The following is a 57,671-nucleotide window of genomic DNA, read 5'->3' as shown; positions in this document are numbered from 1 at the left end:
ACCGAGCTCACCAATATTGGGGATCAGCCCATGGATAAAATCCTGAATCTGTTGCACGCGCAGCGGGTCAAAGAGGAAGATCACCAAATCTGCGTGGGAGAAGAACGCAAGATTCTCGCGGTCGGCTTCGTTCTCCGGCGGGTTCTCCAGGTCCTCGCCCGCAACGTCGCGGAAGACCAAGTAATTCATGCGCTCACGGCCCTGCTCATCGGGCCACTTGCCGAGCTCAAGAATCAGCGGATCGCGCTGGTAAGCGTCGGTAGCCACCGCGCTCGGCGTGGGGTCCATGGCCCGCATCTCCTCAAAGAGCGGCTTTTCATAAACCTCGGCGTAGCGCTCGCGGGTGGATTCATCCGCCGCTTGCACGGAGCGGTTGTGTTTGTGCGCCAGCTGCTTGAGCTGCTTAATCATCACCGCGGTGTACAGCGACTTACCGGAGTTACGCGCGCCCGCCATGGCAACGCAATGCGTCACGGCGTCGGTCCATCCCTGCGGCAGCTCCCGGTTGGTGTAAGGGCTCACCGTCACACCGTCCTCGAGCGGTTTAAAGGTCCATGGGCAACGTGCCTGGCTCATTAGTTCCTCTCCTTCAGCATGGCGGTGACGCGGTCAGTCAATTCCGAAAGCTCAGTGTTGGCGCCGGATTCGAGCTGCTTGACGACGTCCCCGTCGATCACCGCATACGCCACATGAGCCGGAGTCCCGTTGATGCGCGCGAGCTCGAGCTCCTGGCGGCCGATGGCGCTGGTGATGAGCACAACGGTGGGCACCTGGGTCTCCAGCATGGAGGCCACGGGAGAATCGGTGACGTAGATGACCAGCGAGGACGTGGAGGTGAGAGTCGGCAAGCGCCACGGCCGCTGGCCTACGCGCTCCGCTCCACTATCAATCACACCCGCGATGAAGCGGGTGAGCTCATCCACCTTGTGGGTCTCGATGCTGTCCTGCCCGTCAGTGGCGCGGAAGTGCCGGAAAGCATCGGAGAGCGCATCGATGTACTTGGCGGCCGCTTCAATGATCTTCGGAGTGACGTTGACCTGCATGGAGGCAGAGCCATCGATGACCACGGTGACATCATCGAGGCCAGCGACATCCAGCTCCGCGCGGCGCATCTTGGAGCGCACCTCGCGGGCGGAATCTGTGATTCCGGCGCCCTCGGTCGTGCCGAATGCTTCCAAGAGGTAGCTCCCAGATTCCGGGGTGACCTCGGCGAGGCGTTCGGCGGAGTCCTCGGCGGCGTCGATAAGCACGCGCGGGAACGTCACCGAATCACCGGCGTTGCTTACCGTCAGGCGCACCTCGCTGCGCAGGCCAAAGGTCCCATTCCGCTTGGGGCGCACGACGATGGTGGCGCGCTCAGGCAGGGAGTGCACCATGATGGAGAGGTCGTGAACGCGCACGGCGTCCACGCCTTCTCCCATAATCGCCAGCTCCATCGAGGCGCCGCCAGTTCCCATCTCGAAGGCTTCAACGCGCAGGATGCCGTCTGAGCCGATGCGGCGGGACTCTCCGTCCCGCAGTGTGTATTTAGCCATGACGCTTCTTCCCTTCTCTTACCTTCCGTGGAATCCCATGTTTCGACCGTGTTCGCCTGGTCCTCCGTGAACTGCTCCACGGTGCTGCCACGCTGTGTGCTGTGCAAAATGCGATGGGGCGGGTTGTTGCTGCGCGCGCGCCGAGCGCTCCGCGAGCAACTGTGTCGTGCGGTCCAGCACCATGGCGACGCGCCCCGTGGCATAGCGCTCGCAATGCTCCGGCACGAATGTTCCCGCAAAGTGCATTGCGGTGAGGTGCGCGATGTGCTCGAGCTCGCGGTCCTCCCAGAGCCGCAGCGCATCCTCTGCTAGGAGGTTGAAGTCCCGCGGGAAATAGAACACCCAAGAGGCAACGATTGCGGACATCAGTAACTTGTCCAGCCCCTCACCCAACGAGTTTCTGTCGAGGTAAGCCAACTGGATGGCGCGTCCGCGGTTGGTATCAAGGTGCTCGATCCACCAGCGCGGATCGAAATCCTTGAGCCTATGCCATTCCTCGGCGCTGAGCCCAGGAACATTGGCGTTGCCACCCGATGCCGCTGCCGGCTGCGGATGTGCTTCTTCAGCTGCTGGTGCGGCTTCTGCACTTGGCGACGGCGCCGTTTCTACTGTCGTGGCGAAAGGGTTCTCCTGCGACGTACTCGGCGCGGGGGTATCGAGGGGATTCGGCGGAATACCCGCAGGGCCATGACCCGGGGCCGCAAAAGGCGAGGCGTCTGGGATAGGCGCTCCAAAATCAGCTGGGTCTTCGCCCCAGGAGTCGTCGAAGCTGAGTGCTGCACTCTTCTCAGGCTTGCTGGCTGTTGCAGCGCTCTCTTCCGGTTCCTGTGCTGCACCCGTGCGCTGCTCGGTCTGCTCGTGCTGCGACTCCGGGGCCACGGCCTCAGTTTCTTCCGCAGCACGTGCTTCGTACGCGCTGACATCGGGCAGGGCCTCATCAAGTGCAAACACGACTGGATTGCCGGGGATCGCGGTTTCCTTAAGACGCTGCTTCTCGCTAGGCGGTACCACGAGCATGGTGGACGTACTCAGCGGAAACTCGTTGATGGCGGCGGCCTTCTCAAAAGTGGAGAACCCGAAACCATCTTCACTCACCTCGCGGGCGGTGGCGGCGATCCACAGCGCCGCCTGATTATCAGGCGCCACGAGAATCACCAGGCCATTGCGGGAATTCAAAACCGTCGCCATGGCGGTGACCAACGCACGATTGAAGGTGGGGTTGGGGTTCGGGGTTACCGCCTTAAACGGTGCGGGCAGCTTTTCTGGGCGACGGAATTCGCCATCCAGAAACTCCTCCAGCAACACATCCGAGTGCAGCGGACCGCGCGCCGAGATCTTTTCCGGAATCTGGACTTTGTCCACCTCGTAGATGGAAAAAGGCGCTGGGATATCGGGAGAAAACAGGACCGTCGCCGGCGCTGGCGGAGTGCCCGTGCGCGAAATGGACGTGTAGGTGAAGACGTTTCCGCCGCGGCCTGTCGCATCTAGGCCTGCGGGGACGGAGACCATAGTGACCCACTTTTCCGCCTCAGGAGTGAGAGCAAAAACCGCGGTGCGGCGGACCAGCTCCGCACGCTGCTGGGCGGAAGGGAAATCCGGTATCGTCATGCCATTGTTGAGCGAAGTCGGCACGAAGGACACCAGCTCAGCCAGCTCCTCCTGGGTAATATCGCCGGCCTTCTGGCCCACTCCCCAACCACCGGCACGGCCATTGGCGCGGGAAAAAGATGCATAGCTAAAGGCACCGCCCATAACTACTGGCCTCCTTGGAAGTACTGGTCTTGAGAATAATCCTGGCCATAGTTGTGCTGGTCATAAGCGTTGGGCTCATATCCTTGTTGGCCGTACTGCGGGTCATAGCTGGGAGCTTGGTTCTGCACGGGTGGGGGCAGCATCAATTTGTAAGACACATCGCCTTCCACCACCACGGCTTTATCCAATGCACTCAACGTGGAGGAGGCATCGCTGTAGCTCTCTGAGAAACTACTAAAGACGTCCTCACCGCCGAAGCTGTCGAAAGAGGTATCAACCTGGCTATCAAAGCCTTCGACGGCGAACAGACGGATGAATCCCCTACGTTGAATTCGCTCGCCAACTGACACCGTGAAATCTGGGTACTGCCCGCGCATCGGGCCCAGTCCTTGAGCCACGTGTGTGGTGCTCTGCAGGTTGGTCTCCACAATGCCGAGTGCCTCGCCGTCTTCGGGGAAGAGCGGCAGGCGGTCAGCACGGTAGACCACCTGGCAGGAGAACTGGCGCTTGTCGCCGTTGCCCAAGCTCCAGAGAAACACCCCGACCTGGCCCTGAGCGTAATCAACCTCAAAGTCATAGGTAACTGGGCGCAGGCCCTCGTACTGAATCACGCGTTCATCGCCCTCAGTGCGTTTGCCCGCGAAGACTGCATAAGGCTTCAGGCGCACGGTATCGCCGTGCTGATCGAGGTGCAGGCGGATTCCTCCTTGAAGGTCGTAATCCTCCTCGCGGATCTGATCGTGCTCGCGATTAGTGGAATACTCCACTGCCGTCGCGCCCTTCGGCCAATCAAATGTAATGAGCTGGCTGTCCACGCGCTCGATGAGACGGAACTGGTCATCCTCAATGGACTGCACACGCTGCAGCACTTTGGATTCGCCCACCCAGGCATCCGCGTCGTTAAAGTTCACCGGGGTGATGTAGACCTCGTACCAATCCGGCGGCCACGGCACCGTGGTGGTTTGGAAAGAGCCCGGTTCAGACACTCCACGGGTCTCACTGATGGCGCTCGATAGCGCACTTTCGACGTACGTCTTTGGCACTGCGGACGTGCGAAGGTCCGCCTGCGGGGCGGTGGGTGTCAGATAGATCTTTACCTCGCCGGTCTTGGGCGAGTACCAATCAACTTCGATGCTGTCTTGTCCGTATTCGCTGCGGCGCTCACAGCGTGAGAGCTCCAGCTTCTCCAGCTCGCTGGCAAGTTTCACGGAGCGCTGGACGGCGACTTCGTCCTGGCTCTGCTCAGTAGCGCCGTGGAACTCCGCTTGGCCCAGCAACGAGATGACGACAGTCTGCCCGGCTTCCTGCACCGGAATGGTGGCCTTGCGCCCACTGCTATCCACGTCTTGTTCGAAACGCGGGGAGAGCTTTTCCTTCTCGCTGTCCCGGCAGGCATAAACCATGGCGCTCGAGTGCCCCGGTAGCAGGTCCCAGGACACCTGGATGGCTCCCTTGATGGTGGATACCTGGACGTTCACCGGTGGGAAGACCACGCCCGTGTCTCCCATGAATACCGGTTGGCTATTGATGAGCTCGCGAAGATCCCGGCCCTTGTACGCCCACACCGCGTAGTGGCGCAGACCTGCCTCGCCCGGGGTGTGATCACGGTAGGCAGTTCCTTTTGTGTAAACGAGGGTGTCACCGGCATCCGGGGAGGCCACCATTTCTGAATCATCGGCCACAACCCGGTAGAACACCACCTCTTCCGGCGAGTGCTCAAGCTCGGGCCACCACAGGCGCACCGGATGGCGAAGGTCGTTGTCCTCCGGCTCCGGTTCTGGTTCGATGCCATAGCCAAAGTCCTCGTTGGAATCCTGCGCCAGCGCGTCCTCTTGCGGCACCTCAACTTCAAATTCGATGCCGGGAGCTTCCCAGTTCGGGTCTTGGCGGAACTGATACTCCGCCTTAATCCCAAAGCCCGGGATAGTGATGTAGTCCTCTTCGTTGACCTGGGTCTTCTGCTCTTCCTCGGCCTGCAGTGCCTCCCACTCGGCGAAGAAATCATGCGGCTGTGCCGCTGGCTGTGCCGGTTCTGGTTGAGGCGTGGGGCCTGCCTGTGCCACGCCACGTGCTGCGGTACTAGCTGCAGCGGCACGTTGTGTCTGTTCCCGCTGGCGGGCCTGCGCTTCAGCTTGTGCGGCACGCTCGCGTTCGGCGCGCTCCTGCGCGGCACGCTCTTCCTGGGCCACTGCGTTGCGCGCCTGTGCGCTCAGCTCTGGGTGGGCCACCTCTTCGCCGTTATACGCGGCGGCAATCTGTTCGGCGAACTGCCTAAACGGCGCCGATACGGCCGCGCGCACATCATCGGCGTTCACGCGCTTGAGCTGGTGCAGGGACTTAAGCTCGCTCAGCGGCATATCCGCGATCGAAGGTTTCGGGTTGTGTGTCATCAACGTTCCTTAAGGAGGTCTCGTCAGAAAGTTTCGTCGAGGTCTGAGAGGTCCGGTGCCTCCGGCCGACCAAACGGCGGCTGCGTAGTCGGTCCTTGGTTATCTCCCTGCACCGGCGATTTAAAGCCCATGTGGTCCATGTCATCCAGGTCGTCGAGTGAAAGATCCGCAGGATTCACAAAGGACGGGGCATTCGACGCCGCGTCGGGAATCAGGTACTTGAAGTCAGTGATCTTTCCGTACTGCACCACCGTCACAGAGCGCGAAAGCTGGCTGGTCAGCGCGGTCTGGCTGTCTACCTCGACGATGCGCGTGCGGGAGCCATCGATTTCGGTATACCCTTCAGCGCCACCGGCGCTGGTAAGCGCATTCGGGCTAAAAGCCTGGAGGGCTCCCTTTTCCTGGTTCATGCCGTCGAGGAACTCAGCGGTGCTCTGAACGCGGCTGCCGCCTTCCTCGCGGAAGGTGACACGGCTGAGGTATTGCTGCAAGCTGCGGGTCATGCGCGGATCCGTGATGACCTTCTGCCATTCCTGCTGCTTGTGATCGCGGTCCTGCATGTAGGGGTGGTCAAGGCTGCGGGACAGGTTATCCAACGCAGTGCTGGAGCCGAGGCCAGCCATTCCCCACATCTCATTGAGGGCCACAGCCGAGTGGCCGGTGCGGTTGCGCTCAAAGGTGTCATTCATGTCATCGAGCAGTGACTTAAGCGAACGGTGTGCCCACTCCGTTTGGAAAATATGGGAGCGGATTTCATCCGTCATGCGCACGGCATCGTCGCGGTTGAGCACGGCCTGGGCAATGCGGGCATTCTCCGGAAGACCCGACTGCGGCGTCCGCAGGTGATCGCTCGACGTTTCCTTACGCCCAAAGGGCGCGTAAATCGCGCGGCCCAACAGCGCCGACCAGCTCAGGAACTGGTTATAGGCGTTGGAGATGCGCGAGATCTCCGCAGAGGCCGTGGCCAGATTCTGAGCGGCGATCTCTTGGTTGCGGTTCAGCAGCTTTCGCCGCTGCACGTAGTCGAAGATCTCACGCTGTGCCTTGGTAAAGACCGCCCAAGAACACACGAGGAAAAGAAGGACAGCCACGATGATGCCCACGACGTACCACGGCCAGTCGAACCACTGCAGGTACTCACCTAGCGGCAAGTCCGGGTTATAGCGGCCAGCCACCATGTAGGTCATCAGGGCAAGCACCACGAAGAGGACGATCCACATCGTGCGCAGCTTCCGGGTCAGTGCTTTGTTCTCCGCGTTGAAATCACGCGCCTGGAAACTATTGGCCAGTTCTTGCAGCTCGCGCGCCTTGGCGTGCGCGTCGCGGTACTTCTGCTGGGCGTGCCCCAGCTTATCCCAGAGGCCCTGGCCTACCTTCCACGCGAAGGTGGTGCTGTTCTTCGCTCGCCAGGAGGCAAACTCGTGCTTCTTGCGGCTGACCGCTTCATTGCGGGTCTGCTGGCTGGTGTACTCGATGTCGGCGGCAAAACGCTCAGCGCCTACCGGATCGAAAGGCGCGACGGTTGCTTGGGACTCGTGCGCATAGCCCAACGTGCTGGTCATGAGCGGATGGAAGCCCTCAAAAGAAGCGCTGACATCCTGCACGGACTGGCCACCGTACTGCACGATGTACATGTTGCCCTGGTTATTGCGCAGGCCCTTGGTATCGATGCTGTCGCGCCAGGAACCGTCGACAAGCCCCAAGGCGTAGTCGTGGTAGGCCTCCCACGTGCGCGAGAGCTGCGGTTCCTGGCCCAAGGAAAAGTGCTGTTCCCGGGCGACTCGCATGGTGTGCTCACTGGCTTGACGCAGCTCGTCGACGCTCGTTGCGCCGCTACCCTTGCCGGAGTGCCCAGCCAAGACAACCTCCACGCTAGAGTCTTGGCCATAGAGCATCTTCTGCAGGAAGGTGGCGGCGTTCTTGTTCATCGCACCGCGCTGGCCCTCGACCCAATCCTGCGGCTTGCCCACCACAGTAGACCAGTACAGGCGCAGATTATCCTTCAGCGCCGCCCAGCCGCTGACCTTGTGAGATTGCAGCTCCTCATAGGCAGTCGGGGTGCTCACCAACGGGGAAATCTCCTGGTTGATGAACATCTGAGCGCACTGATCCGTCAGCTGTTCCGGATTGGCGTAGTGCACGGCGCGCGAAATGTTATTGACCTGCGGTTGCGGCAAGCGCTGGCTGGGATCGAAGACGGCCTTCCTGACCTTGTCCTCGATATCACTGGCATCGATGGTGCGGTGGAAGGCGCGCACCAGACGGAAGCGCTGCCGGTCTCCTGTTTCGATGACGCGGTGAGTTTCTGGATCCAACACCGCAGGCTCGGGCATCCCGCGCCATAAACCAAAGATGCTGGCTACGGCCGGGGCTGCGAACTGGGCAAGCTCGAAGCCATCTGCGGTGCGCTTGATCGGGCGAATGCGCGAGGAGGCCGGGGTCCCGCCCTCTTCTGGGGAGAGCACGAGGTTGCTCCATCCCTGCAACGGAGCGATGTCCACACTCTCGCGCGGAAGGGCTGACAACAACAGGCGCACGCGCAGGTTGGAGGCCTGAATCAGGCGCTGGTCGACGGCCCCGACCCACTCCGTGAGCTTGTCGACGTCCTGCGGTTGTTCCGCATCCATCGGGTCAATGGTGGCGAGGAGGACGTCCCCGCTGAAGCTGCGGAGGGCCTCGTCGAGCGTCGACAAGCGCGCCGTGCCCTCCTCCGTAAAGGAGCGCACAACAGCTCCACTGGTGGGGTGGGCGTAGTCGATCCAGAGGAAGTCCTGCAGGAGGCCGACCGCACGCAAGTCACAAAGGCGGGAGCGGATGTCATCCGCGGTGGCGCCGTGTCCGAAAATAATTACGTTCGTCATTAGAAGGTGTCATCCAGGTCGTTGAGGTTGAATTCCGGAGCGAGGTCCTGGCCAAAGCCAGAATCGGAGCTGCGCACCTGCGGGGCAGGCTGGGCGACGGGGTTCTCCGCCACCGTCTTGGCCTGATTCAGGTAGTTGCGGATGACCGGGACCATCTCGATGACGTCTAGCGCCAAGTCACGGTAGTACGGCGTATGCGAGGCGACCTCGCGGGAGCGTATCTCCGCAAAGGGCTTTTCCTTACGTCCCTGTCCCGGCAAGGAGTTGGTGTGGCCCGGCACAAAGTGGTCCGCACCGCGGGCGAACTTATCCAGCTCCTCCACGAAGGATTCATAGCGGTCTTGGATGGAGGTACCCATAACACCGCGGTTCGGGGCTTCACCGGAAGCCAAGAACTGCGCGAGGCGGTGAACCACCGGGTGCGTGGACGCACCGGAGTGGGCGAAGTCTAGGCCGTCGTCGAAAAGCCCGCGCAACAGCTGGTACGGGTAGAGCGAAGAGGCAAAACCATAGTGTCCGGTTTCCTGCACCTTCGCGTAGGCGATAAAGATGGACTCCAAAACCGAAGGCATCCAGTCAGACTTCTTGATCATGCGGCGCGGCGAGATAAGCAGCGGATCCGGGAAATCAACCCAACCATTCACGCCACCATCCGTGTCATCGAAGATGTGGGCCGCCGCATTGGCTGCATCGGCGTTGGAAATGTAGACGCGGCCGGTAATGCGTCCGATGATCCAGCCGGCCACCATGGCCTGGCGCTCCGTCTTCGTCAGTGGCAGGGCTGCTGGCAGCGGGCGGGTGCGGCGCTCCGACCACCAGGAACCGTCGAAATTGTCCTGCTTCTCGATGTCCTTGGCGATGTAGTTAAACATGGAGGAGAAGACGATCGGCGAGTAGTTGGGGTAGGAACCGAAGATCTCGATGTGCTGCACATGGTCCGACATGTTCAGCGAGTTGCGCAGAGCCACCGTGGAAGGCCCGTCAATCTCCGGGCGGCTGAGCACCGACTCCAGCTGGGAGGCGATGCCGGTCTCCGCAGAGCCCAGCTCCGCAAACGGGATATCGGAGAAGGAGTAGGTGTACTGCACGGACTTGCCGTGGATACGCTGAACCATGTCATCGTTGACGGCAGCCAAGGGGCGGGCATAGCTCAGCGCAAGCTGGAATGCCTCGACGAACCGGCGCTGACGCTGCGCGTGCTCGACCTCGTTGATATCCGGGGTAAGGGTGAGGTAGCGGCGCAGATCCACCGAGTTGAACTTCTGGAACTCATAATCACGGCGATTAATCCACTGGCGCGAGCGCTCCAGCAAATCAGTTGGGCGAATCTTGGCGCGGTAGTGCGCGCGCTGGGATTCGCGGGATTCACCGCTTTGCGGGTGGCGCGAGAGGTACTTGGACACCCAGCCAGCACGGTTGGAGTAAGCATCATTGGTGCGCTTCTGCGGGGCCAGGGTGTCATTCGGCGCCTGGGCCGCATCGAGTGATTCCCATTCACCGCAGATGACCGCACGAACCGCAAAAGGATAAGCCTGCTCGTAGTTGGTGACATCCGAGGTGGACTGCTGTCCCTGGATGGTACGCAGCATCTGGTCACGGTAGTCCGAGATGAAGCTGTTGACGTCGGTCAGCATGATTTCGTTCTCGGCGCCCTTGAAGCGGGTTTCCACGACCTCATCGAGCTCCGTCGGCCACGAGTTGACCTCGTCAGTGCGGACGTCAGCCAACTTGTTGGTCTCCGGGCGCTTCGACACGGCCTTCTCCAGCACCGCGTGGGCATCTCCCAGCTCACGCTTGAGGTGGAAGAGGTTCTCATCGGCGTAGTCCTGCAGGACATCCTTGAGCAGATGCGCGATAGCCATGAGCGCGTAGCTGTAGAACTGGTTGAAGTACAGGCCCATCAGAGCATTGACCGTAGGAGTCGGGTCCGTCATCTGGCCCTTGCCGGTCAGCGGGCTGAGGATAGGGTCCGCGCCTTCTGGCTTCGCCAGCACACGGGTGTTCTGGTAGTAGCCGGAGTACTCAGACAGGCGCGGCAGGAGGCGGTCGGAGTTGGTGAGCACGTCCGTGATCTTGGAGAGCATCTCGCGTACATAGGGCACGCCCACCGCAGCGAGCTCTGACTCCACGGTGGCGAGGACACCATCGCTGAAGAAGTTGGCGTAGCGGTAAACAATGTCATAGGCGGCATTGTTCAGAACAGATGCGATGGCCTGTTCATTGCGGGGATCGGCCATGTTGCCCTCGAACTCTTCACGCCATTCGTTGACGTTACGGCCCTGGCCCACCGGAATGAAGTTCTGCAGGTGCTTCGCAGCACTATCCGCGGCCTGCTGGGCCTGGCCACCAAAGACGCTGTTGAGCCAATTCCATACGCTGCCGCTATCAATCTGGCCGCCTTGTGCCCAGGAGGGATCAAGCGTCATAGAGCTAAAAGCGTTAGGCAGCCGCTCTTCCAGCTTCTTAGCAATCTGCATCTCACCGGCCTCGGGGTTCTGCGGGTCGAGGTGCCCGTTGAAGAGGCGCTCGAAGGCGCTGCGGGCAAGACGCTGGGAAGAGTATTCGGCAAAGCGGTCGCGGCCCATCGAAACCTGGGCATAACCCAGCGAACCCCAGGGCAGGCGACCCCACGGCGTCCCGTCTGGGCGATCCCAGCCGAAGAAGCGGCGGCCGCCGTCACCGGCCGGAGTGTTAGTCAGCGCGTAGGACACGAGGTTATCGCTGGCCTTGGTGGAAGCCATCAACCCCGCCAACGCGCGGCCCAGGCCGCGATAGATGGACATGGCGGAACCATCGCCGAAACGAGCGCTGGTGGTACCCATCTTGGAACCGATGGGGAAAATACGGCCGAAGGTCTGCCCCTCCGGCGGGGTGCCCATGTCAAAGGCTTCAAAGATGGCGCGGTCATGCTCATAGGCATTACCCATTTGCGCGGCGACGACCTCACCGAACATAGCCAGCGAGTTCGGCCATGCACCGGCCATGTCATCCGCCTTGTTATCGGCGAAGATCTCCGGGGTGTACATGAAGATGAGGGTGCCTTGTGGGTTCACATTCGGGATGGTGGTGAGCACGCGGCACACATCCAGGAACATCGAGGCACCCGCGCCACCTGCCATGGAGGAGACCACGAGGACGACCGGCTGGGAATCACCCGTATCGGAATCCAGCTTTGTCTGTTTGTAGTTAAGGCGGTTGAGCTCCTGGATTGCCTCCTGCGTGAACATCTCATCCACCGCTTCCTTAAGCGACTGGCGGATCTTCTTGAGATTCGGCAGCGTCAGCATACGGCCAATCGCGCGGTACTGGCCGGCACCGTCAGCCAGCTTCACGTCGTTGGTGGAAGGATTGCGGGTGGCCCACGTTGCAATCTCACCGAGCTTGCCGGCACGGCCCAAGGTGCTGGACACGCCTTCGTCGAAGGAGTTGTAGTTCTGGCGGGCACCAATGCCTACGTAGTGACCACCGTTCTGGGTAACATTCGGCAGCTTCTGCGGTCCAGCCTCCTCTTCGAGCGGCACGTCGATGTTGACGAACTGCCATGCCTTGGGCAGCTCGGTCATGTCCGGGTCAATGCTTCGCAGCTCGGCCTTGAGCTGATCCATCATGAACGCCAGTGTCTTGGCGCCGGAGCCACCGCAACCGACGACGAGGAACTTCTTCATCTTTAACTACCTTTCGAAGGGGAGGTTCGCTTCTGTGCTGTTTATGGCTGTTGTGTACTGCTCTACCGGCTTAGCCCTGGGAGCCGAATCCCGGGCTTGGGGGCCAGCCGCCGTTGGTACCAGGGTTACCAGGATTACCCGGGCGCTGCTGGCCTGGTTGCCCAAAGCCAGAGCCCCCACCAAAGCCAGTGCCACCGCCAACGTTTGGCGTTCCGCCGAAGCCGGGGCGTCCCGGCCCGTTCGCACGCCCTTGCTGGCCGTGAGGTGACGGGCCGGAAGGCTGGGACTGGCCGAATCCACCAGGTTGCGGAGCACCCTGCTGCGGTCCACGTTGCGGCGGCGGACCGCTCGGCGGCTGGGAGCCAGGCTGGTTCTGCTGGACCGGCTGCCCCGGTTGGCCGGACTGCGGCGGTGTCTGTGCCTTGTCGGGCTTCTCGGCAGGGAATTCGACCTGGCCAAAGAGTTGCAGGGCCTGGCGGCTGATCTCCTTCGACATCTCGTCATACGCGCTGGCCTGGGCCAGCGTATCGATGGTCATGACAATCTCACCGGAATCGCGGTCCTTCTCGTTGCCCACGAAGAACCACGTGTTCTGCACCGCAAGCGGCAGAACTGCCCGGCAGCCGGACTTCTTGCCCTTGCCGGAAATGGTGCCATCGCGCTGGACCTCCACGTGGGCGGCGGTAAACGGGCTCAGCCCCATCTTTACCTTGACATCGTTGCTGCCCAAGCGAGCAGAGCGTCCGGTGGTCTCTACCGGAACAGCGCCCTGGAACTCCTCCTTGGACACCGCGAACGGGCGGCCATTGTCGGTTCGCACGAGGTTAGCACCCTCGCGGCGTACCGGGATGGTCTTCGCAAACATTCGGGGCTTTTCCGGAATACGGCCGCTAACCCACTTCATGAGGTACAAGATGGCCAGCGGAATCAGCAGTGCAAGCAACACCGCGAGGACAAAGGAGAGGCCGAAAGCGGACTTGCTCAGTGGCGCAGTCATGGAACCCTGCAGCGTCAGCGGCAGCTCCATTTGCTGGTTATCCTCAGCAGACTGCAGGTTGATCACCGGATCCACGCGCAGCGGGCCGTCCGCCATCTCTTCAACGCTCAACGTCACCGGGATGGTCGCCTTTTCGTCCCTGGAGAGCTCCAGCGCGGAATCCTCCGAGTTGTGCTTGGAGCTCACCGCAACGGCAGGAACTCCCGAGGGCAGCATCCCGTCAGCGGAATCCACGGTCTGGTCTGCTACCCACACCTTGCCGGGGCCGGTCACCGGGACGTCGACAGTAACTTCTTTCTCCGTCATGGTGATCGTCTGCGCCGAGCCCACCGTCGGCATATTGACCGGGGTAACCGTCAGCGGCGTTTCCGCGTTGATGGGGTCCAGCTTCGAACCCGGGCGCTCACCTGTGTCCTTAGTGGTGATTTCCACGCGGGTCACGAGCTGACCGGATGCTGCGTTTTCCACCTTCTCCAGCGGAATGTCTACTGGTTGCCCATCAGTGATGGGGGCATTGTCCACGAGGGTAACCGGGGAACCATCCTCCGGCACGAACTCCGCATGGAGGGTTCCCTGGCCCTCCAGCGCACGGGGCTCGCCGTGGCCATCAACCAACTGTCCCTTCAAAACCTGGTCAGAGTTGATGCCGCCTTCTACCTTGGCGCCATCTTCCGTCTTGAGGTCCAGGTTAAGGCCCGGCACCATGACAACGGATGCGAGGTACTCGCCTTCGGTCCCCTCAGCCACCTTGTAGCCAAAAGTCCACGCTCCTGCCCAGGAATCGCCGTCCTTTTCCATCGCGATATCGACCATGCCCGGCAGCTTGTTGTTCTCCGTCACGGAGACCTTCGCACCGGCAACCTTCGTGGTATCCGGCTTGAGTTCCACGGTTTCGCCATCGGGGCCAGTCAGAGTTGGGATGAGATCGTCCTCACCCACCGAGTTCTTCGGTACCGCCGACAAACGCACAGGGGATACGGAGTCATCGAGGACGAAATCAAACTGGTCTTTGAAGTTGCCGTCCTTGGTCACGCCACCCGAGGTGGGGATGAGGTTACGGAAGGCCGCGAACAGCGCTGCCGGGTCCTCACCCGCGTCGAAGAATGCACCGTTCGGGGCACCCTGGCCGCAGTCTTCACCCTCCGCCATGCGGGTGAGCTGGCGGACCTGGTCCTGGGCTTCCGCCGCCGGAACGAGTCCCACGTTAAAGAGGCGGATATTGGAGTTACGGAACGCAGTAACAGAGGAATTGACCTCACACAGCTTGTCCTGTGCACCTTGAAGGTCATTGGCTTCGGCGTCGGTGTAGTACTTGCCATCGGTAAAGAACACGATGCCGCGGCAGCTACTTCCTTGGTGAGACGCCAGTTCCTTCAACGCGCCTTTATAAGCCGCGCCGTAGTTGGTTTCGAGGTCCGCTACGCGGTCCTCCTTGCGGAACTTGTCCAATTCGCTCTGCAGGGCATCACCGTTTCCGGAAATATTGGTCCACCCGCCGTACTCGGCCGGATCACTGTAATAGTCAGAACCAAAGCCGGCGAGTTTCACGTTGATGTCTGCGCCGTTATCTTCCCCGAGGTGTGCCAGCTGCTTCACGATGTCCCCCGTGGCATCGACGCGGAAGGCATCGGCGTCCGTCGGCTGAGAGCCTTCATAGCCCACCAACGACGCTGATTGGTCAAGAACAAAAAGCAAGTCCGCAGACTTCTCGCTGGCAATACAGGAGCCGAAATCGGACAGGTTCTTTTGCGAAACCTCAGAGAGCGAGGATTCGGAACCGATTCCCTCAGGGTGCTCTTCCGGCTGAGCTTCTGGGGCTTCTGGGGCCTCAGGAGCTTCCGGAGGCGGCGGAGCATCCTGAGCTACCGCGCCTAAGCTGCCACCGAATCCAGCGATAGTCACCGCCGCGGATAGGGCAAGTGCACGAGTGAGTTTCTTCATTAGACGCCAACCGCCTTTCCTACGTAGAAGGCGATTTCCACCGCAGCAACAATGACAAGGACAAAGCTTCCACCCATAATGACGCGGTAGAGCAAGGTTTGCGTCGTATCCTCAATATAAAAGGTCTCAGCCTGGCGCTGCGTGTTCTTCAGCGTGTACAAGCCCAAGAGGATGAAGGACACGATTCCAGCCAAGAGCCATCCCCCGATTGCCAGGCCGAAGAAAAGGCCTTCCGTCGGAGCGGCGAGCAGCGGCGCAAGAATCAACAGGATCAGCGCGATGACCGCGGATACGCCAGCGGCAATGAGCAGCGGCCACGGCCCCTTCGTTGGGCTCGTCGGTGTTGCCACCTGACGGCGGTAATCCGGCGCGGGCGAGGAATCACCGAAACCATCCGGCGAGCCCGGCGCGCCAAAGGAGCCGCCCGCGCCCGAACCGGAGTTAAAACCCGGAGAGGGCTTCTGCGCAGGATTCTGGGAAGGATTCGGGGCGCCAAAACCGCCGAAGCCCCCAGCCCCAGTGGGCGAGCCAAACCCGGAGCCAGAACTAGGTGCGGATCCTGCACCTGGCCGGTTAGCACCTTGGGGCGGGCGCCCGCCAAACTGTGGTGAGGAGCCTGGGGAACCAAACGTCATATCGATGACCTTCCCTTGTACGAAGTTGGGCCACCGGCAAACCTGGTGCCTCCCCCATCTAGCGACGCAGAAGGTAGAAGATCAGCCGGAAAGCTCTAAGGACTAGAAACCAAGGTAGTCGCACCCCCTGACACGACATGCCTGTCACGAGCCTCGGACTTCGAACGCCCCGAATCTCTTCGAGCACGCACCGCGGCACAATAGACAGGAAACGTTCAGGGAACACGAAAACACTGCAAGCAAAAGAATGCCATACTACGTGCATTTTTTCTGCCCAGTTTGCAGATTTTGATGGGCGAAGCGCTGGAACCACGGCAATGAAACAACCTGTTCCGCTGCCTTTTCCCAAGGAACCGCCGGGCAAGGGAGTGCTCCCCGCGTGAACCGAATTAAACTCCCTATTTCTAGTTCCCCTAGTTTCGTGGAAAAATGCTGTGCCATGACAACTCAATCGGCAACCGCAACCACCACAAACGGTGGCGAGAGCATCCGATTCATCCCGGTACATTCCACTTTGTACCCGTGGCTGGTCTCGGTGTTCGTCGTTACCTTCCTCATCTCGAACATCAACGCCACGAAAGGCGTCCAACTCGGCCCACTCATCACCGATGGTGCCTTCTTCCTCTTCCCCCTCGCCTACATCGTGGGCGATGTCCTCTCTGAGTGCTACGGCTTCAAGTCCACTCGCCGCGCCGTCTACATCGGTTTTGCCATGGCGCTTTTGGCCGCAGTCTCCTTCTACATTGCAATCTGGCTGCCCGCCGCGGACTTCTACGAAGGCCAAGAAGCTTTCGAAGCAACTCTCGGCCTCGTGCCGCAGATTCTCGCCGCCTCCCTAGCCGGATACCTCGTGGGCCAGCTGCTCAATTCCTTCACCTTGGTGAAGATGAAGGCCCGCACCGGCGAAAAGGGTCTCATTGGCCGCCTTGTTGCTTCCACCGTCGTCGGCGAATTCGGCGATACTCTGCTGTTCTGCGCCATCGCAGCACCCGTCATCGGCATCGATTCCTTCAGTGGCTTCCTGAACTACGTCATCGTGGGCTTCCTCTGGAAGACCGCCTGCGAGGTCATCATGCTTCCGCTGACCACGCTGGTTATCTCCTGGGTTAAGCGCCGCGAGGATTACGCACCTATCGCCGAGGCCGAAACCTCTACGGCAGCGCCGTCTAAGTAGCAGCAACCCGTCCCGAATTCCCCCTTGGCACGCACTGTGCTGAGGGGGTCTATTTCTCTCTTCCCTTCACCCAACTTGCGTAATACGATGCATTCACAAGAGCAAAGGAGAATAAATGGCTGCATGTGAAGGCCGTCCGAAATCTGCTTCAGCCCGTGCAGCACTTTTGGAACGGGTCGAAGACTACTACGACCTTCAGGAACTGCGCACAGCAATGGCAGAGGATTCTGGCGAGCGGTTTAATCTTGATGAGGTATTAAAGGACATCGACGATGCATAAGCATCTACGAACTCCCCTCCTCCCTATTCTTGGCCTGGCCACAGCCTTCAATCTTGTGGCGTGCTCGGGTACAGAGGAAGTCACCACGTCGTCCGCAACGACGAGCCACGCGGCACCGGAAACCACGACGGTGAGCAGTGAGGCGTCGCCAAGCGCAGCGCCCAGCACCACCCCTACCCCGCCGCCGCTCAACCAAGGCCCGTCACCCGCACTGACCGGTACGTTTGAGATGGAAGGCTCGGCCACCATCACGGGCGCGACCTATGACTCGATGCCCTTCGTCCTGCCCCTCAACCCCGCTGGGCCACAGGAGACCATGGTGCGCTGGGTACAAGACTGGGGTGAGTCACCCGCCACGGCAGAACAGGGCACCACCTACGTCTTGGGCCATGCCTGGGGCCAGCAGAAACTGGTGTTCAACCCCTTCTCCGAGGTGGTCACCGCCAACGTCGATCTGAGCAACCCCACCACCGTGGAGGGCCTCGACGGGGCGCAGGTACAGCGCTTTGCGACGCCCGTCCTCAACGGCTCCCACATCCGCATGACCTCTGAGGGTGGTGCGGGCCGCGAGTGGATTGTCGATAACGCTTTCCTGGTGGGCAAGGAACAGCTAGGAAGCGACGCGGACCTGATGAATACCGAGGTTCCCGGGCGCATCGTACTCATTGCCTGCGCTGTCGACGGCGCTACTGACTTGGAGTACAACGTCATCGTCACCGGTCACTTGGCGTAATAGCGCCCCAGGAATTCATCGCGGTAGGCCTCGTAATAGCCGCCGTCGATCGACGCCCGGATGTTATCCACCAAGCGGATCATGAACTCCAGGTTGTGGATGGTGCACAGCGTGCCCGCTAGGAATTCCTTGGCCTTGAGCAGGTGGTGGATGTAGGCACGGGAATAGTTCTCCGAGACGTAACCGCCGAATTCCTCGTCCACGCCAGCAAAGTCGCGCTTGAAACGCGCATTAGTGAGGTTGAGGCGTCCATCGAGGGTGTAGACGCCACCGCGGCGCGCCAGGCGGGTCGGCGCCACGCAGTCGAAGGTATCCGCACCCGCCTCCACCGCGGTGAACAAGTCATCCGGCTCGGAAATGCCCAGCAGGTGCCGGGGCTTATCGACGGGCAGCTCATCGCACACCCAGCCCACAATCGTTCCCAGATTCTCCTTCTCCAACGCGCCACCGATGCCGAAGCCTCCGAAGCCGCGACGGCCATTCGCCTCGGCGCGATCGGAAAGCTCCACCAGCCCGCGCGCGGCCTGGCGTCGCAGGTCCTCGTATTGCGCGCCCTGCACCACGCCCCACAGGGACTGGCGCGGCTTCTGCGGACCGCGAGCAAGCGTCAAGCGGTCGTGCTCATCCAGGCAGCGCTGCGCCCAGCGGCGCGTGCGCTCCACGGATTCCTCCTGGTACGTGCGGGTATCCACCAGGGTGGTGAGCTCATCGAAGGCAAACATGATGTCCGCGCCCAGGCCATGCTGAATCTGCATGGAGACCTCCGGGGTAAAGCGGTGGGAGGAGCCGTCGATGACGGACTTAAAGTCCACACCGTCCTCATCCACTTGTGCCATGCGTTCCTTCTTCGCCGCACGGATATCAGAATCCGTCAGCTCCGCCACGTCCATGGCCAGGACCTTCTTGAACCCCACGCCCAGGGACATGACCTGGAATCCGCCCGAGTCGGTATAGGTCGGCCCGTGCCAGTTCTCGAAGGTAGCCACGCCACCGGCCTCATCCACGATGTCGTGGCCCGGCTGCAGGTAAAGGTGATAGGCGTTGGACAGGATGGCTTGGGCGCCGGTGGCCCGGATCTGTTCCGGGGTCAGCGTTTTCACCGTGGCCTTGGTGGCCACCGGGATGAAGGCCGGGGTTTGGATATCACCGTGCGGGGTATGGATAACGCCGGTGCGGCCGTGCTTTCCCGGTTGTGCTGGACCGCTCAAGTCCAGCTCCTTCTTCACGTCGAAGGAAAGATCGGTCTCAAGCTGCGGCTTAGGGTGAGTCATAGGGAACTATTCTACGGGCTGCGCTGCCTTATCCTCTGCTTCACGGGATGCTGCCGCGTGTTTGCGCTCCCATTCTTCCTCGAGTGCGGTGCCCTCGATGTCCAGCTGCGGGATCAGCTTGTCCAGCCACTTCGGCATCCACCAGGTGGTGTGACCCATGAGGAACATCGTGGCGGGGACAAGCGACATGCGGACTAAGAAGGCATCGAAAAGCACGCCCGCCGCCAGCGCGAAGCCGAAAATCTGGATGAAGGGCAGGGGCTGGCTGATAAACGCCACGAAGACGGAAATCATGATGATGGCCGCGGCGGTGACCACGCGGGCACCGGCGGTAAAGCCGGCGATGGTGGCCTCGTCGTTGGCGTTGTACTTGCTGTACTGCCCGCCGCTGCCCTGCGGGAAGCGGGAGAAATGCTCGCGCATGCGGGTGACCAGGAAGACCTGATAGTCCATGGCCAGGCCGAAGGTCACGCCGATGAGGAAGATGGGCATGAAGGAAATCAGCGGGCCCGGCGCGGGCACCAGGCCGGTGAGGCCGTCCTGCCACACAAGCACGGTCAGGCCAAAGGCACCGCCGACGGAAAGCAGGAAGCCCAGGCCCGCCACGAGCGGAACCAAGATGGAGCGGAAAACTGCCAAGAGCAGGATAATGGCCAGGCCTACAACGATGGCGAGGTACGGCCCCATCGCCCCTTCAAGGCGCTCGGTGATGTCGAGCTGCACCGCGGTCAGGCCCGTCATGCCGATCTCGGCGCCGGTGGCATCCTCCAGCTCCGCACTGGCGGTGCGCAAGGCGGAGGCGGTGCCGATCGTGGCCTCATCCGTCGGTGCTGTGGTGGGGCTGACCATGATCTGCGCGGACTTCATGTCTTTGCTCACGCCCACCAGCTGGGCGTGCTTGACGCCGCCCACCTGGTTCAGGCGCTGCACGGAATAGATGAAGGAGGAAAGCGCAGCCTTCTTCTGCTCGTCCTCTTCGCCCTCTTGGCCCTGAATATAGGGCTGCAATGCCGCGGATTCCGGGTTGGCGTTGGCGCCATCCACGATCACCAGGAAGGGGCCGTTGATGCCGGGGCCAAAACCCTCGGATAGGAGGTCTGCCGCCTTGCGCTGGGTGGTATCCGGGTTGGACGTGGTATCCGCCGGCAGGGCCAGCTCCATGTGCAGGACCGGGGCGGTCAAAGCTCCGAGGCCAAGCACCACCAAAGCCATGACGATGCCAGGGGCGCGCTGCACCGTGCGCACCCAACGGTTGCCCATCGTTGCTTTCGTGCGGCGCGGGCGGCGCTTCGTGGGGTTGCCGGCCACGCCGGGGATGCGCCCGGCGAAGGCCTTATCACCGAGCAGGCCCAGCATCGCGGGCACCAAGGTCAGCGCCACGAGCACTGCCATGAAGACCGTGCCCGCAGCGGCCAAGCCCATGGCGGTGAGGAAGCTAATGCGCGCCACGAGCAGAGCGAAGAGCGCGATGAAGACCGTCGCGCCGGCAAAGACCACCGAGGAACCCGCCGTGCCAACGGCCATGCCGGCGGCATCCGGCCCATCCATGCGGGAGCGCTCCTGCCGGTAGCGCGACATGATGAACAGCGCATAGTCGATGCCCACGGCCAGACCAATCATGACGGCCAGCACCGGGGTGAGGTTGTTGAGCTCAATCCAGTGGGTAGCGATCATGACACCCATCGCACCCAGGCCCACGCCCACGACCGCAGAGATAAGTGGCATGCCCGCGGAGGCCAAGGAACCGAAGGTAATAATCAGGACGATAAACGCCACGGCCAGGCCGATGACCTCAGAAATCGAATTGACCTGGATCTCATCACCGAAGCCCGCGCCGCCGGCCTCTACTTCCAGACCCGCCGCACGGCCGATGTCCATGGCCTCATGGACCACGTCTTTATCCGCGGGGTCTACCGAATAGGGGCTTTCCGCATCGAAGTCGAAGGTGGTGTAGGCAATCGTCTCATCGGCATTGACCATGGCCAGGTTATCGGCATCCGCCCGCGCGGTCTCCTCCGGCAAGCCCATGGAGGTGAACTGCTCAATGACCTGCTGCTGAAGTGCTGGCGATACGTCGAGCGGGTTACCCCAGCGCTGCTGACTGCCCTCTGGGATATCAAGGCCTTCAGCAATGTGGTGCACCACATCCTCGACCGCTTCCTTATTCTGCGGATCGCTGAGCTTCTGCCCTTCCGGGGCCTTGAAAACGAGGTTGACCGACGGCGCATTGGCCGGGTTACCGTTCTCGGGGAAGAGCTCCACCGCGCGGCGGGTGGCGTCAATTGCTGGCGTGCCGCTGATGGAGTACTCCGTGGTCATCGGCTTCATCAAGCTCAAGGTCGCTCCGCCCGCGGCCGCCACGATGAAGATCCAGGCGATGATGACCTTCCATCGATTGATGTAAGACCAGCGGCCTAGGTGGTAAAGCAGCTTTGCCACGGAAATTCCCCTTCACATGCGCGATTATTGCTCGCGGAAGCTTTGGTGGTGGACACGAATGTGCACCAGTTTAACCAGTTGGGCTGTGAAGCCCTAACGACATCACGCGCCCCAGCAAAACACCACCACGTGGCCGAGAGTTAAGCAATCTCCGCTACGCCTGAGCCATATCTGCAGTACGCGGCGAACGCGCCACGGGCAAGGACGACGCAACAGCTGCAACCACCAACGCAGCTGCCAAGGCAACCGCCGCAACACCAGGATGAGAAGAAAGTGCCGCGAAAAGAATCATTCCAAGCGGGGTACCGGCGGTAAAGACCAGCTGATCCTTTGTTGCGAACTGATGCACCAGATCATCATCTCCCAAAGACTGCCCGAGAGAATCCCACGCAATGCCTGCCGCAGTCATCAACAAGGACGCGGCAGCACCAACTGCGGCGATGAGCACGAAGACAGAGGAGAATGCCAAAGCCAGGATCTGCCCGGCCAGAAGAATCAGCATCAGAATTTGCAAGGTGCTAAAACGCACCCGATCTAATGCCTTCAGAATTGTTGCGGCTGAGCCAAGCAGCGAACCGACCGCAAGCGCAGCTGCCATAAACCCCCACGACTTTTCGTCGAAAGTATTCATAATCCATGTAGGGCCAGCACTTCCCAGGAAGCCGTTGACTACTGCCGCGACCAGCCAAGTGCCGAGTCCTACCCGGACCCAGCTCGGGAGCGTTGGGGACGCAGGAGTTTTCTTCGAAGTCGATGAACCTGTGCTGTCCGTTTCTAGTTCAGCCGCTGCACTACTAGAGCTTTCTCCTGCTGGTTCGCTACGTACTGAGAGAAACGGAAGAACAAAGAGCATGGCCACGAGGAAAGTGGCGCCGTCGATAAGCAATACCGTGTTAAATCCCAAGGTGAGCACTGCCGCTGTACCGATGAGGGGGCCGGCGATAAACAGCACATCACCAAGCATCGACAGGGTTCCGTTGACGCGGGTGCGCTGCTCATCGGAAAACAGCTGCGACAAGAGGCTAAACCTTGCTGGCCCAAAGAATGACGAGGCACAACCGTACACACAGCTTGAGAGCGCGAACGCAGCAATAGAATCGCCGCGAGCAACCACCCACGCCACGAGTCCCCACTGCGCCAACATCCGAACGACATCACTACCCTGCATCCAGGCCACTGGCCGGTGAGGTGACGGCAGCTTTCGGACCACTAAAGAACTGACGAAGCGGCCCGCCCACAGCGCGATAAGCACCACCGTCAAGCCGCGCCCCGACGGATCTACTCGGTGTGCCTGAAGCGCAAAAGTAATCGGGATGAGGCCGTCACCTAACCCGGAAACGACAGCGGCTGCGAAGACGAGCGAGAACGTAGATCTGAAAGAAAGACTATTCATCAACCTCAACGTCTTATAGTGTTACACATCATAGTATTCCCGCATAGAGAGTCAGGACACCCCCTACCCCACCAGAGTTTTATCCGCTGAAGTGCTCTAGGAGACCCCCATGTCTACTTTCGTCATCGTTGCCATCGCGGCCATCCTTCTCATTTCTATCCCAGCAGGCATGATGAGCCGGCGGATTCACAAACGCACGGAAGACCACGACCCCGAGGCACGCCAAGCCGCGCTAGATTTCCAAAGAGATGTTGATAGAGGGCGGGCCGGCTTCTAAAACACAAAAAGACCGGCACCCCAGAGCTAAAAACTGGAGTGCCGGATCTGGCGGTGGCGGCGGGATTTGAACCCGCGGTTGGGGGTTACCCAACAATCGCTTTCGAGGCGATCACCTTCGGCCGCTCGGACACGCCACCGCGTTCCAGATTACGGGAGTCATCCCGAGCGACAAAATCGCTGCCCACACCACGCGGCGCGGACAGCGATTCAGCTAGATGAGGCTAGGAATTAGTCCTTGAGGTTACCGATAACCTCGTTGGCCTTATCCTTGACGCCCTCAACGGCGTCGGAAGCCTTCTGCTTAGCCTCGGAGGTGACCTGGTCGGCCTTGCCCTCGTTCTCCAGCTTCTCGTTATCGGTCAGGCCGCCAGCGGCTTCCTTAGCCTTGCCAACGAACTCGTCCTTCTTGTTCTCGAAATCACCCATGGTTTTCTCCTTACTCTCTACTTCTCTCACGTGGACCACCCAGCCTACACCCAAATTGCCAGGCGGCTGCGGGGCCACTAACCAGTTCAGGGGCTAAGCGCCGCTTCTACGAAGACCCCCGAAGAAGCCCGTGAGCAGCTCCGCGCACTCCTCCTCCAGCACACCGCCGCGTACCTCGGGAACGTGGAGGGCGCCGGGGGCACGGAGGACGTCGACAAGCGATCCACACGCCCCCGTCTTCGGTTCATAAGCACCAAAGACCACCGAGGACACCCGGGAAGCCTGGATCGCGCCCGCGCACATCGCGCAGGGCTCCAGGGTGACAACCAGCTCGCAGCCCTCCAGACGCCAACCATCGCCATGCACACGCACCGCTTGGCGGATGGCTTCCACCTCTGCGTGTGCGGTGGGGTCATTTAGCTGCTCGCGGCGGTTAACGCCGGTGGCGAGTTCTTTTCCGGAGGCGTCGTAAAGCACGGCACCCACAGGGATATCCCCCGCCGGCGTCGTGCGCGCGACCTCTAAGGCGCGGCGCATGCGGGCCTCCGCGCGCACCAGCCCCTCCGCTGGTTTAAGAATCATCCGAGTCAAGGCCGTCGATGAAATCCTCTAGCTCATCGCCAAAGCCCAGCTCGCCGGCGATGCGCAGGAGCATGTCAGAAGGCCAGTCCTCATCGTTATCGATGATGTAGCCCAACTGGTTCTCATCGAGGCCGAGGTCAGCGAAGATATCGAAATCGCCGTCACCGTAGGGGTCGGCGTCCTCCCACTCGTCCTCGTCCAAATCCGGGATATCGATATCGCGCAAGTCCAGGAAATCCGCGGCGAAGTCGTCTTCGGAGGCGTAGGTGGCGTCGGAAAGCAGCATGCGCACATCCCCCGGAACCGGGCGCACGACGACGAAATAATCATCTTCCACGCACAGCAGCGCGAATGCCGCCCCCTCGGAACGCAGGTTGCGCACCGCTTTGATGGAGGTGTTGACGTCGGTGAAGTCATCCTTGAAAGGGCGAATCACCCAGCCGCCTTCGGCACTGGCAACGGTGATGGCAAAGGACAGATCGTCATGGCTCATACCTCGTCAGATTAGTCGGGTTGTGCCACAATTGTCACCGTGAGTTCTCAAGATGTTCAACGCCCCGTCTGCATTATCGGCCTCGGTCTCATTGGAGGTTCCCTCCTGCGTGACCTAGCTGCTGCACGCCATTCCGTGTACGGCTACAACCACTCCACCTCTGGTGCCCGAACGGCCATTAAACAGGGCTACGACGTCACCGATGATCTGCCGGCCATCCTGCACCGGGCAGAGGAAGACAACGCTCTTATCGTCGTCGCGGTGCCCATGGATGCGGTTGCCTCGGTCCTCGACTCCATTCAGGAACACGCCCCGAGCTGCGGCTTGACGGACGTGGTCTCGGTCAAGACCGAGGTGCGCCAGCTCATTGTGCAGCGCAACATGGAGTCGCGCTATGTGGGCGGCCACCCCATGGCCGGGACCTCCAAGTCCGGCTGGGAGAACTCCCACACCGGGCTGTTCAACCGCGCTGCCTGGGTTATCACCTATGACTATGCCGCCGAGTGCGAGGCGCGCGGCGAGCGCATCCCCGCCGAGTGGGAGAACATTTTTGCGGACGTGGTCCGCATGACCCAGATGGTTCACGCGGAGGCAGTTCCGGTGCGCGTGGCTAACCACGATGCCGCGGTCGCCCGCATCTCGCACCTGCCGCACGTGTTGGCGGAGACCCTCGCGGTGGTCGGCGATAATGGCGGCATCCTGGCCCAATCCTTGGCGGCTGGCTCCTTCAAGGACGGCACCCGCGTGGCGGGTACTCGCCCGGACCTGGTGCGCCAGATGTGCGAGACCAACTCGACTGCGCTGGTCCAGGCCCTCGACGAGGCCCTTGAGTTGCTGCAGGATGCGCGCGAATCGCTGGCCTCGGATAAGCCTTCCATCGCCGCGCTTGCCGACGCTGGCTTCCGCGCCCGCACCCGCATCGAAGCCCGATCCGGGGCTCGCAAGGAATCGGTCTCCCCGGTGAAGATCTCCTCCCGCCCGGTCTTGCGCATGCACCCGGGTGCGCCGAACTGGGTGGCACAGCTGCGCCAAACGGAGTCTTTGGGCGGACGCATCGAAATTTTCTAACCCGTTGGCGAGCTTCCAGCCCTGACCTTCTGCTCTAGCAGGCGGTTCTCAACGGGTTCCCCTCACCTGGTTCCAGTCAAAAGGTTTCTTTGCCCCCAAACGAACCTTCTACCTGGTTAAAGATGGTTTACTTGCCCCCAGAGGAACCTTTTGACTAGGGACTTCTGAGTGAAGCCTTTTGTGGGGCGCCATTTGGTGACGGGCTGTGAAGCGGCGTGGGGCTACGTGGGGCGCTTAGTCGCGGAAGGTGTCGTCACGGCGCTTGCGGGCTTGGGACTCATCGCGCGTGATGCCGAGCAGCGGGTAACCCGCTAGGCCCACCACGAGGCCCACCGGCAACAACCACAGCATGCCGGAGGCCAGCCACAGCACCACACCAAGGATGGCGCCGGCAATCAGACACGGAACGAGTTTCTCCTTCATGGAGAAACAGCCTAGTTGGTCCGCTTCCCAGCACCAGACTTGCGACTAATCACCCGCGAGAAGATGGCTATCGCGATGAGGCCCACTACCGCAGCAATGCCTGCTGGCCACGCGACGGGCGCGCTGACCTGCATCGTTGCCGGCGGTTTCGGGGAATTGTGGGCGGTGAGGACGCCGTCGGTATCGCGGCCGCTGGTGACGTCCTCGATCCAATCGCGGACCTCGACCACCGACGTGATGGCAGCGCTCGGCGAAGGCAGATCCGGATCCGCGTTCGACGTACCAGCCGTGGCCACACCGACGAGGCGACCGTTAACAAAGAATGGTCCGCCCGAGTCGCCGCCCTGCATGCCCTCACCATTGAGCGACTTCACGTCCATGATGGCAGCCGCAATCATCGGGCCCACTCCCCCAAGCTCACCGGCCGGAATGCTTTCCGCGCCGTCGGGTCCAACAGCGATCTCTGGCATGTCGCCGCCCTCCATCACCTGGGGCGCGTTGGACGAACCAGGGGCGGGAGCGACCATTCCACCGGGAGCAGGCACTGCCATGTCACCAGGAGCCATAGCCTCGGTATCCCCCGGCGCCACCGGCGTCATCTTCTGGCCGGATTCGTCTGGGCTTGCCGGCGGGGTGCCGCCGGATAGCAATTCGCCGACTTCCATCTCGGCCATCGGCAGCTGGCCTTTGCGGGCCATGCGGGAGCTACTACTCCAGCCGTAAAAGTGACCTTTCTCGCCGGCGGTGGGGACCGCATCCGCGAGCTTAGCTGGCTTAATGCCCTCGACGGGCTCGGTCAGGTGCATGAGGCCGGCGTCGATAGTCGGCGAAACAGCCCAGGAGTCCACGTCATAGACGCGAGTGTCCTTGCCCTGGCCAAAGCGGGCCTGCGAGCCCTCGTTGTTGACGGACTCCAAGCAGTGGCGGGCGGTCAGCACCCACTGCTCAGCCACCAGCGTGCCCGTGCAATCGCCAAAGTTGCCGATCTTGCCCATGCGCAGCGCAGCCACGGCAGCGCTTTCCTCCGATTGCGGAGCGGGCTGCGCAAACTCCAAGGCCATGGCCGGCGCAGCGCCTAGCCCCACGACCAGAGAGCTGGCCACAACAGCAGTTATCTTTCGTGCCACCATTACGCGGCCACCTCCTTGATTGCCCAAGCCACGGCCCTCTCGGCCGGGCCCTTTCCACAGAACTTCTTCCACAGCGCGCTCAACAGTAGGAACGCGAGCACAAAGCCCAGTGCCGCCATGGTGTTGTGTAGGGAGACGTGTGCCTGCCAGTAGCGTGCGGTGAGAATGTGCAGGATATAGATGGTCAACGACATCGAGCCCAATGCCGCGAAGGGGAAGGTCAAGCGCGGCAGGTGACGGCCAATGATCAGGCACAGGTGCAGCACCACCGCGGTGACCGCCACGGAGAGAAGGATTTCACCAAGCACGCCCGTATGCCCGGTAAAGCGCAGCCAGCCGGCGATATCCGGGTTAAAGCGCTGCCACAGGCCGATGCCAGTAACGACGACGGCCACCGCGGTCGTGACGATCTGGGTGCGGGTGGGGCGGGTGAGGTAGACGTCGTAAAGCAGCATGCCCGCCACCATGTACGCCAGGAATGCCACGAGGGGGTAGACCTGTGGGAGTGTGTACGGCGCGTAGAGCACCGTGGCGCCCGCGGTGGCCAGCGCGAAGAGCAGGACCTTCCAGACGGTGGCCAGCGGCGGCACCCAAGCGGTGAGAGCCATGGCCGCGCCCATCACGACGAGCACCACCTGAATCTCACCGCCCACAGGCAGCAAGGCCACGCCGATGAGCATGACTATCAGGCCGCGGGCGACCAGCTTGAGGAAGACCCGCAGCGAGTAGTCGCGGGCAAGAATCATCATCGTGGTACCTGCAATGATGGCAAAGCCCGCCGCCGGCAGCCCGGAGAGCACCACCTTGGCGCTCCACACCAGGTTGGCCATGTGCAGAATAATCATCCCGATGATGGCCAAGGAACGAGCAATATCGAGGCCCACTATTCGGGCGCGCGCTGACACCTATTCATCTCCTTGCAGTTGAAAACGTTTAAAGACCGACCAGTGGCTCTGGCCGGTCTTCTTATTTGTGTCCGTTTTCAGCTCTGCATTTCACTCAGCGCTGCGTGATATGCGTCTCAGCGGCTAAGAGCGATGGCTTTCTCATCTTGCACGAGGTAAATGCGCTCAGGGGTTGCGGAGGCATCGGGGTCCACCTTCACCGTTACTGGTCTTTGAAGAAAGTCAATGAGGGCCCCGTCCGATTGCGGACCAAAACAGATGTTATCCGACATCAAATCCCACGTGATATCAATCTCACTAGCCTCGTTGCTCTCAAAGTGGAAGCCGGCGTTATCGCAGGAGAACTCCAAGTACTGATCCCTAAAGTTCACGTAAAAATAATCCGGCTGCTGTGCGGACTTCCACTCGGAATTAACCACAAACTCCATCTGCTGTGCATTGGCGGTGACCAGGCCTGCGGGCGTGCTGGTAATAATGTTGCGCTGTGAGGATCCAGCTTCCGCTATGCCTGAGCTTCCCGGCAGCTCCGAGGAGCCTGCAAAAGAGAAGAGGGAGGAAATGAAAAGCAGGATAGCGGAGAGAATCGCTTGAATCATGGGCATCATTGTATCCTTCCCAACCGACCAGTGGCTCTGGTCGGCCTTCTCATTTCTGCCTGTTGTCAGCTCTGCGTTTCACTCAGCTCTGCGCGATATGCGTCTCAGTGGCTAAGGGCGATGGCTTTCTCATCGCGCACGAGGTAAATGTGCTCAGGGGTTGCGGATGCATCTGAGGCCACCATTACCTTCGCCGGATCGGACAGGAACATAATGAAGGGAAGGTCAACTTTTCCTCTAGGGCAGGCCTTATCCGTCAGCATGCTGAGCTCCACGCCGCCATCAACCAAGGTAAAGTCGCCGCCGTTACAGGGCAACCACACCGTCTGGTTCTGGAAATTCAAGGAGAAATCCTCTGGGCTCGCTGCAGATTCCCACCTAAAAGCAGTGATATGTTCCATCTGCTCATCGTTTGCCTCGACCAAATCTGCAGGGGTGTTCGTAATGATGCCGTGCTGGGCGACGTTTAGCCCCCACGCCTCCGAGCTCCCCGCCAGCTCCGAGGAGCCTGCGTTAGAAAACAGCGAGGAGATGAATAGCAGGATGGCGCCGAGAATCGCTTTGATCATATTTCAGAACACTACCGGGTTTGCCCAACCCACGGAGTAGAAAATGAGAAAAGCCGCCCGAAGGCGGCTAAGTTTTGGTGCGCCCGGAGGGATTCGAACCCCCAACCTTCTGATCCGTAGTCAGATGCTCTATCCGTTGAGCTACGGGCGCAGTCCGTTGGTTTGCAGTGCTTGACGCCGGAGCGTGTGCGCTCTGCTGTGCAACGAGGAATAACTATACCCACACGCTAGAAATCTGACAAATCCCGATGTCAATGCATGTTTTCTACCCAAGAAATGGGCATAGCAATTCACCCCGTGTTCACCTTAAGGAGGGACTAGACGAGGGTGGCCACTTCGGCGTCGGAAAACACGGCGTCACGAAAAGCCTGCAGAGTGGACTCGTGGTCGAAGTCGACGCCGATGAGCACGAGCTCGGTGCCGGGCGTAACCCCATTGGCCGCCCACAGGGAGGCCGGCATGATCTGTAAGTTAGGGCCGGCCTGCTGCCAGGCGTGGGCCACGCGCAGATCGGTATCAACCCAGCAATAGCCCTTCGAACGCACCAGTCCGGTGCTGGCACGAAGGGCCTTCAGCAGACGCTCGCGGTTGAAGGGACGGTCAGCGCGGAAGACCACGGAGGAGATGCCATATTCCTCGGTTTCCGGCGTGTGTGGGTTGGCCAGCTCCTCCGCTTAGCCGTGGTAGGTCGCGGCGGTGGCGGTGTCATAGAGGTGGGCGTCAAGAACCAGCGTGGGATCAATAACACCGTTAGTGACAGGCACGACGCGGGCGCGGGGGTTCATGGCACGCACGGTGGCGATGACGCGCTCAGTTTCGGCGGCCTCCACCAGGTCGGTCTTGGTGATGAGGATGAGATCGGCGAACTCGACTTGGTCCACGAGCAAATCGGCAATGGTCCGGTCATCCTCAGGCGTGGCCTCAATGTTCTCGGAGACCAAGCTGCGGCCGCGGCGAAGATTAGTCAGGAATGTAGAGGCGTCCACGAGGGAGACCATGGTGTCGATAGGGGCGACGTCGGCAAGCGTGGTGCCGTCCCCGAACTCCCACTCGAAAGTGGCGGCAACGGGCATGGGCTCAGAAATGCCGGTGGACTCGATGACAATCTGGTCGAAGCGGCCGGAACGAGCCAGCTTGCCGACGGACTCAATCAAGTCCTCGCGCAACGTGCAACAAATGCAGCCGTTGGAGAGTTCAACGAAGCGGTCTTCGCCGCGTTCAAGATGGCCCTCGCCGGCGACGAGGGCGGCATCGATGTTGACTTCGGAGAAGTCATTGACAACAACCGCCAGCTTGCGCCCCTCACGGTTAGCAAGCAGGTGGTTGAGAAGGGTGGTCTTTCCGCTGCCTAAGAATCCGGACAGCACGGTAACGGGTGTAGCCATCCCGTAATGATAACGTTTTTCATTAATTGAGGGCTACAGGACCAACCCAAAGACCGGAACGGCAAGCAGGTAGACGGTGATGGTGATGAGCACGCAGCCAATCAGGTTGAGGCCGATACCGCCCTTGATCATGTCGCCGATCTTGACGTAGCCGGAGCCGTAGGCAATCGCGTTCGGCGGGGTCGCCACCGGCAGCATGAAGGCACAGGTTGCGGCCAGCGCCACCGGGATGGTGAGCAGCAGGACGTTGATGTCGCCATTCTGGGTAAGGCCGATACCCACGGCCACACCGCCCATAATCGGCAGGAAGGTCGCCGCAGTTGCGGTGTTCGAGGTGATCTCCGTCAGGAAGAGCACGAGCAGGGCCACCGAAGCGATGAGCAGGATGATGGGCAGGCTGCCCAACCCCTTGGCCATCTCACCAATCCACAGAGACAAACCGGACTTGTTGAACATCGAAGACAGGGACAGGCCACCACCGAAGAGCAGGAGCACATCCCACGGCATTTCGCTCGCAGTCTTCCAATCCAGCAGACGCACGCCAGTCTTCGTGTCGGCCGGGATGGTAAACAGCAGCAAACCAGCGGCAATGCCCACGATTGCGTCGTCGTAGTTGGATTCCTTGCTCACAAAGAAGGGAATGATCACCCAGGCCAAGGCGGCACCGAGGAAGATGATGCCCGTCATGACCTGCGGGCCGGTCCATGGGCCAAGCTTTTCAATCTCGGAATCAATGAGCTCGCGGCCGCCTGGAATCTTGTCCATCTCCGGCTTGAACACGGTAATCAGCATGAACCAGGCAATGAACAGGAAGATGAATGCCAGCGGCATGCCCACCATCATCCACTTGCCAAAGCCGAGGACGATGCCGTGAGTTTCCTTCATGTAGCCCATCAGCAGGGTATTCGGCGGGGTGCCGATGAGGGTGCCGAGCGAGCCAATCGACGCCGCGTACGCAATACCCAGCATGAGCGCGGTGGCGAACTTCTTCTGGTTAGCCATGCCACCGACGGCGTCGGCAGTCAGCGAAAGCACGGAAATACCAATCGGCAGCATGACCACTGCGGTAGCGGTGTTGGACACCCACATGGACAAAAAGCCGGTGGCCAGCATGAAGCCGAGGATCAGCTGCTTGGGCGAGGTACCGACGACCTTGACCACGAATAGCGCCATGCGGCGGTGCAAGTTCCAGCGCTGCAGGGCCAGGGCGATGAGGAAGCCACCCATGAACAAGAAGATGGTGGATGAGGCATAGGGCGCGCCCACATCCTTAATGCTGCCCACACCGGCCAGCGGGAAGATGACCAGCGGCAAAAGCGCGGTGGCGGCCAGCGGGATGGCCTCCGTCATCCACCACACACCCATGAGAATGGTCACGGCCGCTACGGCGCGCAGCGCGCTCTGGGTGTATTCTGTGTCATCCTTAGCGCCAGGCGATTGCAGCACGGTATCGACGGCGTTGCTCGGGAAAATAAACCACACGAGAGCAGCCAAAACGAGCCCGAGGATAAGGCCAATAGCCATGCGACGCCATTCGCGCGTATCAACGCCGTGGTCGTCTTCGCCCTCCGTGTGCGATGTTGAGACGTGAGTGTGCGGGGTAGTCATCTGCCCCCTCCTTTTCCTGGTTAACCAGCCCCCATTCAGCCGCGAGAGAGTTATTAGGATCGCCGAATGGGCCTACAGCTTCAGGTTATCGAGGTCACAGACCACCAACAAACACTTTCCGGTTATTACCCCCACTCAGGCCGCAGATTCACCCCTGTTCGCAAAATCTTTTGCAGATTAGCTGCAAAGAATACTCACCAATGTGTGGGCAGACCGCACGACAGAATAACCCCCTCCGCAGATCCCCAGACCTCGATCCCGCAACCTGCAGCCCAGGGAGTTTCGGGATTGAGGTCTGGGGGTTTGCGCTACCACAACGCAAAGAAGGCCACCGCTCCGAGGATCATCGTCCCCAGCGCAACGGCGGCAAGCGCCGGGGCCCCGGGCAGGGCGGGTGATTCGGCCCGGGCGAGGATCTCATCGGCGTCGCGAAGCTTGGCGGTAGCCAACCACAACACCACAGCCACCACTACTCCAACAATCACGGCGGCCCATGGCGCAACGGAACGCACGACGAGCAAACCCGCGATGAGGCCGGCTAGACCCGTGCGCTGCCAGGCTAAGCGGGTGCGCTCGGGTTGGAGGCCAGGATCAAAAAGCTCGCTCACGCTAGCAGCTCGCCCACCAGAATCATCAGGCCAATAAGGATCACCACGCCAACAATCAACGCCAACGCCGGGCTTGCCGGGAGCGGACGCGCATGGCGCATCGCGCGCTCGGAGGCACCCCAGTGAAACCACGCCACCGCCGGCAGGACGATGGCCACGATCAGCATGATGACGGAGACGACGCGAGTCAGCGTGGTGTTCAGCGGCAACTCGAAGGTCTCCAGCGCCACGCCACCGGCGATAAAGGCCAAGGACGTGCGGATCCAGGCCAAGAACGTGCGCTCATTAGCCATGCTGAAGCGCGGATCAGGTTCCTCCCCTGTTCCATACACCGAGCCCGGGAAACGTGCCTTCGTCATAGGCGCTACTGTAGCGCCCCGCTCCTAACTCCACAGCGCGAGGCACCCCGAGCGCGCCCCCTAAGACTGCGAGAAGGCCTCGAGATCCGCAGGGCTACCGGCGACGACGATGAGGTCGCGGTGGGTGAGCTCGGTGCCGTCGTCAAGCGGGCGCCACTGCCCCGGCCCCTGACAGCGGGAGATGAGCTGGACGTTGTGCTCTTCCCACACCTGGTGGAGGTTGAGAGGGCCCTTGCTTATCGACGCCGGCGGGGTCATCGCCGTCACGCCATAATCGGTGGCGATCTCCGCGAAATCCTCGAAGCGCCCGCCCAGCAGGTGTGCCACGCGGCGGCCCGTATCGCGCTCTGGGCGAATCACGTGGTGCACTCCGAGTTGGCGCAGGATGCGGGCATGAGCATCTGAATCTGCCTTGGCCCAGATATCGCTCACCCCGAGCTCCACGAGGTTGGAGGCGGTAAGGATGGAATCCTCCAGATCCGAACCGATGGCCACGACCACTCGCTCTACCTCATCGACGCCGAGCTGGCGAAGCGCCTCAGCGTCCGTGGTATCCGCGGTCACCGCTTCAGTGAGGAACGCGGCGTGCTCGCGCACGTGCTTCTCCTCAGCATCGATGCCGAGGACCTCCACGCCATGCTCCATCAGCTCGCGAGCCAGGGAAGAACCAAACCGGCCCATGCCAATGACGACGACCGGCGGGATATTAATGGAAGACTTTTCACGCCGCAGGGCGCTGAACATGTTAGCCAATGAACGGCCTTTCTTCTGGGTAGCGGTAGCGCAGGGTAATGGTCCGGGCGGCCAGTGCCGCCACGAAGGTGGTGGGTCCTACGCGGCCAACGTACATGATGAGACACAGCATGAGCTGCGATGGTGCGGACAAACTTGCGGTAATACCCGTGGACAAACCCACGGTGGCGAAGGCAGACATGACTTCGAATGTGACCTGGTCCGCGGTGAACTCGGGGTCCCAGATGCGCAGCGTCGCCACGCCCACGGCAACGACAATCATTCCGGCGGCCGTGAGCGCGAGGGCTTGACGGAAGGTGGACAGCGGCAGGCGCCGGTGCCCAATGGAGGTGTCTTCCCGGCCCAAGAATTCCGAGATCATCGCTGCGCCCAGAACGCATGTGGTGGTGACCTTGATGCCGCCCGCCGTACCGGCGGAGCCACCGCCGATAAACATCAAGATGTCCGTCACCATCAGCGTCAACGGGTGCGCCTCACCGTAATCGATGGCGTTAAAACCTGCCGTTCGGGGCGAAGCGCTCATGAAGAAGGCGTTGATGAGCTTCTGGCCCAACGGCATCCCGTTCAGTACACCGGAGCCCTCAGAGAGGAAGAAGACCACGGTGCCACTAAGCAACAAAAACGCTGTGGCGCCCAGCGTCATCCGGGCGGTCATGGACATGCGGTGAATGCGCGGCGTGCCACCACGCCAGCGCGTTAGCCGTGCGCGGGCCCGTCGCACGAACTCCGCCAGCATGGGATAGCCCAAGCCACCCGTAATCAGGGCGAAGGCGAGAGGAATCAGAATCCAGCCATCGGCGGCAAAGGAAACGACGCTATCGGAATAGGTACTAAACCCGGCATTATTGAAGGCCGAAATAGCGTGAAAAACTCCTTCCCACACCGCGCGTCCTGGTGCCACGCCGTGTTCGGTGGCTAGGCGCACACCGATGAACACGGCAACTGTGGCCTCACAGATCAGGGTCATGACCAAGGTGAGCAAAAGAGCGCGGCGAATGCCACCAGAAGCCACAGCACGGCCTTCCGCAGCCATGGTCCGGCGGGCTTTGAAGCTGATGCGACCAGTCAACAACATGCCTGATAACGATGCCAGGCTCATAATGCCGAGGCCGCCCAGCTGGATGAGCGCGATGATGACCGCTTGGCCGAAAGGCGTCCAATAGGTACCGGTGTCCTCCACTACGAGGCCCGTCAAAGAAACCGCCGAGGTAGCCGTAAAGAGTGCCGGCAGGAACGGGGTCCACTGCGGAACGTTGGCGGAAATCGGCAGCATCAGCAGCAGCGTTCCCACGAGGATGAGGAGGATAAAGCCCGCGGCGGTGAGCCGAGCTGGGCCCAGGAAATGACCGCGTTTCACAGCGCTTCACACTACGCTTCACGCCCTCTCAAGTCACCCCCATTGCCTGTGAATTTGCCGGCAATTTTATTAGTTCACCTTTTGTAATAAATAGCACTAAGAGTAGCTTCCCAATAGACAATTACACGACAGGTATTAGGAACGAATCGGTCCTTACCCGGATATGAAAGCGAGGCCACGATGAACCATAAAGTGAGCACACACACGGCGGACGGCACTGAAGTTGCCAAACCAAGAATCGAATGGCCAACCATCAAGGCTATCCTCGCCGCTTCCAGCGGAAACCTTGTGGAATGGTTTGATTTTTATATCTACGCCTTCTTCAGCGTCTATTTTGCAGATCAGTTCTTCAGCGGCACCGGCGAAACCGGTGCGCTCATGAAGTCTGCGGGCGTCTTCTTTATCGGGTTCCTCATGCGCCCCATCGGCGGCTATGTCTTCGGGCGCATCGCCGACCGCTATGGTCGCAAGCGCTCAATGCTGATCGCCATCATCATGATGTGCGCCGGCTCCCTCCTCTTTGCGGCCTTGCCCACCGCGGCGACCGTTGGCGCCTGGGCTCCAGTGCTGATGCTCATCGTGCGCTGCATCCAGGGACTCTCCGTGGGTGGTGAGTACGGAGCAACGGCCACCTACATGTCTGAGATTGCTTCCTCAGGACGCCGCGGCTTCTACTCCTCCTTCCAATACGTCACGCTCATCGGCGGGCAATTGCTGGCCAGCCTCCTCGCCGTCATCATGACCTCCACGCTGGGAGAAGAAGCAATCACAAATGGGTGGTGGCGCCTGCCTTTCGTAATTGGTGCACTCGCCGCTGTGGTGAGCCTCTGGCTGCGCAATGGCCTTGAAGAAACGACGTCGAGCACTGAACGCAGTGAGGAGGGCGCCGGAACCCTTCGCCAGCTCATGCAGCATCCTCGCTCGTTCTGGGTCGTCCTCGGTATTACCGCAATCGGCTCGCTGACCTTCTACACCTACACCACATACATGCAGAAGTTCCTCATCAATACGGGCGGCTTTGCCAAAGGCGACGTTGCCCGGACGATGACAGTATGCCTCTTCGTCTTTATGATCCTGCAACCGCTGACAGGCTTGCTTTCTGACAAGATCGGCCGCAAGAACACCATCCTCATTTTCGGTGTGGCATCCACCGTCGGCACCATCCCCGCCTTCATGCTGCTAGAAGCCCAATCCACTTTGATTGGCGCCGGCGCGGTCATCATCCTCATCTTCGTCTTCGAAAGCGGCTACACCTCTATCTCCGGAATTCTCAAAGCCGAGATGTTCCCCACCTACATCCGCGGTCTCGGCGTGGGATTCACCTATGCCGTGGGCAACTCGCTTTTCGGCGGCTCCGCGGAATACGTCGCTCTAGGGCTGAAGAATGCCGGCCACGCCAACGCCTTCCCCATCTACGTCACCGTCATGGCAGCACTGGGCGTGGTTGCCATGCTCTTCCTGCACGACAGCCGCACTCACTCCACAATCGACAACCCCGAAAGCAGCGCCTACGCCAAGAAATAGGCGCTACATCAGCTTGGTCTTCTCCAAGGTCTCCACCCAGCCGTTGGTGAACTTCTCCAACGGCTTGTGGAAGACCACACCCAGAACCAGCATCGGTACGGCAAAGAGCAAGAGCGCGAACAGGGAGAGCCAGTAATCACCGTGGTAAGTTCCGGCGATGGCCGCGCGGAAGGCACGGATGGTGTAGGTCGCCGGCAGCCACGGGCTAATGTTCTGGAACCAGTCCGGGAGCACCTGCAAGGGGTAGGCGCCGCCCGACGACGATACTTGGACCACCAGCATGAGCACCGCTAGGGCCTTGCCCGCGTTGGCGAAGGACACCACGAAGGTGTAGCAAATCAGCATAAAGATGAGCGAGCTAACCCAGCCCGCCAACAGCATGAGAATCGGGTGCGCGGGCTCAATGCCCACGAAGAAGATGAGGCCCAGAATCAGCATCGTCGACTGCACGAGGCCAACCGCGGCAAACATTCCGAAGCGGCCGAAGAAGCGCTGCATCGGCGAATATGTATCCTTATCCACCACATCCGTGCGCACGCTCACCGCAGTCAGCAGCGCACCAACCCACAGCGCCAGCGCCGTGTACATCGGCGTCATGCCGGCGCCGAAGCTCTTGACCGGGTAGACCGCTTGCCTGTCGACGTCCACCGGCGCCGCAATCGCATGCGCCAAGGCATCCGGATCGGAACCGATGATGTCCGCCAACTTCTTCAAGTCACCGGACGCCGCAGCGGAGTCAATGTCTTTCTTCAGGTCAGCGAACTTGTTTGCCTTGTCCTGCAGGCCAGAGGCGAGCTTCTGTACCGCATCCCGAGCATCCGTCAGCGATGAAGAATCAATGGTGACGGGGGCCTTAGCGGTATCCAGATCCGCGCTCACCTGGCCCAAAGAGTCCTGCAGTGCGCGCAGGGATTCACGCAGGCCAGAGGTGGAGATTCCCTCCACTGACTTCTTCGCATCATCGATGCTGGAGAGATCCGGCTTCGTGGGTTCGGGAGCGTTAGCGGTTGCTGTAAGGCGCGCGTGGAGAGTGCGCTGCGCGTCGATGGCCTCCTCGATACGGCTGAGCGCCTTCTCCTTATCCCCCGCAGGAAGCGGCAAGGCCTCGATGTGTCCGTGCAGGTTCTGATACTGGGCAATCGTGCCTTCTACCTGGCCGGCCAAGGTGTTGAGCGTGGCGACGCGGTCGGCGCGGGAGGCGGAGGCGTCGGCGTAAAGCGCATCAATACGTTGGCGCACCACGTCATAACTAGCGCTGGTGGCATCAAGCGATTGCTGCAGCGCATCCGTGGAAACGTTGAGCGAGGAGGACTGAATCTCCGGCAGCTCCAGGTCCGCCGAGTCCGCGATGCGCTGGGCGCTTTCCATGAGCGGAACCGCCGTATCCACGAGTCCGGCGAGGGAACGCGCGGTACGGGCAGCCATATCCAGCTGGGTCTGCACGCCATCCGCGCGCGCCTGCATCCGGTCCAATACAGCCTTGGTATCGCCCTTGCTCAAGAAATCGGAGAGTGAGGTGACCAGATCGAAGGACACGTCACCGACCGTCGTCGTGAAAGCCTCGGCAACCTGGGCCGACACGCCCTCTGCGCCTTGACCGGTAATCTTCGGCGCCAGCGCGTTCTTCTTCTCATTCATGTAGAAGGACAAGTCCGCGGGCTGGGAACCATCCGTGTAGAAGTTCATCATGTCGGTACTGAAGTCTTCCGGGAGCACGATGGCTGCGTAATACTCACCGGACTTGGTACCTTCAATCGCCTCATCGGAGGTGGTCACAACCCAATCCAGCTGCTCGTTCGCGCGCAGCTCATTGAGCACTTGGTCGCCGACGTTGATGGGCACCGGCAACAGATCGCTCTCATAGCCGGTGTCCTTGCTGGCCACCGCCACCTTGAGCTGGCTGGTGTTATCGAAGGGATCCCAGCTAGCCAACACGTTGAACCACGTGAACAGCATCGGAATGACGACGAGACCCACGAGCATCACCGCGCTCATCACGTTGCGGCATGCGGTGCGGATATCGTTGAGGAAAAGATCGAGTGTTCCACGCATTAGTTATCCCCCTCCGTGGACTCCGCGCCGATGCTGGACGGATGAATAAGGTCATCTTCATCCAACGTCACGAGCTCCGCGGACTGTTTCAAGCTGATGCGCAGGTACTCCAGGGTGACCGCGGCGACAATAATAAGGAAGCACCACGCCGTCCAAATGCCCAAGAGCAACGGCTTCTGGTCGGGCAAGAGGCCCGAGACAACAATGAGGATGACCACGCCGATAACGCCCGCGATGGCCACCATCTTGAGCCAATAGCCCCAGTTATGAGCGCGGCGGTCCAAATCCCTCTTGAGGCCACTGCGGCTATCCAACGCCTGGATGACGTCCGCGATGCGGTAGCCGGAGCCCACAACCTGCACGTTTTCATAGTCGAAGAGTTCGGTGTCCTTCAGCTCGCGGTTGAAAATGACGTTGAAGTGCGCCAACGCCTTGCGCAGTAGAAGGCCGAAGACGAAGAAGAGAATGAACATGAAGGCGAGCACGCCCATCTTCTTGAAGTAATGGTTGCCGTAGAACCCGCCGATGGTTTCGCGCATGGCGTCAATGCCGTACGTGAACGGAAGCAGCGGGTAGATGCTGTGGAAGAAGCTGGGCAGCAGCTCAATCGGGTACAGGCCCGACGCACCTGGAATCTGGATGATGGCAAAGACCACGCAGAGGCCGCGGCCGAGGTGACCCAGGGACGTCGACAACCCATAGATAATGCTCAGGTAGGCCAGACCCACGAGCACGCCCGTCAGGATGAATGCAGGCGCGTTCACAGTCTGTACGCCGATGAGCAGATCACCCACGGTCACCGTAACGGCCTGGATGATGACCATCAGGGCCATGAGGAGGAAGCGGCCCATGTAGGCCTGGCCCACCGTGATGCGATGGAATCCTTCCTTATCCACCTCGACGCGGAAAATCACCATGAGGACGAAGGCGCCGATCCACAGCGAGAGGTTAGTAAACAGCGCCGCCATGGCGGAGCCGTAGCTGTCCACCGGGTACACGGTTTCGGTCTTCAGCTCGATGGGCTCGGCAAAGAACTTACCGATTTCTTCCGCGTCCAGCCCAGTGACATCTTGAACCACCTTGGAGTTCATCGCCGCACGCAGCGAGCCCACATCACCCTGCATAGCGCGCAGGCTGTCCTGGAGGGCCAGGAGGTTGGCATCGAAATCGGACAAGGTGTCCTTCGTGGCGCGCAGCTGCTGGGCCACGCCGTCCAGGAGACCATTGGCCTCCTGAATGGTTCCCTTCTGCGCTTCCAGGGTGGAGCTTAACGCACTCGCCATGGAGCTCAGATTGCTCATGGCACGGTTGATTTCGGGTACGGCGGTGGTCACGGTATCGCGCAGAGTTTGCGAGGTGGCCTTGGTATCGGCCGCCGCTTGGTTGATAGCCTCCGCGCTAGCCTGCACGTTATCCGCCGCGGCCTGCGTATCCTTGCTCAGCGCACTGAGGTTCCCCACCAGCTGGCGGTTGGATTCATTGCCCTCATCGAGGCGCTGGATGGCGTCATCGATTTCCTTGGCCACCTGCGGTGAAAGCGTTGTGGAATCACGTAACGCCTTGAGCTGCGCAATCGATTCCGCACTCGCATCAATGGCGGTATTAGCCCGCTGCGTGGCGTAATCGAAGCGGTCACCGGCCTGGTTCAGACCCGCGGTGACATCCGCGATGGATTCCTGCGCCTGGGCGGTGCCGTCCGCCACCGCAGTCGCACCGTTGACGAAGGCGCCGGTGGTCTGGTCGGTGAAGTCACCGATGCCACCTTGTGCCTGGTTGACGAGGGAGGAGACCTCGGCGAGGGCTGTTTGGGCGTCGCCCAGCGCGGTGCTCACATCAGCCACCGTGGACTTGGCGCCCAACGTGGAATCAGCAGCGGTATCAAGCTTGGCTTGGATACGCGCGAGGTTTTCGCGGTTGCCGTCGATCTCCTGCGCGGTCTCCCCGAACGCGGAGCTGGTGTTGTTCATCGCGCGCGTGACTTTTCGCTCGAAGTCAGTACCGGTGTCCTTGACGTTCTCCGCCGCGACGGTGGCCACCTGCTCCTTGAAGGCCGCCGTGATCTGCTTGTCCAGACCTTTGGCACCGGTATCCGTGATCTTCACGGCGATGGCGTTGTTCTTCTCGTTGACGCGGTAAACCAGCTGCGGCTGCGTGAACTTCCCGTCGAGCATGCTCACGAGGTTCTCGCTAAAGTCCTCCGGAATCGTCACCGAGGCATACACGTCTCCCTCTAAAAGGGCTTTCTCGGCTTCGTCGCGCTCAAGGAATTGCCAGCCTATCTGGTCATTCTTTTTGAGTTTCTCAATGACCTCACTGCCGACATCTATCTTCCCCGTCAGCTCGTTGTTAGCACCCTTATCCTCGTTAACCACGGCCACCTTGATGTTGTTGGTATGGCCGTAAGGGTCACGAAAAGCCGCGATGTTAACCCATGAATACAACGCGGGGGTGATGACGAGCCCGATGAGGATGATCCACGCCCTGGGGACGCGGCCAAGCCTGGCTACATCTCTGATAAAAATCTTCCAACTTTGGCGCACTGAAGGCAGTGTACCCGTTGCACCTCCCTGTCTCTAACCAGCCAAAATACATAAAGTAATTTAAATAATTAACAAATAAACTTTAACATGGTTTGCCGGATCAAACCCCTGGCTTTAACATATGGCGATGAAAACTAGACTTCAAGTAGTTGAACTTTTGGTATGGAGATGCCTATGCGTAAGACCTTAATCAGCCTCACCGGCCCCGCCTTCGTTGCTGCAGTGGCTTACGTCGACCCCGGCAACGTAGCCGCCAACATCAGCGCCGGCTCCCACTACGGCTACCTCCTGGTGTGGGTACTCGTCGTGGCCAACCTCATGGCCATGTTCATCCAGTACCACTCCGCCAAACTGGGCCTAGTCACCCACCGCTCCCTGCCGGAAATCATGGGCGAGCGTCTCTCCCGCCGCGCGCGCCTAGGCATGTGGGCCCAGGCCGAGCTCATCGCCGCGGCCACCGACCTCGCCGAAGTCATCGGCGGCGCCATTGCCCTGCAACTCCTCTTCAACCTCCCCCTGTTCGCGGGCGCGCTCATCATCGGCGCGGTCTCCATCATTCTCCTCATCTTCCAGAAGAAGAACCAGTGGTTCGAGGGGCTTGTCATCGGCCTGCTCCTGGTCATCTGCATCGGCTTCCTTGCCGGCCTCGCCATCGCCCCGCCCGACCCCGCCGACGTGGCCGGCGGCCTCATCCCCCGCCTAGAGGGCAAGGACAGCATCCTGCTGGCCGCCTCCATGTTGGGCGCCACCGTCATGCCGCACGCCATTTACCTACACTCCTCCCTGACCAAGCAGCGCTACCCCGACCTGGAAATCCCCCACGTGCTGGCCGGCACCCGCGCGGACATCGCCGTGGCGCTGTCCATCGCCGGGCTCGTCAACGTGGGCCTGCTGGTCCTGGCGGGCTCGGCCCTCTACGGCGTGGACGGCACAGAGACCATCTCCGGGGCCCACACGGCGATTGCCAGCCACCTCGGCCCGCTGGCCGGCGTTCTCTTCGCCATCGGCCTGCTGGCCAGCGGCCTCGCCTCGACGTCAGTGGGCGCCTACGCCGGCTCCGAAATCATGGACGGCCTGCTTCACATCAAGGTCCCCCTACTAGTCCGCCGCCTGGTCACGCTCATCCCGGCGCTGGTCATCATCGGCTGCGGGGTCGACCCCACTATGGCACTGGTGGTCAGCCAGGCACTTCTTTCCCTGGGCATCCCCTTCGCCATCATCCCGCTTTTCCGCTATGCCGGCTCCCGGGACGTCATGGGTGAGTTCGCCGCGAAACCCTGGTCTATGGCCGTGGGCTGGACGCTTGCCGCGCTGGTCATCGCACTCAATCTCGCCCTCGTGCTCCTGCCGCTGCTCTAGGCCGCCTACAATCAGCAGCCATGATTGAAGTAGCAGCCGTCGTCATCCGCAACCCACAAGGCCACGTGCTTACCGTGCGCAAGAAGTCCTCCACCAAGTACCAACTGCCCGGCGGCAAGCCCGAGGCGGGCGAGGCGCTTGTCGACGCCGCCCTGCGCGAAGTTGCCGAAGAAGTAGGCCTCACCCTCGACGCCGAGAGCCTCAACAAACTCGGCACCTTCGACGCTCCCGCCGCCAACGAACCGGGCGAGGTCGTCGTCGGCACCATCTTCACCTACACCCGCACCGTCACCACCGACGAACCCCACGCCGCCGCCGAAATCGGGGACACCGCCTGGGTCAACCCAACAGCACCCGACCGCGAGATTGCGCACCTGTTGCGTGACCGCGTCTTCCCCGCGCTGGCTGGGTAGGTACGTTTTCGTAAATTGCATCTCGAAGCCACAGGCCGCATCGCCTGTTTCTACGCATCTGTAGCAGCGCACCTCCGCGCCCATTTTCTCGGCTCATCAACATAAGACAGAGGCAGGTCCGCTGAAATACCCACCCCTACTCAGGCATTTACTTCTTCCCGCTGGGAAGAAACACAAGGACAATGACCAAAACTGCTAGAGCAATCGTGACAGCATACGGCCATTGAACATAAACGGAAAGCGTCATCAGAATAACGCCAATAGTGGCCAAGATTTTTTTCCACATAAATTATTCTCCCTAACCGGTAGATTCTCTTTGACTGCTCTCCAGACAGTTCAGCAACGTCCATATGGCGAAATTCCAAGCACGCTACCCTAAAACCTTCGCCATTTAGTGCAACGATAGTTTTCAAAAACCAACCCGCTGAGGAAGTGCTTTAACTGGAGCGAGAACTGATACTGCCGCAATCAGCACTACCAGAGGCGCACATTTCTTGGGGCAATACATGCCCTTATCCCTTTCGCGAGAAGATGGCCGAGAACTCGGACACCCCCTAGAGTTACATGTGGTAGACAAATGTGGAAGCAAAAAATGGAAACCGTAGACGAACGTATACACTTCCCCAAAAATCCTTGCGAGAGCCCGCAAGAGGGCGTATCTTGCCGCAATTCGCCCTGCTGACATTTAGCCTCCTTTAGGCTTCGGCCTACCTGCTGCTTCTGTCATTGTCGGCACCATCTTCACCTGCACACGCACCGTCACCACCGACGAGCCCCACGCCGCCGCCGAAATCGGCGACACCGCCTGGGTCAACCCAGCTGCACCCGACCGCGAACTTGCGCATCTGTTGCGCGACCGCGTCTTCCCCGCGCTGGCCTAGCGCCAACTGTCAACACTTCGGCGTCATTGACCCCGAAGCCATCAAGAGCTACCCTTTTGAACATGTTCACTGAACACGTTCACCCATCGCGTTCGGCCGCCAAAGCTGGCACCGACAGCAAGGTCCTGGCCACCGCCTACGATCTCTTCCTCACCCAGGGCTACGCCACCACCAGCATCCGGACCATCGCATCCGAGGCTGGCGTCAGCGTGGGAACCGTCATGGGAGTCGGCGACAAACAAACGCTGCTCATCCGCACCATTGGCCAACACATTTCAGAGCTCCACGACGAGATTCGGGGGCAATCCGATAGCCTCCTCGATGTCCTCAAGCCATTCCTCCAGATGTTCACCGGCCACGAAGAACTCTCCCGTGCGTTCGGCGCGGCACTCATCCAACAAGGAAATCAAGGCGAAGCACTCACCGCGCTCAAAACACTCCTGACCGATGAAATCACCCTGCGCCTTGGCTCCAGACTCAACAGTGACGATGCAGCCGAGTACTCCAACCTGCTATACAACGTCTACCTCGGCTTTCTCATCGGGTGGGCCGCGGGCCTCTACGACACCGAACAACTCACCTCCCAAGCCGCCTCATCCATCGAACGCCTCAACACCGCATTCGGAGTAACCCAATGATCCTAGAATCCTCCCCCGCTTGGCCCTCCCTGCTACTGGCTGCCATCCTGCTTGGCGACGCCGCCCTCTCCCTCAAACCAGTCCCCTTTATCGAAGCCTGCCTCAGCGGCGTCAAACTCCCCAAGGACTGGTGGTGGGCGCTCATTGTCATCAAGTATCTCGCCGCCGCAGGACTCATTGCCGGCCTCTGGTTCCCCGGCGTAGGAATTGCAACCATGGTTGGCGTCATCGCATACTTCTGCGCAGCCGCAGCAGCCCATGTCCGCGCCCACTTCCTCGGTAGCGCATTCTGGATCAACTGCTTAGGCATGCTCGCACTCTCCATCGGAGTACTGATCCTGACGCTCGCACTGAATTAAGACACCAGTCAACCTTTCACGGCTTCCTGAAGGCAGATGCATCATTGCACCCCTTGATTGATGACTTGATGCTTTTTACCCTAAAGGTATGTGCACCACGATAAACCTCCCCTCCTTCGATTGCGGCGGACCAGCTCTAGTTGATCTCAGCGACAAGGAAGCCGTGTGGGCGGCGCTCGATGATCATTCCTGATGTCAACATTCTCGTTCATGCCTTCCACTCCGCAGCACCACAACATGAACCCGCTCAACAGTGGCTAAGTAGTGCTCTGAATCGGCATGAAACAATTGAGCTCCTGGATGTTGTGGCAACAGGCACCTAAAACTCTGCCATCAGGCTCAATGGTAACTTGGCAAATCCCCTGTAAAGTTTGACGCTTATTTCCACTATCCATATCTGAAAAGGCAGACAACGCAGCACGAAAACTTGGTTCCTCAGAATACTCTCTAATTTTCTCTGGGACTGCAGTAAACGAACGCCAGTCTCCAAGTTCGTTCGTCAACTTCATCACCTCATCAGCCGATAGCTTTCGCTTAAGACCTTCGGAAGGATCTCTGTCGAGCCTCTGTTTATATTGACTAGCTTTTGTTATTTCCACCCATCTCCAGATATTTCAAAATCACGGTCTTATATTCCGGCAAGAGATTTTGCAAACCCGAAATCTCATCCTTTCCAAATAAACCTAGCTTTTCATGCTCGATGCTTTCACTAATATCAATCCCTTCATTCAATGACACGGTGACCCCATATGCGATAATCGCAACCGGATTTTCCACTTTCGGATCTCTTAGAAGAAACGCATCTACTAGGGTATCGGGGAGAGTCTCTAAATTTGCCTCTTCTTTCAACTCGCGCTGAGCTGTCTCGCGAAGCGATAAGTCTCCCCTGTCCGGCCAGCCTCCGAGTAGCTCCCAATCCCCCCTAGGATTAAGCCCCAATAGCACCTTACCGCCGAGGACTGGAATAACCTTCACACTAGCGTGAACAAAAAACCATCCAGTTTGAGAGTCGATCATTTTTCTCCTTAGATCACGTTATTGAATACTTTTGGGGACAAAAAATCTGTAGCTGAGCAAATTCCCGTTACCAATATTACCGAAAGCACGAATGGGTATCCTGCAGAAGAAGCTTGCGCTAAAGCGGCCCTTCCGGTTTTAGAGTGCCTCGCAGCCACAGGACGCAAGTGCTGAACTAGGTGACCAATAATTCTTCGGAACCACCCTGCCCCCATTTCGCCATCAAGCACATTCGCCCGATAATTACTTCTTTTTCATCCCCCACCTCACTACACCGTTCGTTGCTTCGGGAAGTGGCTGCGGGGAATAGCACTCATGAATTTTGGAAAGAGCAAAATATTCGGAGAAAGGGATCTGTTCACAGTGAACTTTACCTTTTGAATCCCACGCGAAAGCGTTCAAGCCATACCAAGCCTTGAATTGTCGCTGCAAGCAATCGAAACCGTTAATTCCAAAGAAACTACACAGCTCGGCAATAGTAAATTCAGCTACAACGCTGTCTTCATGCAGCCTAATTCGAACAAAGCTCTCATCGGGATCGATGTTCGCGTTACTTTCCACATCCCAAATTGGCTCTTTTAGTAACTCCATGACGCTCCCAGCCAGCACAGATTAAGGTCAGCGCCTTCATTCTAAGTTCCCTGCTCACGGGCTGTCGGCATACGAAGGAACTGAAAACGTAAAATCCCGAGCCACCGGTGAAACGATGACTCGGGTTCTGTAGTTTGCGGAGACGAGAGGATTTGAACCTCCGGACCTACGCAAGTAAGTCAACTCCTTAGCAGGGAGCCCCATTCGGCCGCTCTGGCACGTCTCCAGCGATTCGCAATGAATCGTCCATCACTCTACCTGAGCGCTTCCCCTAGGGACAAAATGGGGCTTCCCTATTCTTTCCCTGAAGCGCCGCATGCAGCTTAAGGGCAACGTAGAGAGCCGCGCAGCGCCAGCCATCATCCAGCACGCCGGGCCCGAGAATCTCACGGACGCGGTCGAGGCGATAGTGCAGCGTGGCGCGGTGAATGTAGAGTGCAGCGGCGGTCGCAGAGACGTTGCGGGAATGCTCAAAGTAGGTCAGCAGGGTCTGCCAGTAGGAGTTGCGAGGGTCGTCGAGAAGCACGGCGGCATCCGGGCTCATCTCCACCACCGTTGCTTGGGTCAGCTCCCACCCGCGCAGCAGCCGCCACGCACCGGCCTCCTCCCAGCGCAGCGAATCCTGGCCGCAGAGTTTGGCCACGTCCGCCATGAGTCGCGCCTGCGGGGCCGTCGGCGCTGAGCCGCGCGCCACAACCTCAGCGCCGGCAACAAGCGCGGCACTCTGCAGCTCCTCCATGAGGGCCTCGGTGTCCTTGCCATCGCGGCAGCACTCAACGAGCACGAGGGAATCGTGGGAATCCGCAACCAAGAAAGGCCGGCGCACCAACGGGCGGGCAAGTTCCACGGCCACCGCACGCTGGTCGCCTTCCACCAGCACGCGATGCACGGTCAGCTCACCATCGGAGGGCAGGAGATCGCGCTCCCGGGCACCCGCCAGCGCGGCCGGATCACCGGTGAGCACCTCGCGGGCCAGCTCCCCGAGCTGTTGGGCGCGGGCGGCGAGGGGAGCATCGCGTTCGTCGATAAGCCTGGCAAGGGGCGCAAGCAAAGAGTCCAGGCGGGCCAAGGGGGCGTCGCCCAGCGCGGGCTCATCGATGATCCACAGGTAGCCCACCAGCCTGTCCTCGTGACGCAAGGGAATGACCACGCGGGGCAGCATGTCATAACGCGGATTAGCAGGCAGGCGCACCGGTAGGGCCGCCTCCTGGATGCCGAAGCTGAGCATCCACGGGATGGGCTCCGGGGGCGGGGTGCGATTAAGAATAGAGGCCGCCCGGTTCTTATCGATGGCACCGATTTGCGCACTAGCCGCAATCACCGCGATGGCGGGGGTGGTCACCTCAACGGAGCGCTGCAGGATCTGGGCGCATTCGTCGACGATATCCTGGATGCTCGTCAGCTGCGGGGGTGTCACTTTTGACATATGTCAAAGATACTTCCGAATATTGTCTAGTGACAAACAAAACTGTGCTGCACAATAATCTCCTACAGCTAAATGACCCACGTCACACATATACGTTCATGAAGGGCGTCTACATGACCACAACCAACAATTCCGTCAGGGCACAGGACGTTGTCGCCAGCGATAACACCAGTGCAGACGACGGCCTGCAGCGCGGCATGAAATCGCGCCACCTGCAAATGATCGCCTTCGGCTCATGCATCGGCACGGGCCTCTTCTTGGGCTCCGGTGCCTCCATCCAGGAGGCTGGTCCCGGCGTTATCGCCGCCTACGCCATCGGCGGCTTCATCATCTTCCTCATCATGCGCATGCTCGGTGAGATGGCCGTGGAGCACCCCGTCGCCGGCTCCTTCAGCGCCTACGCCCGCGAATACATCGGGCCCATCGCCGGCTTTGTTACCGGCTGGAACTGGTGGTTTACCACCATCGTCGTCGGCATGGTGGAGCTCACCGCCGCGGGCACCATCATGGACTTCTGGTTCCCCGGCATCCCGCACTGGCTCACCGCCCTCGTCGCGCTCGTCATCGTCACCGCCATCAACCTGGTGCACGTCGGCGCCTTCGCCGAGGCGGAGTTCTGGCTCTCCCTCATCAAGGTCGTCGCACTCATCCTCATGATCGTCGTCGGCGCGGCCATCGTCTTCGGCCTTACCCCGGAGCCCGCCCTCGGCTTGAGCAATATCACCGAGCACGGAGGCTTCTTCCCTAACGGTGCCGCCGGTGTGCTCTTCTCCCTCGTCGCGGTGATTTTCTCCTTCGGTGGCATCATCTCCATCGGTACCGCCGCGGGCGAGGCCCAAGATCCCGCCAAGAGCCTGCCCAAGGCCATCAACAACGTGATCTGGCGCATTCTCATCTTCTACGTCGGCGGCATCGGCATCATCGTGCTGCTCGCCCCGTGGAATGAGCTCGATACCTCCACCTCGCCCTTCGTGCGCGCGCTGAGCACCCTGGGAATTAGTGCCGCGGCCACGGGCCTTAACCTCATCGTGCTCGTCGCTGCCGTCTCCGTGTTCAACACCATGACCTTCTCCGGCGCGCGTATGTTGCGGGATCTCTCCCGCGGCGGCCAAGCCCCGCCCTTCTTCAATTCCGTCAGCGCCAAGGGCGTGCCGGTTCGCGCTCTGCTTTTCAACGCCCTGCTCATGGGCTCGGCCGTGCTACTTAACTTCCTCTTCGAGGGCAAGATCCTGATCGTTCTCCTCGCCATCATCGTCGGCGCGGAGCTCATCTCCTGGTCCGCCATTGCCGTAGCACACCTGAACTTCCGCAAGCGCTGCCCGAACGCCGCCTTCCGCGCACCCCTCTACCCCATCGCCAACTACCTGTGCTTGGCCTTCTTCGCTCTCGTCATCGTTTTGATGTTCATGCTGCCGGACTACCGCACCGGCGCCATTGTCCTACCCTGTTGGATTGTGGCCTTGGCCCTCATCTGGCTGGGCAAGAAGCGCCACGACGCCCGAAATAAATAGAAAGGACCCTCATCATGCAGACCACCATTGGTGATTTCATCCTGGACCGCCTCAAGGCCATCGGCATTACTGAAATCATCGGCGTGCCCGGTGACTTCAACCTGAGCTTCCTCGAGCAGATTGAGGCCTCCGAGGGCATCCGCTTCGTCGGCGCCTGCAACGAGCTCAACGCCGCCTATGCCGCCGACGGCTATGCCCGCCAGAAAGGCGTCGGCTGCCTGCTCACCACCTATGGCGTGGGCGAGCTTTCCGCCCTCAACGGCATCGCCGGTGCACGTGCCGAACACGTCCCGCTGGTGTCGCTGGCGGGCGCGCCGCCGCAGTACGCCACGGAGTTCCGCTGGAACCTGCACCACTCGCTTGCCGACGGCGACTTTGCCAACATGCTGGACTCCTTCGCGCCCTTCACCGAAGTAGCCACGCGTGTGTCCCCCATGAACGTGGTCGAGGAATTCGACCGCGCCCTGCACACCTGCCTGCGCGAGAAACGCCCGGTCCACATCCAGATTCCTTCCGATATCACGCACCTGAGCATCGAGGTCCCCGACGAGCCTTTCTCCACCGAGCTGGCGCCCTCCGATCCGGAGCGCCTGAACGCCGCTGCGGACTACGTGCTGGAGCACCTCGCGAAGGCCAAGGACCCGATCATCCTCATCGATCAGGACACCAACCGCCACGGTTTCACGGAGAAGTTCCGCGCCATCATCGACAAGGCCCAGCTGCCCTACTCCCAGCTCTCTTCTGGCAAGGCCATCTTGTCTGAGCGCCACCCGCTCTTCATCGGCACATACAACGGCGCGGCGTCGGCACCGGGCGTGCAGGAGCGCATCGAAAAATCCGATTTCCTGGTCACCACAAACCCGCGCTTCATCGAGGTCAACTCCGGCTCCTTCACCCACAACCTGGCCGATGCCCGCGTCTATAACTTCGGCGACCAGCACCTCAACGCTGACGGCGAGTACTTCGTGGGCATCAATACGCTGGAGCTTCTCGACGTCCTCCTCGACCGCATCCCGGAAGCCGGGGCATCGACAAGCGCGGCTTTCGAGCCCGAGCCCTTCGAGCCGAACCCGGATGCCCCGCTGACCCAGGAGCGCATCTGGCCGCAGATGCTCGGCTTCATCCAGGAAGATGACGTGGTCATCGCCGAGGCTGGCACCTCCAATATCGGTCTGGGCCAGCAGCGCATGCCCGAGGGCGTGCAGTACATCAACTCCACCATCTGGGGTTCCATCGGCTTTACCCTGCCGTGCGTGCTCGGTTCGCAGCTGGCTAACCCGGAGCGTCGCCACGTCCTCTTCATCGGTGATGGCTCCTTCCAGCTCACCGCCCAGGAGCTCTCCACCATCGTGCGTCAGGACCTCAAGCCCATCATCGTGCTGGTCAACAACGATGGCTACACCATCGAGCGCTACATCCTGGGCATGGAGCGCGAGTACAACGAGATCCAGATGTGGGACTACACGGCTCTGCCGAAGGTGTTCATGAAGGACACCACGATGGAGTCCTACGTGGCCTCGACCGAGGGCGAATTGGCCAAGGCCCTGGAGGATATCGCCGCCCACCCGGAGCGCGGTGCCTTCCTCGAGGTGCGCCTCGACGCTTTCGATGCGCCGAAGGGACTTCAGGCCTTCGGCCCGCAGACCGCTGATTTCGACTTCGGGCCCCGCGGCCCCCGCAACGCCTAAGGTGGAGAACATGATTCGACCAGACCTTTCCTCCCTACCCGTCTACGTCCCCGGCAAGAATGCCGAGCACGCCTTGAAGCTCTCCTCCAACGAGGCAACCCAGGAGCCGCTGCCCGGCGCGCTGAAGGCCATGGAGACTGCCGTCGCGCACGTCAACCGCTACCCGGATATGGGCGCGGTGGAAATCCGCAAGGTACTCGCCGAAAACCTTGGCGTTAGCCCTGAGCAGGTCACCACCGGCGCGGGTTCCTCCGCGATTTGCCAGCAGCTGGTGCAGATCACCTCGGTGCCCGGTGATGAGATTGTCTTCCCCTGGCGCTCCTTTGAGGCTTATCCCATCTTCGCGCAGGTCGTGGGCGCTACCCCGGTCAAGGTCCCGCTCACCGCGGACCACCGCGTGGACTTGGAGGCTATGGCGGCTGCCATCACGGACAAGACCCGCCTGATCTTCGTGTGCAACCCGAATAACCCCACCGGTTCCATCATCACCAAGGAAGAGTTCGACGCCTTCTTGGCCAAGGTTCCGAAGGACGTCATCGTGGCGCTCGATGAGGCCTACATCGAATACAACCGCAACGATGCCGTCCCACTGGCCACCGACTATGTCCACACCCACGACAACGTCATTGGCCTGCGCACCTTCTCCAAGGCTTATGGCCTGGCCGGCATCCGTTTGGGCTATGCCTTCGGCAATGCCGAGATCATCGAGGCACTGAGCAAGGTGGCCATCCCCTTTTCCGTGAACTCGGTGGCGCAGGTTGGTGCAGCGGCCTCGCTGGCCGCGCAGAAGGAGCTGCGTGAGCGCACCGATGAGACCGTTAAGCAGCGCGACCGCCTGGTGGAGCACTTCGCGGACTTTGGCGTTCCGGAGTCCCAGGCCAACCACATCTGGTTCGCCGCCGACAGCATTGCGAAGCTGGGCTCCCCGCAGGAGGTCGCCGCACAGCTCGCGGAGAATGACGTCCTCGTCCGCGCCTTCCCCGAGGGCGTGCGCGTCACCGTCACTACGGCGGAGGAGACCGAGACGCTGCTCAAGGCCTGGGACGCGGCCTTCGGTGCAGAGGGCTAGTTTCCGCGTTAGAGTGCAGTTGTGAAGACATTTATCAATTTTGCACTCAACGTCATTGCCGTCGCGGTGGCCTTCTGGGCCGTGGTAGCGATTGTCCCCGGAATCGACATCGTTCCTGCGACCACCCAGAATTTCCTGCTCATCGCGGCGGTCTTCATCATCGTCAACGAGGTCGTCACCCCGGTGCTTCGCTTCTTCGGCGCACCGCTGACCTGCCTAACACTGGGCCTCTTCGCGCTCGTCATCAACGGCGCGGTCCTCCTCCTCGTCAGCGCGCTCATGGACTCGCTCGTCATCGACGGTTGGGGTGCCGCCATCATCGGCGCGATTGTGCTTGCGCTTGTCTCCGGCGTGGTGAACTTCTTCACCAGCCCGTTGCGAACTCGACACTAACCGCCAGAAAAAGGCGGGAGGACGTCGACACGGGAGGCGCGGCCAAGCACGGCGTCCTCGGTAGCGCTCGCACCGTCCACCAGGAAGGTGCAGCGCCCCAGCACCTCCGCAAAGCTCATGCCGGCCTCGGTGCTGCCGGTATGACGAGCACGCAACACGTCCAACAGCTCCCCCAAGGTCGCCGCCTGCGCCGTGTCTTGCGCGCGCCCTGCGGCGGCGCGGGCTGCGGCAAAGTAGTGTATATCAACCATGGTTGCCACTATGCCAGCCTCCGTGACAGGAAGGAACTCGATGCGCACCTATGAGGAACACCTCGCCGCCGTCCGCGCGGCCCTTCCGCAGCCCCGGGTGGTGTCCACACCCCTGAGCAGCGCCTTCGGCCGCCGCGCCGCTGCGACGTACCGCGCGGAGCACAACCTTCCACCTTTCGATAATTCACAGATGGATGGCTATGCGCTTCCGACTACACACGGCGGCACCTTTACCGTCGGCCGCACCATCGCGGCGGGTGATCCTCCGGGGGACCTCACCGAAGGCACCGCCCTCCCCATCATGACCGGCGCGAAGGTCCCTGAGGGCACTGCCACCATCGTCCCCGTCGAGCACTGCGAGCCCCCGCACTTCCCGGAAGAGGGCGCCACGGTCACCGTGCCGGCAGCCCCCGAACAGTTCATCCGCCGCGCGGGCTCCGATGTCCAGGCAGGCACGACCCTCATCAACGAGCACGCGCTTCTCGACGCCCCCTCCATCGCCACCCTCGCCTCCCAGGGCCTCACCGAGGTCCTCACCTTCGCGCCCGCCCGCATCCTCATCTGCACCGGTGGTGCGGAAATCGGTGGCGCGGGCGAGGCCACCATCCCCGATTCCAATGCGCCCATGCTCGCAGCCTTGGCCGCGCAATACGGCATCGAGGTGGCCGGCTTCGTGCGCACGAATGACGATCCTTCTGCCCTGCGCGCGGACCTCGCCGAGGCCGTCATCACCCACCGCCCCGATGTCATCGTTACCTCCGGCGGCATCTCCCACGGAAAGTTTGAGGTCATCCGCCAAATCTTTGAAGAGGACGGATGGTTCGGCCACGTGGCGCAGCAGCCCGGCGGCCCGCAGGGCCTATCACGTTTGGGCGAGGTCCCCGTTGTCTGCTTCCCCGGCAACCCCATCTCCACTCTGGTAAGTTTCCGCCTCTACTTGGCGCCCATTATCGGCCACGCTCCCGCTCCATTTAGAGCACACCTTACTGAGCCCGCCGAAGGCCTCACCGGCCGCGAGCAATTCCGACGTGGAACCATCAGCATCTCCGACGGCATCGCCCAAGCCTCCTTCCTCGGCGGCACCAGCTCCCACCTGATGTCCCAGGCCATCGGTGCTACTGCCCTCATCCGTATCCCGGCTAATACGCAGCTTTCAGCCGGCCACCTCGTGGAGGTGTTCCCGCTCTCATGACCCGCCGCGCACTCGTTATTGTTGCCTCGACCCGCGCCGCCGCCGGCGAATACGAAGACCGCTCCGGCCCTATCCTGGTGAACTTCCTGCGTGAGCAGGGCTTCGATACCCCGGAGCCCGTCGTCGTCGCGGACGCCGACATCGACTCAGCCCTCGCCACCGCCTTCGCCGATGCACCCTCCGTCATCCTCACCTCCGGCGGCACCGGCATCACACCAGATGATCGCACCGTCGAGGCGCTCACCCCACATCTTGACCGCGAACTGCCCGGCCTGGCCCACGCCTTCTACGCGCACTCGGCGGCCATCCCCACCGCGGCGCTCTCGCGTACCGTTGCCGGAGTTTCTAACACAACCTTCGCCATGGCCCTGCCCGGCTCCACGGGTGCTGCCAAGGACGGCTGCGCGGTCCTCGAACCAGTTCTTAACCACATCATCAACCAGCTGGAAGGCATCAATGAGCACTAACTTCGGCCTACTCGGCGCGCACATCAGTGCTGAGACCATCACAGCCCCCGACATCGCCACCGCGGAAACAGGTGCTGTCGTTTTATTCGACGGCATCGTGCGCAACCACGATTCCGGCCGCGGCGTCAAGCTCCTCACCTACACCGCGCACCCCTCAGCCCAGCAGGAAATTGAGCGCGTCGCCGGCGAAGTCGCCGCCGCTTTCCCCGCCGTCCGCCTCTGGTGCGCGCACCGGACTGGAACACTAGAAATCGGCGAATCCGCTTTCATCGTCGCCGCCGCCTCCGCGCATCGCAAGGATGCCTTCGAAGCGGCCTCTGCCTGCGCCGACCGCGTCAAGGCGGAAGTCCCCATCTGGAAGGAACAACTGCACACCGATGACACCACCACGTGGGTGGGCCTGGAATGAGCTCACGCTACGCACGCCAGGAAGCCCTCTGGGGCCCCTCCACACAGGAACAACTTCGCTCTTCCACCGTCGCCGTCATTGGCGCCGGCGGCTTGGGCTCGCCTGCCCTGCTCTATCTCGCAGGCGCGGGTGTGGGGCGCATCCTGCTTTTCGACGACGACACCGTCTCCCTCTCCAACCTGCACCGCCAGGTCATCCACACCACGGCGACCGTAGGCCAGCCCAAAACCGAATCAGCCGCCGCGGCCTTAAATGCCCTCAACCCGGAGAGCACCGTCGAGCAGTTCTCGCGCCTGACACCCGATACCGCCTTAGACCAACTGCGCGGCGCTGACCTCATCATCGACGGAACCGATAACTTCTACTCCCGCCACCTGGCTTCCTGGGCTGCCCATGAGCTGGGCATTCCGCACGTGTGGGCCTCGCTTCTGGGCTACGACGCGCAGCTCACCGTCTTCCACTCCGGCCACGGCCCGGTCTACGAAGACCTCTTCCCCACCGATCCGCAGGTGCCCTCCTGCTCGCAGGCTGGTGTGATGGGACCGGTCGTCGGCGTCGCCGGCTCCGCCCTGGCCGTCGAAGCGCTCAAGCTCCTCACGGGAATCGGCACCCCGCTCATCGGCACGCTGGGCTACTACGATTCCCTCGCCGGGACCTGGGAATACATCCCCGTGCGCGCGAACGGCGCCACCCCGGCGCGCCCCGACAACCCCACCGACATCCGCGACATCCCAGAGGACGCCACGCTTATCGACGTCCGCACCGCCCCCGAGCGCGCCGCCTCCCTCATCCCCGGCTCGCAGCACCTCCCGCTCGATGAGATCCTCGCCGGCCACAACCCGCCCCTAGACCCCGCCAACCTCGCCGTCCTCTACTGCGCCAGCGGCCTGCGCTCCGCCCAGGCCGTCGAGGCCCTGCGCGCCCGCGGCTTCAGCAACGTCTACTCGCTGCGCGGCGGCATCGACGCCTGGCAAGAGCACATCTCCGAGCTCGAGGCCGAAGCCGACGCCGCCCACCGAGGCGAGCTAGAGACCATTTCTCTTGAAGAACTATAGGCCGAACGTGGCGTGGAGAATTAACTTCACGCCGCGCGGTGCGAAAGCCTTCCGAAAGCTAGCCAGGCCAATGCAGAAGAGAGTCAGCAGGTTTCTTCGCGAAGTCTACGATTAATCAGCCAACGGGTCGGTTCCGCCGAGCTTCATCTCGAAACGCTCGTAGTCCTCTAGGTTCGCAAAGTGCCGCGAGTAGAGATCACAATCGCGGTCTACATAACCATAGAGGGCTGGCGCGACATCCACGATGTGCCGTACCTTCACGTCCTCACCATCGGCCTGCTCGTTCGCCATCGCTTCAACGCGCTCTCGAGCCTTCTCTTCCGACTCCGCATACACAATATAAAAGTCCTCGCGGAAGAAGCTTTGGGCAGATGAACTGGACTTCTTAGCAAGCTCCATCACGACAATTCCAACATAAGGTTCCATTGCCGGCTACTGTCCTTTCCGGTTCTTGGTCAGCTTGGGCTCGACTCTACCTGCTCACCCAGACCACGTAGCGTGGAAAGAATCAGCCGGTCGCCCTTTAAGCACATCTCCAATGAAGATCCATTCCGCGCCCACGGCTTCAGCAGCGTCTACTCGCTGCGCGTCGGCATCGACGCCTGACAAGAGCACAACGACACATAGCCCGCACTCTTGCTCAGTCTCCTCTGCTCACATGGCATCTTGTAAAAGGCATCAACCAGAAGGCGTTTTCAGAGCCAAAAACGCCTTTTACCCCCGCGCAAATGGCGTTTTAATCCCAAAGATGCCTTTTGACAGATGCCTTTTGCCAGACGCCTTTCGCAGAGGTCCTCGGCCGGTCGCCTTGTAAACTCACTGGCATGAGAAGCCGCCAGTATTACGTCGCTACCGCTGTGGTGTGTGCTCTCACGCTGGTGTACATGCTGCTGCGCTGGGATTCGGTGCCTGATCCCATCCCGGTCCACTTCGATGGCTCAGGCAACCCGGACCGCTTCGAGCCCAAATCTTTCCTCAACGCAACGGTCCTGGTGTGGATCGGCGTTGTGTTCGCCATTGCGCTGCCGCTGTGCGTGCCGCCGATCTCGCTGGCTCGAAAAACAATGGATGTTCCGGCAGAGTCAACTCTTCCGTTCTCCGAGGCCACGGCACAGCGCGCGGAGCTGCTCACTGGAAAGACCTCCACGTTCATTGCCCAGACAGTCCTCACCATGACGGCCTGCGTGTGCCTCACTGCGGTCTGCACCGTCATTCCGGATATCCCCTTC

The 57,671-nt window shown here is 60.9% G+C and carries 50 protein-coding genes, 3 tRNA genes and 1 pseudogene (2 of these 54 only partly in view); 19 read left to right on the top strand and 35 right to left on the bottom strand.

Annotated elements, in window-relative coordinates:
- The 8 genes from R3O64_RS00860 to R3O64_RS00825 form a co-directional block, all read right to left on the bottom strand.
- Positions 1-576, bottom strand: partial view of a TRAFAC clade GTPase domain-containing protein gene (locus R3O64_RS00860; protein WP_339017129.1) — the 5' portion only. The gene continues 435 nt to the left of window position 1, outside the view; only the first 576 of its 1,011 coding nucleotides appear in the window; it begins with the start codon at positions 574-576; its stop codon lies beyond the left edge, outside the window.
- On the bottom strand, positions 576-1,535 hold the full coding sequence (locus R3O64_RS00855; protein ID WP_070533825.1) for a hypothetical protein: 960 nt from the start codon (positions 1,533-1,535) through the stop codon (positions 576-578). Before R3O64_RS00855 ends, R3O64_RS00860 begins: the two co-directional genes overlap by 1 nt.
- 18 nt (positions 1,536-1,553) lie before the next feature.
- Positions 1,554-3,287, bottom strand: coding sequence for a hypothetical protein (locus R3O64_RS00850; RefSeq protein ID WP_144268856.1), 1,734 nt, complete (start codon positions 3,285-3,287; stop codon positions 1,554-1,556).
- Positions 3,288-3,289: 2 nt separating this feature from the next.
- Positions 3,290-5,677 (bottom strand): hypothetical protein, encoded by a 2,388-nt coding sequence (locus R3O64_RS00845; RefSeq protein ID WP_339017128.1) that lies wholly within the window; start codon positions 5,675-5,677, stop codon positions 3,290-3,292.
- Positions 5,678-5,700: 23 nt separating this feature from the next.
- Complete coding sequence (locus R3O64_RS00840) at positions 5,701-8,538, bottom strand: hypothetical protein (RefSeq protein ID WP_144014291.1); 2,838 nt, start codon at positions 8,536-8,538, stop codon at positions 5,701-5,703.
- On the bottom strand, positions 8,538-12,203 hold the full coding sequence (locus R3O64_RS00835) for a tubulin-like doman-containing protein (protein ID WP_339017127.1): 3,666 nt from the start codon (positions 12,201-12,203) through the stop codon (positions 8,538-8,540). Before R3O64_RS00835 ends, R3O64_RS00840 begins: the two co-directional genes overlap by 1 nt.
- A 70-nt stretch (positions 12,204-12,273) precedes the next feature.
- Positions 12,274-15,141, bottom strand: coding sequence for a VWA domain-containing protein (locus R3O64_RS00830; protein ID WP_339017126.1), 2,868 nt, complete (start codon positions 15,139-15,141; stop codon positions 12,274-12,276).
- Positions 15,141-15,776, bottom strand: coding sequence for a hypothetical protein (locus R3O64_RS00825; protein WP_239248745.1), 636 nt, complete (start codon positions 15,774-15,776; stop codon positions 15,141-15,143). Before R3O64_RS00825 ends, R3O64_RS00830 begins: the two co-directional genes overlap by 1 nt.
- A 439-nt stretch (positions 15,777-16,215) precedes the next feature.
- On the opposite strand from R3O64_RS00825, the gene R3O64_RS00820 reads away from it, so the two are divergent.
- From R3O64_RS00820 to R3O64_RS00810, 3 genes are all read left to right on the top strand, one after another.
- On the top strand, positions 16,216-16,950 hold the full coding sequence (locus R3O64_RS00820; protein WP_070562472.1) for a queuosine precursor transporter: 735 nt from the start codon (positions 16,216-16,218) through the stop codon (positions 16,948-16,950).
- Between the two features lie 115 nt (positions 16,951-17,065).
- Positions 17,066-17,230 carry a DUF6290 family protein gene (locus R3O64_RS00815; RefSeq protein WP_154762325.1) on the top strand — a complete coding sequence of 55 codons (165 nt, stop codon included), beginning with the start codon at positions 17,066-17,068 and terminating at the stop codon, positions 17,228-17,230.
- Positions 17,223-17,963, top strand: coding sequence for a sortase (locus tag R3O64_RS00810; RefSeq protein WP_339017125.1), 741 nt, complete (start codon positions 17,223-17,225; stop codon positions 17,961-17,963). Before R3O64_RS00815 ends, R3O64_RS00810 begins: the two co-directional genes overlap by 8 nt.
- Here R3O64_RS00810 and tgt read toward each other — a convergent pair.
- From tgt to R3O64_RS00795, 3 genes are all read right to left on the bottom strand, one after another.
- Complete coding sequence (tgt, locus tag R3O64_RS00805; protein ID WP_070533844.1) at positions 17,951-19,234, bottom strand: tRNA guanosine(34) transglycosylase Tgt; 1,284 nt, start codon at positions 19,232-19,234, stop codon at positions 17,951-17,953. The genes R3O64_RS00810 and tgt overlap by 13 nt on opposite strands.
- A 6-nt stretch (positions 19,235-19,240) precedes the next feature.
- Positions 19,241-21,673: an MMPL family transporter gene (locus R3O64_RS00800; RefSeq protein ID WP_070683144.1), complete on the bottom strand. Its 2,433-nt coding sequence runs from the start codon at positions 21,671-21,673 to the stop codon at positions 19,241-19,243.
- Between the two features lie 154 nt (positions 21,674-21,827).
- Positions 21,828-23,066 (bottom strand): MFS transporter, encoded by a 1,239-nt coding sequence (locus R3O64_RS00795; protein ID WP_339017124.1) that lies wholly within the window; start codon positions 23,064-23,066, stop codon positions 21,828-21,830.
- 109 nt (positions 23,067-23,175) lie between these two features.
- Here R3O64_RS00795 and R3O64_RS00790 point away from each other — a divergent pair, with 109 nt between their 5' ends.
- A complete protein-coding gene (locus tag R3O64_RS00790; RefSeq protein ID WP_167595823.1) occupies positions 23,176-23,343 on the top strand; it encodes a hypothetical protein in 168 nt (55 codons plus the stop codon).
- A gap of 48 nt (positions 23,344-23,391) precedes the next feature.
- Here R3O64_RS00790 and R3O64_RS00785 read toward each other — a convergent pair.
- From R3O64_RS00785 to R3O64_RS00770, 4 genes are all read right to left on the bottom strand, one after another.
- Positions 23,392-23,482 (bottom strand) — tRNA-Ser (locus R3O64_RS00785).
- Positions 23,483-23,573: 91 nt separating this feature from the next.
- The gene (locus R3O64_RS00780; RefSeq protein ID WP_046648854.1) at positions 23,574-23,771 is read right to left on the bottom strand and encodes a CsbD family protein; all 198 of its coding nucleotides are present in this window, start codon (positions 23,769-23,771) and stop codon (positions 23,574-23,576) included.
- A 93-nt stretch (positions 23,772-23,864) separates the two neighbouring features.
- Positions 23,865-24,308 carry a nucleoside deaminase gene (locus R3O64_RS00775; protein WP_070562493.1) on the bottom strand — a complete coding sequence of 148 codons (444 nt, stop codon included), beginning with the start codon at positions 24,306-24,308 and terminating at the stop codon, positions 23,865-23,867.
- Positions 24,309-24,342: 34 nt separating this feature from the next.
- Positions 24,343-24,846 (bottom strand): tRNA adenosine deaminase-associated protein, encoded by a 504-nt coding sequence (locus R3O64_RS00770; protein ID WP_070524567.1) that lies wholly within the window; start codon positions 24,844-24,846, stop codon positions 24,343-24,345.
- Positions 24,847-24,885: 39 nt separating this feature from the next.
- Between R3O64_RS00770 and R3O64_RS00765 the strand changes: the two genes are divergently transcribed.
- Positions 24,886-25,914, top strand: a complete 1,029-nt coding sequence (locus tag R3O64_RS00765; RefSeq protein ID WP_193633831.1) for a prephenate dehydrogenase — start codon at positions 24,886-24,888, stop codon at positions 25,912-25,914.
- 234 nt (positions 25,915-26,148) lie between these two features.
- Here the strand turns inward: R3O64_RS00765 and R3O64_RS00760 are convergent, their stop codons facing one another.
- From R3O64_RS00760 to R3O64_RS00705, 12 genes and pseudogenes are all read right to left on the bottom strand, one after another.
- Positions 26,149-26,337: a hypothetical protein gene (locus tag R3O64_RS00760; protein ID WP_070533857.1), complete on the bottom strand. Its 189-nt coding sequence runs from the start codon at positions 26,335-26,337 to the stop codon at positions 26,149-26,151.
- Positions 26,338-26,348: 11 nt separating this feature from the next.
- Positions 26,349-27,467, bottom strand: coding sequence for a trypsin-like serine protease (locus tag R3O64_RS00755; RefSeq protein WP_070533859.1), 1,119 nt, complete (start codon positions 27,465-27,467; stop codon positions 26,349-26,351).
- Positions 27,467-28,372 carry a DUF418 domain-containing protein gene (locus R3O64_RS00750; protein ID WP_070533861.1) on the bottom strand — a complete coding sequence of 302 codons (906 nt, stop codon included), beginning with the start codon at positions 28,370-28,372 and terminating at the stop codon, positions 27,467-27,469. Before R3O64_RS00750 ends, R3O64_RS00755 begins: the two co-directional genes overlap by 1 nt.
- Before the next feature lie 116 nt (positions 28,373-28,488).
- A complete protein-coding gene (locus R3O64_RS00745) occupies positions 28,489-28,968 on the bottom strand; it encodes a hypothetical protein (RefSeq protein ID WP_070596361.1) in 480 nt (159 codons plus the stop codon).
- Between the two features lie 104 nt (positions 28,969-29,072).
- The gene (locus tag R3O64_RS00740; protein ID WP_339017123.1) at positions 29,073-29,537 is read right to left on the bottom strand and encodes a hypothetical protein; all 465 of its coding nucleotides are present in this window, start codon (positions 29,535-29,537) and stop codon (positions 29,073-29,075) included.
- A gap of 75 nt (positions 29,538-29,612) precedes the next feature.
- Positions 29,613-29,688, bottom strand: a tRNA-Arg gene (locus R3O64_RS00735).
- A 166-nt stretch (positions 29,689-29,854) separates the two neighbouring features.
- Positions 29,855-30,922 (bottom strand): annotated as a pseudogene (locus tag R3O64_RS00730) (GTP-binding protein).
- A gap of 33 nt (positions 30,923-30,955) precedes the next feature.
- A complete protein-coding gene (locus R3O64_RS00725) occupies positions 30,956-32,530 on the bottom strand; it encodes an SLC13 family permease (protein WP_070533391.1) in 1,575 nt (524 codons plus the stop codon).
- Positions 32,531-32,838: 308 nt separating this feature from the next.
- Positions 32,839-33,138: a DUF202 domain-containing protein gene (locus R3O64_RS00720; RefSeq protein WP_339017122.1), complete on the bottom strand. Its 300-nt coding sequence runs from the start codon at positions 33,136-33,138 to the stop codon at positions 32,839-32,841.
- Positions 33,135-33,497, bottom strand: a complete 363-nt coding sequence (locus tag R3O64_RS00715) for a YidH family protein (protein WP_070533393.1) — start codon at positions 33,495-33,497, stop codon at positions 33,135-33,137. The genes R3O64_RS00720 and R3O64_RS00715 overlap by 4 nt, the downstream gene beginning before the upstream one ends.
- A 60-nt stretch (positions 33,498-33,557) precedes the next feature.
- Positions 33,558-34,241 carry a potassium channel family protein gene (locus R3O64_RS00710; protein WP_049157754.1) on the bottom strand — a complete coding sequence of 228 codons (684 nt, stop codon included), beginning with the start codon at positions 34,239-34,241 and terminating at the stop codon, positions 33,558-33,560.
- A 1-nt stretch (position 34,242) separates the two neighbouring features.
- Entirely contained in the window at positions 34,243-35,607 is a 1,365-nt protein-coding gene (locus tag R3O64_RS00705; RefSeq protein ID WP_101736478.1) for a TrkH family potassium uptake protein, read from the bottom strand.
- Positions 35,608-35,799: 192 nt separating this feature from the next.
- Between R3O64_RS00705 and R3O64_RS00700 the strand changes: the two genes are divergently transcribed.
- Entirely contained in the window at positions 35,800-37,131 is a 1,332-nt protein-coding gene (locus R3O64_RS00700; protein WP_257964768.1) for an MFS transporter, read from the top strand.
- A 3-nt stretch (positions 37,132-37,134) separates the two neighbouring features.
- Here R3O64_RS00700 and R3O64_RS00695 read toward each other — a convergent pair whose 3' ends face one another.
- Both R3O64_RS00695 and R3O64_RS00690 read right to left on the bottom strand, forming a co-directional pair.
- On the bottom strand, positions 37,135-39,183 hold the full coding sequence (locus R3O64_RS00695) for a YhgE/Pip domain-containing protein (RefSeq protein ID WP_339017121.1): 2,049 nt from the start codon (positions 39,181-39,183) through the stop codon (positions 37,135-37,137).
- A complete protein-coding gene (locus R3O64_RS00690) occupies positions 39,183-41,723 on the bottom strand; it encodes a YhgE/Pip domain-containing protein (protein WP_339017120.1) in 2,541 nt (846 codons plus the stop codon). Before R3O64_RS00690 ends, R3O64_RS00695 begins: the two co-directional genes overlap by 1 nt.
- Positions 41,724-41,897: 174 nt before the next feature.
- On the opposite strand from R3O64_RS00690, the gene R3O64_RS00685 reads away from it, so the two are divergent.
- From R3O64_RS00685 to R3O64_RS00665, 4 genes are all read left to right on the top strand, one after another.
- Positions 41,898-43,082 (top strand): Nramp family divalent metal transporter, encoded by a 1,185-nt coding sequence (locus R3O64_RS00685; RefSeq protein WP_011272788.1) that lies wholly within the window; start codon positions 41,898-41,900, stop codon positions 43,080-43,082.
- 20 nt (positions 43,083-43,102) lie between these two features.
- Positions 43,103-43,495 carry an NUDIX domain-containing protein gene (locus R3O64_RS00680; protein WP_339017119.1) on the top strand — a complete coding sequence of 131 codons (393 nt, stop codon included), beginning with the start codon at positions 43,103-43,105 and terminating at the stop codon, positions 43,493-43,495.
- Between the two features lie 943 nt (positions 43,496-44,438).
- On the top strand, positions 44,439-45,014 hold the full coding sequence (locus R3O64_RS00670) for a TetR/AcrR family transcriptional regulator (RefSeq protein WP_010188362.1): 576 nt from the start codon (positions 44,439-44,441) through the stop codon (positions 45,012-45,014).
- Positions 45,011-45,373, top strand: coding sequence for a DoxX family protein (locus tag R3O64_RS00665; protein ID WP_010188361.1), 363 nt, complete (start codon positions 45,011-45,013; stop codon positions 45,371-45,373). The genes R3O64_RS00670 and R3O64_RS00665 overlap by 4 nt, the downstream gene beginning before the upstream one ends.
- A 579-nt stretch (positions 45,374-45,952) precedes the next feature.
- On the opposite strand, the gene R3O64_RS00660 is transcribed toward R3O64_RS00665, so the two are convergent.
- The 4 genes from R3O64_RS00660 to R3O64_RS00645 form a co-directional block, all read right to left on the bottom strand.
- Positions 45,953-46,390 (bottom strand): NUDIX domain-containing protein, encoded by a 438-nt coding sequence (locus tag R3O64_RS00660; protein WP_010188359.1) that lies wholly within the window; start codon positions 46,388-46,390, stop codon positions 45,953-45,955.
- Between the two features lie 243 nt (positions 46,391-46,633).
- Complete coding sequence (locus R3O64_RS00655; protein ID WP_143335909.1) at positions 46,634-46,981, bottom strand: hypothetical protein; 348 nt, start codon at positions 46,979-46,981, stop codon at positions 46,634-46,636.
- Between the two features lie 137 nt (positions 46,982-47,118).
- Positions 47,119-47,207 (bottom strand) — tRNA-Ser (locus R3O64_RS00650).
- A gap of 45 nt (positions 47,208-47,252) precedes the next feature.
- Positions 47,253-48,407, bottom strand: coding sequence for a helix-turn-helix domain-containing protein (locus R3O64_RS00645; protein ID WP_339017118.1), 1,155 nt, complete (start codon positions 48,405-48,407; stop codon positions 47,253-47,255).
- A gap of 113 nt (positions 48,408-48,520) precedes the next feature.
- Between R3O64_RS00645 and R3O64_RS00640 the strand changes: the two genes are divergently transcribed.
- The 4 genes from R3O64_RS00640 to R3O64_RS00625 are packed head-to-tail and all read left to right on the top strand — an operon-like array spanning position 48,521 to position 53,068.
- Positions 48,521-49,918: an amino acid permease gene (locus R3O64_RS00640; RefSeq protein WP_257964769.1), complete on the top strand. Its 1,398-nt coding sequence runs from the start codon at positions 48,521-48,523 to the stop codon at positions 49,916-49,918.
- Positions 49,919-49,932: 14 nt separating this feature from the next.
- Positions 49,933-51,606, top strand: a complete 1,674-nt coding sequence (locus tag R3O64_RS00635; protein WP_070596316.1) for an alpha-keto acid decarboxylase family protein — start codon at positions 49,933-49,935, stop codon at positions 51,604-51,606.
- A 10-nt stretch (positions 51,607-51,616) separates the two neighbouring features.
- Complete coding sequence (gene hisC / locus R3O64_RS00630; protein ID WP_239248761.1) at positions 51,617-52,675, top strand: histidinol-phosphate transaminase; 1,059 nt, start codon at positions 51,617-51,619, stop codon at positions 52,673-52,675.
- 21 nt (positions 52,676-52,696) lie between these two features.
- Positions 52,697-53,068, top strand: coding sequence for a phage holin family protein (locus R3O64_RS00625; RefSeq protein ID WP_070533413.1), 372 nt, complete (start codon positions 52,697-52,699; stop codon positions 53,066-53,068).
- Here the strand turns inward: R3O64_RS00625 and R3O64_RS00620 are convergent.
- Positions 53,065-53,319 (bottom strand): MoaD/ThiS family protein, encoded by a 255-nt coding sequence (locus tag R3O64_RS00620; RefSeq protein WP_339017117.1) that lies wholly within the window; start codon positions 53,317-53,319, stop codon positions 53,065-53,067. The two genes, R3O64_RS00625 and R3O64_RS00620, sit on opposite strands and share 4 nt — an antisense overlap.
- A 40-nt stretch (positions 53,320-53,359) precedes the next feature.
- Between R3O64_RS00620 and R3O64_RS00615 the strand changes: the two genes are divergently transcribed.
- From R3O64_RS00615 to R3O64_RS00600, 4 genes are read left to right on the top strand one after another with little or no spacing between them, the layout of a single operon-like run.
- A complete protein-coding gene (locus R3O64_RS00615; protein ID WP_339017116.1) occupies positions 53,360-54,511 on the top strand; it encodes a molybdopterin molybdotransferase MoeA in 1,152 nt (383 codons plus the stop codon).
- The gene (locus R3O64_RS00610) at positions 54,508-54,978 is read left to right on the top strand and encodes a MogA/MoaB family molybdenum cofactor biosynthesis protein (protein ID WP_070624687.1); all 471 of its coding nucleotides are present in this window, start codon (positions 54,508-54,510) and stop codon (positions 54,976-54,978) included. Before R3O64_RS00615 ends, R3O64_RS00610 begins: the two co-directional genes overlap by 4 nt.
- On the top strand, positions 54,968-55,387 hold the full coding sequence (locus R3O64_RS00605; RefSeq protein WP_101736487.1) for a molybdenum cofactor biosynthesis protein MoaE: 420 nt from the start codon (positions 54,968-54,970) through the stop codon (positions 55,385-55,387). The genes R3O64_RS00610 and R3O64_RS00605 overlap by 11 nt, the downstream gene beginning before the upstream one ends.
- On the top strand, positions 55,384-56,442 hold the full coding sequence (locus R3O64_RS00600) for a ThiF family adenylyltransferase (protein WP_339017115.1): 1,059 nt from the start codon (positions 55,384-55,386) through the stop codon (positions 56,440-56,442). Before R3O64_RS00605 ends, R3O64_RS00600 begins: the two co-directional genes overlap by 4 nt.
- A gap of 111 nt (positions 56,443-56,553) precedes the next feature.
- On the opposite strand, the gene R3O64_RS00595 is transcribed toward R3O64_RS00600, so the two are convergent.
- Positions 56,554-56,868 carry a DUF4288 domain-containing protein gene (locus R3O64_RS00595; RefSeq protein ID WP_010188343.1) on the bottom strand — a complete coding sequence of 105 codons (315 nt, stop codon included), beginning with the start codon at positions 56,866-56,868 and terminating at the stop codon, positions 56,554-56,556.
- Between the two features lie 398 nt (positions 56,869-57,266).
- Here R3O64_RS00595 and R3O64_RS00590 point away from each other — a divergent pair, with 398 nt between their 5' ends.
- Positions 57,267-57,671: the 5' portion of a DUF1648 domain-containing protein gene (locus tag R3O64_RS00590; protein ID WP_070533423.1), read on the top strand. It continues 327 nt past the right edge of the window; 405 of the gene's 732 nt are visible here — the first part of the coding sequence; the start codon lies at positions 57,267-57,269; its stop codon lies off the right edge, out of view.

Origin of the sequence: Corynebacterium hesseae, assembly GCF_037850265.1 — a bacterium.
Classification (GTDB): Bacteria; Actinomycetota; Actinomycetes; order Mycobacteriales; family Mycobacteriaceae; genus Corynebacterium; species Corynebacterium hesseae.
This window is presented reverse-complemented; position numbering and strand designations above follow the sequence as displayed.

Coding starts and splice junctions, on each gene's coding strand:
- R3O64_RS00680 (WP_339017119.1), top strand. CDS start 43,103: ATGATTGAAGTAGCAGCCGTCGTCATCCGCAACCCACAAGGCCACGTG.
- R3O64_RS00820 (WP_070562472.1), top strand. CDS start 16,216: ATGACAACTCAATCGGCAACCGCAACCACCACAAACGGTGGCGAGAGC.
- R3O64_RS00825 (WP_239248745.1), bottom strand. CDS start 15,776: ATGACGTTTGGTTCCCCAGGCTCCTCACCACAGTTTGGCGGGCGCCCG.
- R3O64_RS00795 (WP_339017124.1), bottom strand. CDS start 23,066: ATGAATAGTCTTTCTTTCAGATCTACGTTCTCGCTCGTCTTCGCAGCC.
- R3O64_RS00840 (WP_144014291.1), bottom strand. CDS start 8,538: ATGACGAACGTAATTATTTTCGGACACGGCGCCACCGCGGATGACATC.
- R3O64_RS00850 (WP_144268856.1), bottom strand. CDS start 3,287: ATGGGCGGTGCCTTTAGCTATGCATCTTTTTCCCGCGCCAATGGCCGT.
- R3O64_RS00665 (WP_010188361.1), top strand. CDS start 45,011: ATGATCCTAGAATCCTCCCCCGCTTGGCCCTCCCTGCTACTGGCTGCC.
- R3O64_RS00595 (WP_010188343.1), bottom strand. CDS start 56,868: ATGGAACCTTATGTTGGAATTGTCGTGATGGAGCTTGCTAAGAAGTCC.
- R3O64_RS00725 (WP_070533391.1), bottom strand. CDS start 32,530: ATGACTACCCCGCACACTCACGTCTCAACATCGCACACGGAGGGCGAA.
- R3O64_RS00605 (WP_101736487.1), top strand. CDS start 54,968: ATGAGCACTAACTTCGGCCTACTCGGCGCGCACATCAGTGCTGAGACC.
- hisC (WP_239248761.1), top strand. CDS start 51,617: ATGATTCGACCAGACCTTTCCTCCCTACCCGTCTACGTCCCCGGCAAG.
- R3O64_RS00635 (WP_070596316.1), top strand. CDS start 49,933: ATGCAGACCACCATTGGTGATTTCATCCTGGACCGCCTCAAGGCCATC.
- R3O64_RS00780 (WP_046648854.1), bottom strand. CDS start 23,771: ATGGGTGATTTCGAGAACAAGAAGGACGAGTTCGTTGGCAAGGCTAAG.
- R3O64_RS00745 (WP_070596361.1), bottom strand. CDS start 28,968: ATGATTCAAGCGATTCTCTCCGCTATCCTGCTTTTCATTTCCTCCCTC.
- R3O64_RS00610 (WP_070624687.1), top strand. CDS start 54,508: ATGACCCGCCGCGCACTCGTTATTGTTGCCTCGACCCGCGCCGCCGCC.
- R3O64_RS00655 (WP_143335909.1), bottom strand. CDS start 46,981: ATGGAGTTACTAAAAGAGCCAATTTGGGATGTGGAAAGTAACGCGAAC.
- R3O64_RS00660 (WP_010188359.1), bottom strand. CDS start 46,390: ATGATCGACTCTCAAACTGGATGGTTTTTTGTTCACGCTAGTGTGAAG.
- R3O64_RS00710 (WP_049157754.1), bottom strand. CDS start 34,241: ATGTTCAGCGCCCTGCGGCGTGAAAAGTCTTCCATTAATATCCCGCCG.
- R3O64_RS00755 (WP_070533859.1), bottom strand. CDS start 27,467: ATGGTGGCACGAAAGATAACTGCTGTTGTGGCCAGCTCTCTGGTCGTG.
- R3O64_RS00695 (WP_339017121.1), bottom strand. CDS start 39,183: ATGCGTGGAACACTCGATCTTTTCCTCAACGATATCCGCACCGCATGC.
- R3O64_RS00845 (WP_339017128.1), bottom strand. CDS start 5,677: ATGACACACAACCCGAAACCTTCGATCGCGGATATGCCGCTGAGCGAG.
- R3O64_RS00620 (WP_339017117.1), bottom strand. CDS start 53,319: ATGGTTGATATACACTACTTTGCCGCAGCCCGCGCCGCCGCAGGGCGC.
- R3O64_RS00670 (WP_010188362.1), top strand. CDS start 44,439: ATGTTCACTGAACACGTTCACCCATCGCGTTCGGCCGCCAAAGCTGGC.
- R3O64_RS00615 (WP_339017116.1), top strand. CDS start 53,360: ATGCGCACCTATGAGGAACACCTCGCCGCCGTCCGCGCGGCCCTTCCG.
- R3O64_RS00600 (WP_339017115.1), top strand. CDS start 55,384: ATGAGCTCACGCTACGCACGCCAGGAAGCCCTCTGGGGCCCCTCCACA.
- R3O64_RS00830 (WP_339017126.1), bottom strand. CDS start 15,141: ATGAAGAAACTCACTCGTGCACTTGCCCTATCCGCGGCGGTGACTATC.
- R3O64_RS00715 (WP_070533393.1), bottom strand. CDS start 33,497: ATGACGAAGGCACGTTTCCCGGGCTCGGTGTATGGAACAGGGGAGGAA.
- tgt (WP_070533844.1), bottom strand. CDS start 19,234: ATGACTCACCCTAAGCCGCAGCTTGAGACCGATCTTTCCTTCGACGTG.
- R3O64_RS00640 (WP_257964769.1), top strand. CDS start 48,521: ATGACCACAACCAACAATTCCGTCAGGGCACAGGACGTTGTCGCCAGC.
- R3O64_RS00760 (WP_070533857.1), bottom strand. CDS start 26,337: ATGAAGGAGAAACTCGTTCCGTGTCTGATTGCCGGCGCCATCCTTGGT.
- R3O64_RS00810 (WP_339017125.1), top strand. CDS start 17,223: ATGCATAAGCATCTACGAACTCCCCTCCTCCCTATTCTTGGCCTGGCC.
- R3O64_RS00855 (WP_070533825.1), bottom strand. CDS start 1,535: ATGGCTAAATACACACTGCGGGACGGAGAGTCCCGCCGCATCGGCTCA.
- R3O64_RS00835 (WP_339017127.1), bottom strand. CDS start 12,203: ATGAAGAAGTTCCTCGTCGTCGGTTGCGGTGGCTCCGGCGCCAAGACA.
- R3O64_RS00790 (WP_167595823.1), top strand. CDS start 23,176: ATGTCTACTTTCGTCATCGTTGCCATCGCGGCCATCCTTCTCATTTCT.
- R3O64_RS00770 (WP_070524567.1), bottom strand. CDS start 24,846: ATGAGCCATGACGATCTGTCCTTTGCCATCACCGTTGCCAGTGCCGAA.
- R3O64_RS00645 (WP_339017118.1), bottom strand. CDS start 48,407: ATGTCAAAAGTGACACCCCCGCAGCTGACGAGCATCCAGGATATCGTC.
- R3O64_RS00775 (WP_070562493.1), bottom strand. CDS start 24,308: ATGCGCCGCGCCTTAGAGGTCGCGCGCACGACGCCGGCGGGGGATATC.
- R3O64_RS00685 (WP_011272788.1), top strand. CDS start 41,898: ATGCGTAAGACCTTAATCAGCCTCACCGGCCCCGCCTTCGTTGCTGCA.
- R3O64_RS00815 (WP_154762325.1), top strand. CDS start 17,066: ATGGCTGCATGTGAAGGCCGTCCGAAATCTGCTTCAGCCCGTGCAGCA.
- R3O64_RS00740 (WP_339017123.1), bottom strand. CDS start 29,537: ATGATCAAAGCGATTCTCGGCGCCATCCTGCTATTCATCTCCTCGCTG.